Below are 57,671 nucleotides of genomic sequence, written 5' to 3'. Positions count from 1 at the left end.
GTTCCGCGACTCCAACGCCGACGGCACCGGTGACTTCAAGGGCCTGATCGAGAAGCTCGACTACCTCGAGTGGCTCGGCGTCGACTGCCTGTGGGTGCCGCCGTTCTTCACCTCGCCCCTGCGCGACGGCGGCTACGACGTCGCCGACTACAACAACATCCTCCCCGAGTGCGGCACGGTCGAGGACTTCCACGAGTTCATCGACGCCTGCCACCAGCGCGGCATCCGGGTGATCATCGACTTCGTCATGAACCACACGAGTGACGCCCACCCGTGGTTCCAGGCCAGCCGCAGCGATCCCGAGGGCCCCTACGGCGACTTCTACGTCTGGTCCGACACCGACGAGCTCTACCAGGACGCCCGGGTGATCTTCGTCGACACCGAGCCGTCCAACTGGACGTGGGACCCGGTGCGCCAGCAGTACTTCTGGCACCGCTTCTTCCACCACCAGCCGGACCTCAACTTCGACAACCCCGAGGTCCACGACGCGATGCTGGACGCGATGGCGTTCTGGCTCGACATGGGCCTCGACGGCTTCCGCCTCGACGCCGTGCCCTACCTCTACGAGCGGCCCGGCACCAACGGCGAGAACCTGCCGGAGACCCACGAGTTCCTCAAGAAGTGCCGCCGCTTCGTCGACGAGCACTACCCCGGCCGCGTGCTGCTGTGCGAGGCGAACCAGTGGCCCGCCGACGTGGTGGAGTACTTCGGGCCCGAGGAGACCGAGGACGGCCGCTGGGTCGGCACCGAGTGCCACATGGCCTTCCACTTCCCGGTGATGCCGCGCATCTTCATGGCGGTGCGCCGCGAGTCGCGCTTCCCGATCTCGGAGATCCTCGAGCAGACGCCGGCCATCCCGGACGGCTGCCAGTGGGGCATCTTCCTGCGCAACCACGACGAGCTGACCCTGGAGATGGTCACCGACGAGGACCGCGACTACATGTGGTCGGAGTACGCCCACGACCCGCGGATGAAGGCCAACATCGGCATCCGCCGCCGCCTCGCGCCGCTGCTCGACAACGACGTCAACCGGATGGAGCTCTTCACCGCGCTCCTGCTGTCCCTGCCCGGCTCGCCGGTCCTCTACTACGGCGACGAGATCGGGATGGGCGACAACATCTGGCTCGGTGACCGCGACGGCGTGCGTACGCCGATGCAGTGGACGCCCGACCGCAACGCGGGCTTCTCCTCCGCCACGCCCGGCAAGCTCCACCTGCCGGCGATCCAGGACCCGGTCTACGGCTACCAGTCGGTCAACGTCGAGGCGCAGCTGGAGAACACGTCCTCGCTGCTGCACTGGACCCGCCGGCTCGTGCACGCGCGGCGCCGCCACCCGGCCTTCGGGCTCGGCGACTTCGTCGACCTCGGCGGCTCCAACCCGAGCGTGCTGTCCTACATCCGCGAGCACGACGGGCCCAACGGTCGCGACGTGATCCTCTGCGTCAACAACCTGTCCCGCTTCCCCCAGCCGGTCGAGCTCGACCTGCGCCACTGGGAGGGCATGGTCCCGATCGAGCTGCTCGGCGGGGTCCCGTTCCCCGCCATCGGCGAGCTGTCCTACCTGCTGACGCTGGGTGGCTACGGCTTCCTGTGGCTCAGGCTGACCGAGCCGACGACCTCGGGAGTGGAGGGATCATGAACGACGCACTGCAGGACTGGATCGCCGAGGCCCGCTGGTTCGGCGGCAAGGGACGCGCCTGGTCGCTGACCGGCACGCGCCGCGCGGGTGAGCTGCCCGACGCCCCCGAGGGGCTGCGGGTCGCCATCGAGCTGGCCGAGGTGACGTACTCCTCGCCCCCGTCGGACGACGCGGCGGGCGACGACGCCGGGTCCGCCGGGGACACCGAGCTCTACCAGCTGCCGCTGGCCTACTACTCCGAGCCGCAGGAGCGGCTCGATCACGCGCAGGTCGGCGAGTGGGACGACGAGGACTTCGGCCACGTCCACGTCTACGACGCGCTGCACGACAAGCAGGCCATGGCGCTGTGGCTGCGCGCCTTCGCCGCTCCCCCGACGAGCACGGCCCGCGGCGTGCTCGACTTCCACAGCCTGCCCGGGCACGACCTCGACCTCGAGGCCCACTCGACGCTCTTCTCCGGCGAGCAGTCCAACTCCTCGGTGGCGTTCGGCGAGGACGCGCTGATGAAGGTGTTCCGCAAGGTCACGCCCGGCGTCAACCCCGACATCGCGATCCACCAGGTCCTCACCGAGGCCGGATCCACCCACGTCGCCTCCCTCTACGGCTGGTTGGACCTCGTCGACGAGGAGACCAACACCACCATCCAGCTCGCGATGCTGCAGCAGTTCCTGCGCACGGCGAGCGACGGCTGGGACCTCGCCCTCGCCAGCGTCCGCAACCTGTTCGCCGAGGCCGACCTGCACGCCGACGAGGTCGGCGGCGACTTCGCCGGTGAGGCGGCCCGCCTGGGCACGGCGCTCGCGGAGGTGCACGCCGACCTCGCGCAGCACTTCCCGGTCGAGCACCCCGACGCCGCGGCGGTGGGTGACCTGGCCGCGGCGATGGAGGGTCGCCTCGACGCCGCGCTCGACGTCGTACCCGACCTCGCGCCCTTCGCGACCGGGCTGCGCGAGACCTTCGGCCGCCTCCGCGAGCTCGACGGCATCGAGGTCCAGCAGGTCCACGGCGACCTGCACCTCGGCCAGACGCTGCGCACCGCGCGCGGCTGGAAGATCGTCGACTTCGAGGGCGAGCCCGCCAAGCCGCTCGCCGAGCGGCTCAGGCCCGACTCGGTGTGGCGCGACGTGGCCGGGATGATCCGGTCCTTCGACTACGCCCCGCGCGTGGTGGCCCTCACCGGCGGCGGGCTCGAGCCCGGCGCCGAGGCCGACCAGCGCGACTACCGGGCAGCGGAGTGGTCGGCACGCAACCGTGCCGCCTTCCTCGACGCCTACACCGCGGAGCGCGGTGAGGAGCTGGGCGCTGCGGCGTCGACGCTCCTCGACGCCTACCTCGCCGACAAGGTCGTCTACGAGGCCGTCTACGAAGCACGCAACCGACCGGGATGGATCTCCATCCCGCTGGCAGCGCTGGGAGAAGCCAAGTGACCGAGACCCCGAAGAAGAGCCCGAAGACGAGCCCGACGGCGACCGCCAGCAAGGACGTCGTCCCGCACGCCCCCGGCGAGCTCGACCTGCACCTCATCGGCGAGGGGCGGCACGAGGAGCTGTGGACCGTCCTCGGCGCCCAGGTCACCGACGCGGGCACGTCGTTCCGCGTCTGGGCCCCCAACGCGCTCGAGGTCCAGGTCGCCGGCGAGTGGGCCGGCTGGGACGGCTCGGCCCACCCCATGACGAAGCTCGACGGCTCGGGCGTGTGGCACGTCCACGTCGACGGCGTCGGGGTGGGCGCGCACTACAAGTACCGCCTGCGCGGCGCCGACGGCCAGTGGGGCGACCGCGCCGACCCGCTCGCCCAGTTCGCCGAGAAGCCGCCGAGCTCGGCGTCGATCGTGTGGCGCTCCGAGCACGAGTGGGGCGACGACGCGTGGCTCGAGGCCCGGCGCGACAAGAAGCCGGTCGAGGAGGCCATGTCGGTCTACGAGGTGCACCTCGCCTCGTGGCGCAAGCACTACTCCGGCGAGCTCTACTCGTGGGACGAGATCGCCGACGCGCTGGTGCCGTACGTCTCCGACCTCGGCTTCACGCACGTGGAGCTCATGCCGGTGATGCAGCACCCGTTCGGCGGCTCGTGGGGCTACCACGTCACGTCCTACTTCGCCGCGGACTCGCGCTTCGGCGACCCCGACGGGCTCAAGCGCCTCATCGACCGGCTGCACCAGGCCGGCGTCGGCGTCATCCTCGACTGGGTGCCCGGTCACTTCGCCACCGACGAGTGGGCGCTGGCCCGCTTCGACGGAACGCCGCTCTACGAGGACCCCAACCCCCAGCGCGGCTGGCACAAGGAGTGGGGCTCCCACATCTTCAACTTCGGGCGCAACGAGGTCCGCAACTTCCTCTATGCCAACGCGGTGTTCTGGCTCGAGGAGTACCACGCCGACGGCCTCCGCGTGGACGGCGTCGCCTCGATGCTCTACCTCGACTACGCCCGCGAGCACGGCGAGTGGTCGCCCAACAAGCACGGCGGGCGGGAGAACCTCGAGGCCGTGCAGTTCCTCCAGGAGATGAACGCCACGGTCTACAAGCGGGTCCCCGGCATCGTCACCATCGCCGAGGAGTCCACGGCGTGGCCGGGCGTCACCGGGCCGACCAGCCAGGGCGGCCTCGGGTTCGGCTTCAAGTGGAACATGGGCTGGATGCACGACTCGCTCGACTACGTCGCCAAGGACCCGCTTTACCGCAGCCACCACCACGGCGCGATGACGTTCTCCCTCGTCTACGCCTACGCGGAGAACTACGTCCTGCCCATCAGCCACGACGAGGTCGTGCACGGCAAGGGCTCGCTGCTGCGCAAGATGCCCGGGGACCGCTGGAAGCAGCTGGCCAACCTGCGGGCCTACCTCGCCTACATGTGGGCCCACCCCGGCAAGCAGCTGCTGTTCATGGGCTGCGAGTTCGGCCAGGAGTCCGAGTGGGCCGAGAGCCGCGAGCTGGACTGGTGGCTGCTCGAGCACCCCGAGCACGCCGGCGTCCACGCCATGGTGCGCGACATGAACGCCGCCTACGCCGCGTCCGGGGCCCTCTGGGGCCGCGACAGCGACCCCGCCGGCTTCGCGTGGATCGACGCCAACGACGCGGGCCGCAACGTCTTCTCGTTCGTGCGGAAGGCACCCGGCCACCCCGACCTGGTCTGCGTGGCCAACTTCGCCGGCACCCCGCACGAGGGCTACCGCCTCGGGCTCCCGTCGGAAGGCACGTGGTCGGAGGTCCTCAACACGGACGCGGAGGTCTACCACGGCTCCGGCGTGGGCAACCTCGGCTCGATCACCGCCACCGCGGGCGACCACCTCGGCCAGCCGGCGTACGCCGACATCGTGGTGCCGCCGCTCGCCACGGTGTGGTTCCGCCGGGACGCCTGATCGTCGGACGGACAGGCGGGGACACGGCCCCCGACCCACCTCTCGTTAGGGTGGCCGGGTGGGTGACCTGATCGACGTGACGACCGTGGCCGAGGGCGTGGCCCGGATCCAGTGGCAGGGCGAACCGACGGTCGACGCGCTGCGTCGCGAGGTCGCGACGGCGCTCGTCGAGCACAGCCGCGTCGAGGCGCTGGTGCCGCTCGACGACCGCGGCGCGCAGCGCGCGGCGACGTGGGCGGGCCTGCTCAAGGAAGGCGTGAGCCGCGGGCTCACCGTGGACGGCGAGGTCGCCGACCGGGTCGTGTACGCCCGGGTGCGCGACGACCAGCCGGTGGACCAGCCGGAGGGGTTCCGGTCGCTGCTCAACTCCTTCCTGCCCCGCAAGCGCGCCATCTCGCAGATGCTCGTGCGCGATCCCCAGGGCCGGGTCCTGCTGTGCCAGCTGACCTACAAGCGGGACTGGGACCTGCCCGGCGGGGTCGTGGAGGTCGGCGAGTCGCCCCGGCTGGCCGTGCAGCGCGAGGTCGAGGAGGAGCTCGGCCTCGTCATCGAGCCCGGCGATCTCGTGCTCACCGACTGGCTGCCACCGTGGGGCGGCTGGGACGACGCGGTCTGCCTGGTCTTCGACGGGGGCACGCACGAGCCCACCGTCCTCGCGGACGTGGTCATGCAGGAGCGCGAGATCCGCGACGTGCGGTTCTGCACCCTCGACGAGGTCGACGAGCTCGCCGCCGACTTCACGGCCCGCCGCGTCCGCGCGGCCGTCTCCGGCGCTCAGCCGTATACGGAGTCCGGTCGCTGAGGCAGGATGCCTTGCATGACCTGGGTCTACGAGTTCGCAGAGGGAAGCAAGGACCAGAAGGACCTCCTGGGCGGCAAGGGAGCCAACCTCGCCGAGATGACGCGCCTCGGCCTTCCGGTGCCGCCGGGCTTCACGATCTCGACCGAGACCTGCCGGGCCTACCTCGCCCTGAAGGAGACGGGCGAGGGTGATGAGCCCGAGGGCCTCGCGGAGGAGGTCAGCGAGCACCTGGCCGCGCTCGAGGAGGCGATGGGCAAGAAGCTCGGCGACGCGGAAGACCCGCTGCTGGTCTCGGTGCGCTCCGGCGCGAAGTTCTCGATGCCCGGGATGATGGAGACGGTGCTCAACGTCGGGCTCAACGACGTCTCCGTCGGCGGCCTGGCGGCCCGCAGCGAGTCCGAGCGGTTCGCGCTGGACTCCTACCGCCGGCTGCTGCAGATGTTCGGCGGCACCGTGCTCCACGTGGACGGCGAGCGGTTCTCAGACGCGCTCGACGAGGTGAAGAAGGCCAAGGGCACCGAGTCCGACCTCGACCTCGACGCCGACGACCTGCGTGGCGTGGTCGAGGCCTTCAAGGCGATCATCGCCGAGGACACCGGCCGCGACTTCCCCCAGGACCCGCGCGAGCAGATGGACCTCGCCATCCGCGCCGTCTTCGACTCCTGGAACACCGACCGCGCCCGGCTCTACCGCCGCCAGGAGCGGATCCCGGAGGACCTCGGCACGGCGGTCAACGTGCAGGCGATGGTCTTCGGCAACTTCGGCATGGACTCCGGCTCCGGCGTCGCCTTCACCCGCGACCCGGCCAGCGGCGCGCAGGGCGAGTACGGCGACTACCTGCAGAACGCGCAGGGCGAGGACGTCGTGGCCGGGATCCGCAACACCGTCTCCCTGGCCGACATGGCCGAGATCGACCGGCAGTCGCACGACGACCTGCTGGAGATCATGACGCGGCTCGAGCGCCACTACCGCGACATGTGCGACATCGAGTTCACCGTCGAGCGCGGCAAGCTGTGGATGCTCCAGACCCGCGTCGGCAAGCGCACGCCCGAGGCCGCGTTCCGGATCGCGATCCACATGGTCGACGAGGGCCTGATCCAGATGGACGAGGCGGTGCTGCGGGTCACCGGCGACCAGCTCGCCCAGCTGATGTTCCCCCGCTTCGACGCCGAGGCCGAGCGCACGCTGCTCGCGAAGGGCATGAACGCCTCCCCCGGCGCCGCCGTCGGCAAGGCCGTCTTCGACTCCGACACCGCGGTCGCGTGGGCCGAGCGCGGCGAGGACGTCATCCTCGTCCGCAAGGAGACCAACCCCGACGACCTGCGCGGCATGGTCGCAGCGCAGGGCATCCTCACCAGCCGCGGCGGCAAGACCTCGCACGCGGCCGTCGTGGCGCGCGGCATGGGGCGTACGTGCGTGTGCGGCGCAGAGTCCCTCGACGTCGACACCAAGGCCAAGCAGTTCACCGTCCGCGACGGCGAGACCGTCAGCGAGGGTGACGTCATCTCGATCGACGGCACCACCGGCGAGGTGTTCGCCGGCGCCGTCCCCGTCGCCGACTCGGTCGTCGTGCGCCACTTCGAGGGCGAGAAGCTCGACGACGACCTCGCGCACGCCGTGGCGCGGATCATGGCCCACGCCGACGGCGCCCGCCGGCTGCGGGTCCGCACCAACGCCGACACCCCCGACGACGCCGCCCGCGCCCGGCGCTTCGGAGCCCAGGGCATCGGGCTGTGCCGCACCGAGCACATGTTCCTCGGCGAGCGCCGCGAGCTGGTCGAGAAGCTCATCGTCGCCGAGGACGAGGCCGGCGTGGAGGCCGCGCTCACCGAGCTGCTCCCCCTGCAGCGCCAGGACTTCACCGAGATCCTCGAGGCCATGGACGGCCTGCCGGTCACCATCCGGCTGCTCGACCCGCCGCTGCACGAGTTCCTGCCCGACCTCACCGAGCTGAGCGTCGAGGTGGCGCTGGCCGAGGAGCGGGGCACGGTCGACGAGCACGACGCAGCGCTCCTCAAGCACGTCCGGCGCCTCCACGAGCAGAACCCGATGCTGGGCCTGCGCGGCGTGCGCCTCGGCATCCAGATCCCCGGCCTGTTCCGGATGCAGGCCCGCGCGATCGCCGAGGCGGCGGCGGACCGCATGGCCGCCCACGGCACGCCGCGCCCGGAGATCATGGTGCCGCTGGTGGCGAGCGTGCGGGAGCTGGAGATCGTCCGCCACGAGATCGAGGAGGTCATCGCCGAGGTCGAGGAGGCCAAGGGCGTCGCGCTCGACATCTCGATCGGCACGATGATCGAGCTGCCCCGGGCCGCGTTCCTCGCCGACCGGATCGCCAAGGCCGCCGACTTCTTCTCCTTCGGCACCAACGACCTCACCCAGATGGCGTGGGGCTTCTCCCGCGACGACGTCGAGTCGTCGTTCTTCTCGCGCTACTTCGAGCACGGGATCTTCGACGTCTCGCCGTTCGAGTCGCTCGACCAGCGCGGCGTCGGCGGCATGGTCGAGATGGGAACGGCGAAGGGCCGCGAGACCCGGCCCGACCTCAAGGTCGGCGTGTGCGGCGAGCACGGCGGTGACCCGCTGTCGGTGCACTTCTTCGACCGCATCGGGCTCAACTACGTCTCGTGCTCGCCGTTCCGGGTGCCGGTCGCCCGTCTCGAGGCCGGCCGCTCCATCCTCGAGAAGCGGCCCTCAGAAGAGCGCTGAGGCCAGGTTGCGTCGACCCGCGAGCACGCGCGGGTCGTCGTTGCCGACCGCGGCGAACAGGCCGAGCAGGTGGTCGCGCGCCTTCGACCGCTCGGGGTCCGCGGTGCGGGCGACGAGGTTGACCAGCCGGGTGAAGGCGTCCTCGACGTGCCCGCCGAGCATGTCGAGGTCGGCCACCAGCGTCTGCGCGTCGACGTCGTCGGGGTTGTCGGCCGCGGCCGAGCGCGCCTGGGCGAGGTCGACGCCCTGGGTGCGCTGCATGACCTTGGCGATCGCGAGGCCGCCGGCCGCCTCGACGTCGGCCGGGTTGGCGTCCACGAGCTTCTGGTACTCCGCGACCGCGCGGTCGATGTCGCCCTCGGCGAGCGCGTCCTGGGCGGGCGCGTAGCGCGGGTCCACCGCCTCCTCATCACCCTCGGCTGCGGGAGCCGCGACCGAGCGCGGCTGGTGCCGGCCGGTGACGCCCTGCGCGGTGAGCTGCTGGCCGACCTGGGTCAGGGCCGTGCGCAGCTCGGCGATCGGGAGCGCGTCCTGCAGCAGCGGCATGGGCCGGCCGTCGACGACGGCCACCACGAGCGGGATGGACGGGATCTGCATCGCCTGCGCGATCTGCGGCACCGCGTCGATGTCGACCAGCCCGAGCAGGTAGCGGCCCTCGTGCTCCTCGACGACCGTGGCGAGGTCGTCGGCGAGCTGCCCGCTCTCCGGCATCCGGGTGCGGGAGTAGAACGCCAGGAGCACCGGCGCCGCCATCGACTGCTCGAGCAGGCCCTGGAAGCTCTGCTCGTCGACGAGCACGGTGTACGACGACCCGCCACCGGTCGGCGCACCGGGCTGGGTCGGGGCGGCGCCTCGCGGCGCGGGCTGCGGGGCCTGCGGGGCGGGCTTGCCCAGCCCGGAGAGGTCGATGGCACCTGGGCGGCTGAACGGCTGCTGCGTCATGGGCCAAAGTCTAGGGAGAAGCGCCAGCCCGGCGGGCACGGGTCGGTAGCCTCGACGACATGGCCTCTCGGGGAGCAGCGCTGCTGACGCGCCATCGGCGCAACCTCACGCTGCTGGCCCGCTTCGGCGCGGTCGGAGCGACCGGCGTGGTCGTCAACATGCTCACGCTCATCGTGCTGCGCAAGCTCGGCCCCCACTTCGACGACGCGGTGGTCGCGCTCGGGTCCTCGGACTACAACCTCCGCTGGTACCACGTGTACTCGACGCTCGCCTTCCTCGTCGCCAACCTCGCGAACTTCCAGCTCAACCGCACGTGGACCTTCCGGAGCACCCGGGCGGCGAGCTGGCGCTCGGAGTACTGGCCGTTCCTGGTCGTCGGCCTCGGCGGGCAGGTCGTCGGCCTGGCGCTGCTGACCTCGCTGATGCACCCCGGCTCGCCCGTGAGCCTGCCCAGCAGCGTCTTCGACGACTCCTCGGGGCTGCGCAGCCGGCTCTACTGGTCGCAGCTGATCGTCATCGCCCTGGTCACGCCGCTGTCCTTCGTGCTCAACAAGCTGTGGACCTTCGCCGCGGTCCGCGATGTCGGCGCGGTGGGCGTCGCCCCCGTCCCGGACGCTCCGGTGGAGTCCGCCGTGAGGGTGGAGTGACGGCTGGGGACGGTGTGGCCCGCCGCTGAGGCGGGGCCGACGGACTGTGGCCGAACTGGGCACCGGCTCGCCTATCTCGGCGCGCCTACTGCGTGGTAGAACTTGCGCCGGGAGCTCGACGGAGGGGACGCCACGGCATGACGACATCGGGGTCGTACGACTTCACGGGCTATCAGGTCCTCGTGGTCGGCGGCACGCGCGGCGAGGGCCACACCATCGCGTCGTCGTTCGCCGCCTCGGGCGCGTCCGTGACGGTCACCGGCACGATGATGCTCCGGTCCCTCTACGACAGCGACCTGTCGGCCTTCGACTACGAGTCGGTCAACCTCGCCCGGCAGGACTCGATCGACAACCTCGTCGGGCTCGTCGACCACATCGACGTGCTCGTGCTCGCCGCGTCGTGCCACCTGCCGTTCGGCCTCCCCGCCGGCGAGCAGGCCTTCATCGCCGAGGCGGTCCGCTCGGGCCTGTTGGGGCCGACCTTCCTCACCACCCGGCTGCGGCTCAAGCTCAGCAAGAGCCCGGCGCTCGGCGGCGGGTGCGTCGTCAACACCGGCGCCGTACGCGCCTGGCTGGAGCTGTCCTCGACTCCCGAGGCCGCGCACGCCCAGCTCGTCGACACGACCGCCCGCGCGGGCGAGCAGTGGGCCGGGCTCGGCGTCCGGGTCAACTCCGTCACGCAGGCACCCCGCACCGTCCTGCCCCGCCAGTACGCCCCGTCGGCCCCCGTCGGCGGCAGCCGGGTCGCCGGGGGCACGCTCGTCCGCACCCAGCAGCAGCGGGTCGGCGACGCGGTCGCCGACGCCGCGCTCTTCCTCGCCAGCAGTGCCGCCTCCCGGATCACCGGGCACACGCTGCGCGTCGGCTGACCGATCGGTCGAGCCCGTCCGGCACGGGTCTCCGGTCAATCCGGATGGTTTATGCCGAAATCACCCGCGCGCCGAGAGGGCCGCGGTTACGGTTCGTGCACAAACATCCACAAGACATCCACAAGCGCTGATCGGCCGACTCGGGCTCCGTCGCTCCTCGTCACTCGGAAGGGACGTGCTCACCATGACCGCCGAACTCATCTCCTCTCCCTCCCGCCGGCTCGGCGCCGGATGGGCGGGGCGTGCCTCGCACCTGCGCCGCCAGCAGGTCCGCTCCCGCGAGTCCGAGCAGGCCGCCCGGGTCCAGGAGCTGTGGGACCAGCTCGTCGAGGTGCTGCGTGACATCGACACCCCGACGTCGGCCGTGCTGTGCACCGCCGGCGGCGCCCCGGTGGCGATCCACGGGCTGGGCCGGGCCGACCTCGTCCGGGCCGCCCAGGTGACCGGCAGCCTCTTCGCCGAGCACGCCTCCCCGTCCGCATCCGCACCCGGTGCCGTGCCCGACGCCGTCGAGCTCAGCGCGGACGGGCGCACCACGGTGATCGCCTGCGTGTCCGGCGACGCGGCGGGCGACCACCTGCTCTCGGTGACCGCGGAAGGCGTCAGCGCACCCCTGCTCCACGCGTGGACGCGCCGCGCCGCGGCGGACCTCGGCGAGGTGCTGTCGGCTCAGTCCTGAGCCAGCAGCTCGTCGGCTGCCGCGTAGGGGTCGACGTCGCCGGCGGCCACCCTGCCGGCCAGGCCGTCGAGGTCCCCCCGACCACCCGCCCCGCCCCAGCGCTCGCGGAGCGCGGCGAGCGCGATGGCCTCGACCTCGCGGCGGGCCCGGGCCGTACGCCGACGGGCGAGCTCGCCCGACTCCGCGAGCCAGGCGGCGTGCCGGTCGACCTCGGCCAGCACCTCGTCGATGCCCGTGCCGGTGCTGGCGACGGTCCGGAGCACGGGCGGTCGCCACGCGCCCTCGGGCCGGTCGGCCATCGAGAGCATCGTCCGCAGCTCGCGGCGGGTCCGGTCCGCGCCGTCGCGGTCGGCCTTGTTGACGACGTACACGTCACCGATCTCCAGGATGCCGGCCTTGGCCGCCTGGATCCCGTCGCCCATCCCGGGCGCCACCAGCACGAGGGTGGTGTCGGCCAGGCCGGCGACCTCGACCTCGCTCTGCCCGACGCCGACGGTCTCGACGACGACCACGTCACAGCCCGCGGCGTCGAGCACCCGCACCGCCTGCGGCGTCGACCAGGCCAGCCCGCCCAGGTGCCCGCGAGCACCCATGGAGCGGATGAAGACGTCGCGGTCGAGGGCGTGGTCGCCCATCCGCACGCGGTCACCGAGCAGCGCTCCCCCGGAGAACGGCGACGACGGGTCGATGGCGAGCACCCCCACCCGCCGGCCGGCACGGCGCATCCCGGCCACGAGGACGTTGGTCGAGGTGGACTTGCCGACGCCGGGAGGCCCGGTGATGCCCAGCACGTGCGCGCGGCCGACGTGCTCGCGCAGCGCCGACATCACCTCCCGCAGCAGCGGGGAGGCGTCCTCGACCAGCGTGATCAGTCGCGCGACCGCGGCGGGGTCGCCCTGACGGGCACGCGCGACGAGGTCGGGGACCGCCGGGGCACCCCGTCCGCCCACGCGTGCCCCGCCCACGCGATCAGGAGGGGACGCGGACGATCAGGGCGTCGCCCTGGCCGCCACCGCCGCACAGCGCGGCGGCACCGACGCCGCCTCCGCGGCGCTTGAGCTCCAGCGCGAGGGTCAGCACGACACGGGTGCCGGACATGCCGACCGGGTGGCCCAGCGCGATCGCACCGCCGTTGACGTTGACCTTGGCGTCCTCGATGCCCAGCTCGCGGGCCGAGGAGATGCCCACGGCGGCGAAGGCCTCGTTGAACTCGACGAGGTCGAGGTCGGCCGGCGAGATGCCCTCCTTCTCGCACGCCCTGGCCGTCGCGGCCGCAGGCTGGAGCTGGAGGGTCGAGTCGGGACCGGCGACCTGGCCGTGCGCGCCGATCTCGGCGAGCCAGGTCAGGCCGAGCTCCTCGGCCTTGGCCTTGCTCATCACGACGACGGCGGCGGCGCCGTCGGAGATCTGCGACGCGGAGCCCGCGGTCACGGTGCCGTCCTTGCTGAAGGCCGGGCGCAGCTTGGCGAGCGACTCCACGGTGGTGTCGCCGCGCACACCCTCGTCCTCGCTGACCACGACCGGCTCGCCCCGGCGCTGAGGCACCTCGACGGGGACCACCTCGTCGGCGAAGACGCCGTTCTTCCAGGCGACGGCGGCCTTCTGGTGGGAGTAGGCGGCGAAGGTGTCCTGCTCCTCGCGGGTGAGGTTGGCGCCGGCCGCGTTGCACTCCTCGGTGAGCAGGCCCATGGCCTGGGAGGTGAACTGGTCGAAGAGCGCGTCGTAGGCCATCGAGTCGACGAGCTGGACGTCGCCGAACTTCACGCCCTCGCGCGACTTGGGCAGGAAGTGGGGCGCGTTGGTCATCGACTCCATGCCGCCCGCGACGACGATGTCGCACTCGCCCGCGCGCACGAGCTGGTCGGCCAGCGCGATGGCGTTGAGCCCGGACAGGCACACCTTGTTGATGGTGATCGACGGCACCGTCATCGGGATGCCGCCCTTGACCGCGGCCGTGCGGGCCGGGTTCTGCCCGGCGCCGGCCTGGATGACCTGGCCCATGATGACGTAGTCGACCTGGTCACCGGTGACGCCCGCCCTCTCGAGGGCGCCCTTGATCGCGACACCGCCGAGGTCGGCGGCCGTCTGGTCCTTGAGGCCGCCGAGCAGGCGGCCGATCGGCGTACGTGCCCCCGCGACGAGGACGGAGACGTCGGATCCGGTCATGGGCTTCCTCCAGGGTGCGGTCGAGCAGTGGGGTCGAGCGTGGGGTCGAGCGTGGGGTCGAGCGAGCGGGCGGGGCGTGCTTGCCCCGGGGCCTCCTCGGACGATACCCATGCCACCGGCCCCTTCGGCAGGGTGCGCCGGGCGGCCGCCGTGAGGCACACGTCACACCCCCTCGCGCGCCACCGCCCCGGAGTGCACGATGTGCTGCCATGAGCACCCCCGCGCTGCCCGACGACGTCCAGCACCTCTTCACGGCGATCGACCACGTCGGCATCGCGGTGCCCGACCTCGACGTCGCCCTGGCGTTCTACCGCGACACCTACGGCATGCAGGTCCTGCACGAGGAGGTCAACGAGGAGCAGGGCGTGCGCGAGGCGATGGTGGGCGTCGGCGGCACCGACTCCAACCCCAGCGGCTCCTGCCTGCAGCTCCTCGCGCCGCTGACCCCGGAGTCGACCATCGCCAAGTTCCTGGACCGCAGCGGCCCGGGCCTGCAGCAGCTCGCCTTCCGGGTCGACGACGTGGAGCACGCGGCCGCCGTGCTGCGCGAGCGCGGGCTGCGCCTGCTCTACGACGCGCCGCGGCGTGGCACGGCGGGCAGCCGGGTCAACTTCGTCCACCCCAAGGACGCCGGCGGGGTGCTCGTCGAGCTGGTCGAGCCGGCCGCCTCACCTCACTGACCGGCGACCGACGCGACGTATCTCACACCCCGGACCGCGCAAGGTTACTCGCCGGTACGCTGCCCCGATCGTGCCACCGATGCCTCACCAGGAGACAGCCGTGCAGAACATCCTCGACGCCATCCAGTCCGGCAGTGCCACCACGGAGGACTTCGCCTCCCTGGAGCTCCCCGAGTCCTACCGCGCCGCCTTCGTGAAGAAGGACGAGGTCGACATGTTCGAGGGCCTGACGGCGAAGGAGAAGGACCCGCGCAGGTCGCTCCACGTCGACGAGGTCCCGCTCCCCGAGCTCGGCCCGGGTGAGGCCTTCGTCGCCGTGATGGCCTCCGCCATCAACTACAACACGGTGTGGACCTCGATCTTCGAGCCCGTCTCCACGTTCGGCTTCCTCGAGCGCTACGGCCGCAGCTCGGAGCTCACCAAGCGCCACGACCTGCCCTACCACGTCGTCGGCTCCGACCTGTCCGGCGTCGTGCTCAAGACCGGCCCCGGCGTCACCCGCTGGAAGCCCGGCGACCGGGTCGTCGCGCACTGCCTCTCGGTCGAGCTCGAGGGTCCCGACGGTCACAACGACACGATGCTGGACACCGAGCAGCGGATCTGGGGCTTCGAGACCAACTTCGGCGGCCTCGCCGACGTGGCGATGGTCAAGGCCAACCAGCTGATGCCCAAGCCTGAGCACCTCACGTGGGAGGAGGCCGCCTCCCCCGGCCTCGTCAACTGCACGGCGTACCGCCAGCTGGTGAGCAAGAACGGCGGCGACATGAAGCAGGGCGACAACGTCCTCATCTGGGGTGCCTCCGGCGGGCTCGGCGGCTTCGCGACCCAGTACGCCCTCAACGGCGGCGCGACGCCGGTGTGCGTGGTCTCCAACGAGGAGAAGGCCGCCATCGCCCGCAGCATGGGCGCGGAGCTCATCATCAACCGCTCCGAGGAGGACTACCGGTTCTGGAACGACGAGGGCACCCAGCAGGACCCGAAGGAGTGGAAGCGGTTCGGCGCGCGCATCCGTGAGCTGACCGGCGGCGAGGACATCGACATCGTCTTCGAGCACCCGGGCCGCGAGACGTTCGGTGCGTCGGTCTTCGTCACCCGCAAGGGCGGCACCATCACGACCTGCGCCTCGACGTCGGGCTACATGCACGAGTACGACAACCGCTACCTGTGGATGAACCTCAAGCGCATCATCTCCAGCCACTTCGCCAACTACCGCGAGTCGTGGGAGGCCAACCGCCTCATCGCCAAGGGCAGGATCCACCCGACCCTCTCGCGCACCTACCCGCTCGCCGAGGTCGGCCAGGCCTCCCTCGACGTCCACCAGAACGCCCACCAGGGCAAGGTCGGCGTCCTCTGCCTGGCACCCGAGGAGGGCCTCGGCGTGCTCGACCACGAGATGCGCGCCCGGCACGAGACGGCGATCAACCGCTTCCGCGGGGTCTGAGCACCGCCCGCGCGCACGTCTCGGCACACCCCCGCACACCCCGGCCCGCCCTCGCCACGTCACGATCGCACCCCGATCGGCGAGGGCCCGCGAGCCGGGGTGTGTTTGTGTCCGGGCATCAGGGACACTGGCACCGACGCAGTCCGCACGACCTGAGAGAGGTGCCCCGAATGAGCTCCGACAAGGGCCTGTCCATCTTCGACGAGCCGGAGTCCGCCGACGGCGCAGCCGAGGAGACCCAGGTGCTGCCCGTCGCGCCCCAGGACGGACCGGACGCTCCCGCGGCCGCGGCGCCGGAGCCGCCGGCCGCCCCCGAGCAGGCCCCGTCGCCGGAGCCCGAGGCCACCCGCAAGGCGCCGATCATCCCGCCGCCGCTCCCCCAGTCCGCCCCGAGGTCTGCCCCCCGGTCCGCCCCCCGGTCCGCCCCCCGGTCCGCCCCGCCCGCGGCCCGCCCGGCCCGGGTCGACGCCCCCGCATCGGCCCCGGTCCCGCCGCCCGCCGCGGCCCCGCTGCCGGTCGTCCGGCGCGGCGGCTACGACAAGGCTGCCGTCGACCAGCGCGTCGGCCAGCTGCAGACCGAGAAGTCCGGCCTGGCCGCCAGCCTGGCCAGCAGCGAGCAGCGCGTCATCGACCTCGAGTCGGAGATGCAGCAGCTGCGCAGCGAGCTCGAGGAGCACCTCAACCCGACCTACGCCGGCCTCGGCGGACGGGCCACCTCGATGCTCAAGATGGCCGAGGACGAGGCCGCCGACGTGCGCTCGGCCGCCCAGCGCGACGCCGACGAGATCCGCACGCGGGCCGAGCGCGACGCCCACAGCATCCGCGCCGACGCGTCCCGCGAGGCCGACGACATGCGCATGGTGCAGCTCAAGGAGCTCGACGAGATGCGCTCGCGCCTCGTCACCGACGCCGAGACCGAGCGCAACCTCGCCAAGGCCGAGGCCGAGGACCTGCTGGCCGCGGCCCAGCGCGAGGCCGACCAGCTGCGCCTCGCCGCCCGGCAGGAGACCAACGAGATGCGGGTCACCGCGACCCGCGAGGCCGAGCAGGCCCGCGCCGCCGCGGACCGCGAGGTGCAGGAGGCCCGCCGCACCCTGGCGGTGGAGAAGGAGCGGCTGGCCCGCGAGGCCGCCGAGCACCACAGCAATGCCACCGCCGAGACCCAGCGGCTCGTCGCCGAGGCGGAGAACCGCGCCAACGCGGCCGAGCAGCGTGCCCGCGAGGCGACGGCCCAGGCCAACGCCCACCGCCAGCAGGCGCAGTCCGAGGCGGAGGGCCTGCTGAGCCGGGCGCGCCGCGAGGCCGAGCAGGTGGTCGCGTCCGCGCGGTCGCAGGCCGACTCCATCGGTGCCACCCGGGTCGCCGAGGCCGAGCGCGAGCTCGCCAACATCCGGGCGGAGGTCGACCGGGTCAGCAAGCGCCGCGATGCCATCACCGCACAGCTCGGAGCCCTGCACGACGTCGTCGCGGGATTCAGCGAGGACGAGTCCTGACCTGGCGCGACCGGCTCCGGGAGGCCGTGGCCCCCCGGGACGCCGGGGCCGCGGCGCCGGAGGCGGACGGGGTGCCCCACCACGTCAGCGAGCAGGCCCCGGTGCAGGCCCCGGTGCAGGTCACCGAGCAGGTCACCGAGCAGGTCACCGAGCAGGTCACCGAGCAGGTCACCGAGCAGGTCACCGAGCAGGTCACCGAGCAGGTCACCGAGCAGGTCACGGAGGCGGTCGAGCAGGTCAGCGACCACGCCGACCGCGCCGAGGCGGCGGCCGACGCTGCGGAGGACGCCGCCGACGAGTCGGTCCGGTCGGCCGCGGTCATCGCCGAGCGCATCGACGACGCCACGGACCTCGTGGTCGACGAGGCGACGCCCGCGCCGTACGCCCCGGCGGAGCCGACGACGCCGCCCCTCCTGCTGCGGCACTCGCCGTTCAAGATCGGCTTCTTCGGCGCCCTCGGTGCCCTCGTCGCCGTCTTCCTCAGCCAGCAGCTGCTGAGCATCTCCTCGGTGCTGGTGCTGCTCGTCATGTCGATGTTCCTCGCGATCGGGCTCAACCCGGTCGTGGAGTTCTTCATGCGCCGGGGGATCCGCCGCGGGCTCTCGGTGCTGCTCGTGCTCGTCGTGGTGATCTCCGTCCTCACGCTGTTCGTCTTCGCGATCGCGCCGGTGATCAGCGAGCAGATCGCGGCGATCACGCGCAGCGCGCCCGGCTGGCTCGACCAGCTCCAGGACAACCGCCAGGTGCAGCGCCTCGACGACCGGTACGACGTCATCGCCCGCGCCCGCGAGTACATCGAGGAGGGCGGGTTCGGCGAGCGCGTCTTCGGCGGCGCGCTCGGCTTCGGCCTGCGGGTGCTGTCCGCGCTCACCAACAGCCTCATCGTGATCGTGCTGATGATCTACTTCCTCGCCTCGCTGCCGAGCATCAAGCACGCCGGCTACTCCCTGGCGCCGGCCTCGAAGCGGCCCCGCGTCAGCGAGCTGGGCGACCGCATCATCCGCTCGACCGGCGCCTACGTCGCCGGTGCGTTCATCGTCGCGCTGTGCGCGGGGCTCAGCACGCTCGTGTTCTCGTTCCTCATCGGGCTGAGCGACTACGCCTTCGCGCTGGCCTTCGTCGTGGGGTTGTTCTCGCTCATCCCGGTCGTCGGCGCCTTCGTCTCCGGCGCGATCATGACGCTGCTCGCGCTCACCGTCTCACCGACGGTCGCGCTGGTGGCGCTCATCTACTACCTCGCCTACCAGCAGCTCGAGTCCTACTTCATCTACCCGCGCATCATGAAGAAGTCGGTCGACATCCCGGGGTCGGTGACCGTGGTCGCCGCGCTGGTGGGCGGCTCGCTGATGGGCATCATCGGCGCGCTGCTGGCCGTGCCCGTCGCGGCCGCCCTGCTGCTGCTGCACCGCGAGGTGTTCCTCAAGCGGCAGGACGCCCACTGACCTCGCGCTCGGGCACCGGCTCCACCATGAGCGGCGAGCGCCCCTCCCCGAGCTTGACGACCACGACGCCGGCCAGCACCAGGAGGCCTCCGGCCATCTGGATCGCCCGGGGCAGCTCCCCCAGGACCAGCCAGGCGAAGACGACCGCGGCGAGGACCTCGCCGAGCGCGACGAACGACGCGAGCCGGCTGCCCAGGCGGCGCCCGGCCGCGATGCCGGTGACGTAGGCGAGCGCAGCCGTCACGAGTCCGAGCGCGACGACGGGCAGCCACCACACCACCTCGCGTCCGTCGTAGACGGCGTCGGCGGTCGAGGCGTCGAAGGGCAGCACGCCCACCAGCCCGGCGACGACCAGGACCGTCGCGCCGACGAGCAGCCCGCCGGCGGCCAGGGTGATGCCCGGCAGGCCGTTGTCCTCGTCGGCCGAGATCACGAAGTAGGTCGCCGCACCCACCATGGCGCCGAGGGCCCACAGCACCCCGGCCGTGCTGAGCTCGGCGCCCGAGACGACGTCGAGCACGAGCACCAGGCCCGTCGCGGCGATCGCGGCCCCGAGCAGCGTCAGTCCGGAGGGACGGTGGCCGTGGCGCAGCCACAGCCAGACCACGACGGCCACCGGCGCGGTGTACTCCAGGAGCAGCGCGACGCTGACCTGCATGTAGGTGACGGCGTAGAAGTAGCACAGCTGGGCCCCGGCGACGGCCGCGACGCCGTAGACCACGATGAGGCCGGCGTTGTCGCGCACCAGGTGCCAGCGACCGCGCAGCGCCAGGGCGCCCGGCACGACGAGCACCGCGGCGGCGATGGCGACCCGCAGGGCGACGGTGGCGCCCGCGCTCCAGCCGGTGTCGAGCAGGCCCCGGGCCAGGACTCCGGACATGCCGAACGACGTCGCCGAGACCACGGCGAAGAGCAGGCCGGCGGCGGTCCGGGAGGATCGGGTGTCATGTGTCAAAGCCGTCACGGTCATGACCGTAGGCGGGTCGGTGTAATGTGTCAACATGCTTTTCACGGATGACACGGACGCGGCCCTCCAGGCGGCCGTCGCCCTCGTCAACTCGACCGACGAGCCCGGCGACCCGCTCGGGTCGGTCGAGGACCTCTCGGCGTTCCTCGCCTCGTGGTCCTACACCGGGCGGCACGACGCGACGCCCGCCGAGCTGGCGGCCGTGCGCCGGCTGCGCCCCGCGCTCAAGGAGCTGCTGCTGGCCGAGCGGGACGAGGCCGCGGGCATCGTCAACGGCATGCTCGCGAAGGCCCGGGCACTCCCTCAGCTCCAGCGCCACGACAGCTGGGACTGGCACCTGCACGCCGTGGGCCCCGACCGACCGCTCGACGAGCGTGTCGTCGTCGAGACGGCGATGGCCATGGTCGACGTGATCCGTGCCGACGAGATGTCGCGCCTCGACCGCTGCGCCGCGGACGACTGCGACGACGTCGTGCTCGACCTCTCGCGCAACCGCTCCCGGCGCTACTGCTCGACCACGTGCGGCAACCGCGAGGCCGTCGCGGCCTACCGGGCCCGGCAGAAGGCCTGAGGTCCGGGCGACCGGGCCGGTCTTCAGTCCGACCTCGGTCCGACCTCAGGCCAGGAACCGGCGCAGCACCTCGAGGAAGACCTCCGGCTGCTCGGAGTGCACCCAGTGGCCGGCGCCCTTCACCAGGACGCGGCGGTTGCGCGGGAACCGTCGGTCCATCTCGCCGGCGTGCTCGTCGGAGATGTAGTCCGAGCCTGCCCCACCGACCCACAGCACCGGTCCGTCGTACGCCGCCGGGCCGAGCGCCTCGCCCGGCCAGCCGGTCAGCGACGCCATGTGCTCGCCGAGGAGGTCGAGGTTGACCTGCCAGCGCCAGCCGTCCTCGGTGCGCCTGAGGTTCTGCAGCAGGAAGCTGCGCACCACCGGGTTGGGCACCGCCTCGCGCAGCGCCTCCTCGGCCTGCTCGCGCCGCTCGATCGAGGCGACGTCCATCCCCCGCATGGTCTCGATGTAGCCGACGAACTCCCGCCCACTGGCGTACGCCACCGGCGCGACGTCGACGACCACCAGCCGCTCGACCAGCTCCGGGTGGCGCAGCGCGAGGCACATCGCGATCTTCCCGCCCATCGAGTGGCCGACGAGCGTGACCGGCTCGTCGCCGATCGCGTCGGCGACGATGTCGGCGAGGTCCAGGTAGTCGAACGTCTCCGTCCACGGCGAGCGCCCGTGGTTGGGCATGTCGAGGAGCAGGACGCGGTGGTCGGCGCTGAGCGCCTTGGCGATCTGCGTCCAGTTGCGCCCCTGGCCGAAGAGGCCGTGGCAGAAGACGACGCGCGACCCCGTCTGGCCGAGCTCGGTGCGGTGCAGGCTCACCGGCCCATCCTCGCGCACGGGCCGCCCGGTCACGGCGGCGGGAGCCGCCGCGCCGGTCCGAGCGTGCCCCGGGCGGGGGTCGGACTAGAAGTCGAACCCGTCGAACAGGTCGCCGATGCCGTCGCCGATGCCGCCGAACATGTCGCCGATGCCCTCGCCGATGGCTCCGATGCCCTCACCGAGGCCGTCGAAGCCGCCGCCGAAGAGCATGCCCATGAACATCCAGTCCATCGGGCCGAACCCGCCGAAGTAGCCCTGGGCGTAGGGCTGATAGGCCCGGCCGCCCTGCCAGTAGGGCACGCGGCGCGAGCCGACCATGACCTTGCGGATGTCGGGCTCGGCACCGGCGCGGACCCGCTCCACGTCGAGCGCGCACGCCGGGACGTCGCGCGACGCGCCGCCCGGCGGCGTCCAGGGGACGTCGGCGACGGACAGCCCGTGGCGCGGGTCGAAGAAGCACGGCGGGCGGCGCGTCGGGAGCGGCTGTCCGGCCACCCGCGCGCGGACGCACGCCATCGCGTAGCGGCCGTCCTCGAGGATCTCGGTGACGTGCCTGACGTCCTCGGGCCGCGTCAGCCCGGCGGCGGCGACCTTCGCGGACTCGTAGGAGTCGAGGGCGCGCTGGTAGTCGGCGTTGGCGCCCGGGTCCAGCGGCTCGCCGGCCAGGTCGATGTCGAGGTCCTGGAGCTCGACGCCGAGGGCGGTGACGTCCTCCTCGGCGAGCCTCTTCACGGGCGCCACCTCGGCCTCGGCGCGCGCCAGCTCGCGCTTCTTGCCCGTCTTCCCCGCCGTGACGGCGACCGCCGTCAACCCGCCGAGGACGACCAGCACGAGGACGAGTTCCATGCATCCAGCGTACGCAGCCGCGGCAACCGCTCAGCGGCGCCGGACCTGGAGGAGCAGGCCGCCCGTCGACCCCCGACGACGTGCGGCCTGCTCCGACAGGCGGCCGGTGGGCTGCGGGGCCATCCCCTCGTGCGGTCCCGACGCCCTCGGCGTACGAGAAGACTCCCGCGATCGCGTGCGCGGCGGCATCCGTAGTCCTACGTAACTGTCCTGCGGGAGCGATACATTCAGCGCGTGCTGTCCCCCTGTCTCGGTCGTGACGACGTCCGTCGAGCGCTGGGCGAGGCGCTGCTCGAGTCGCGGTGGGTGACCGTGGTGGGCCCGCCGGGCAGCGGCAAGACCCTCGTGGTGCGCCACGTGGCCGCCGACTCGACCACGTCCTGGGTCGACGCCCGCGCCCTGCGCAGCATCGACGAGGTGCTCGTCGCCGCGCTCGCGAGCCTCGACGCCGAGACGGCGCCGGGCGACTCCCTCGCCGGTGCGCTCGGGCGGGCCGTGGACGGCCGCGAGTGCCTGCTCGTCCTCGACGGCCTCGACCTCGACGCGACGGGCGCCGGGCCGGTGCTGCAGTCGGTGCTGGAGAGCACCAGCGACGCCCGCGTGGTGATCACCGCCCGCACCACGGCCGACGAGCCCTACGAGTCCGTCATCCGCGTCGGCCCGCTGCCGGTGCCCCACCAGCGCGGTCCGCTCGAGGGACCGGCCGTCGAGCTCTTCCTGCGCCGCATCCGCTCGGCCGGCGGGCAGCAGGTCGACCTCGCGGCACAGGCGCACGAGGTACGCCGCCTCCTGACCGCCACCGGCGGGCTGCCCCTCCTCATCGAGCAGGTGGCCGTGCAGTCGGCCCTGGTCGGGTTGAGCAACGCCATGTCGACCGTCAGCCTCGACCAGGCCGTCGACTCCGCGCACGCCCTGCTCGACGACGCGAGCGCCACGGCGCTGCGGCGCGTCGGGGTGCTCGACTTCCCCGTCGGCCTCGAGGTGCTCGCCCGCGTGCTCGACCTCCCGGTCCCCGAGGCGGCCGAGCTGGCCGGCGGCCTGGTCCGGCGCAGCCTCCTCGAGGTCGACCAGGGCGGTCGCTTCGACATGCTCTCCCCCATCCGCGGGCGGGCCCGCGCGCTGGCCGGCACCGACGACGTGGCGGCCGTCGAGGCCGGACTCCTGGCGTGGGCGCAGGACCACGCCCCCGAGCACGACAACTACGGCGCGGCCGACGCCGCGTGGCTGGGCGACCTCCCCGCGATGCGGCACGCGGTGCTCACCGCGTGCGCCCGGCCCGAGACGCGCGCCGACGGCTACTCGGTGGCCAACCGGATCTTCTCCTCCCTCTACACCTCCATGCGCACCCGCGAGGCGCTCGAGATCCTCGAGGGCGCACTGGCCAGCGGCGACGGACCCTCGGCGATCGGCGCGCAGGTCGCCCGTCGGGCCGGCATCGCCGCGTCCGAGGTGCGCGGCACCTACGAGGGGCTGTGGCTCCTGGACCGGGCCGACCAGCACTCCTCCGCGGCCCCGCGGCCGGAGGAGCAGCTCGCCAAGACCGCGTCGATCCGCGCCGAGATGCACCTCGACGCCGGCGAGATGGTCAGCGCCGAGGCCGAGGCCCGGCGTGCGATCAGCCTCGACCCCGAGGGATCCATCAGCCGGCAGGCCACCCGCACCCTGGCCGACGTCTACGCCTCGCAGGGTCGCTTCGCCGAGGCGACCCAGGCCGCGAGTGACGCCATGCCGGCGCGCACCAGCCGCGACGAGCGCTGGATCGACCTGTCCGCACGCACCATCCTGGCCCGCATCGCGCTCGAGCAGGGGCGCATCGCGGAGGCGGTCGCCGGCGCGCGCGCCGTCGTGCTGGAGTCCCGCGAGCTCGCGGAGGACCGGGTCGGGCTGCTGGCCGAGACGCTCCTGCGCGGCATCGACCCCTCGTGGCAGCCCTCCGAGGTGGTCCGCGAGACCCTCCCGTGGGCGGTCCGGCTCCCGGTGCTCGCCCAGGACGGCCGCGACCTCCTCGTCCGCGGTGACGCGCGGCAGGCCGCCGGGCTGGCCGCCGACGTGGTCGCGCTCGCCGACTCCGCGCGCCTGGGCCGCGACGGCGTCGACGCCCGGCTGCTGCTGGGGCGCGCGCTGGTCGCGCTGGGCGACCTCGACCAGGCGACCACGACCTACCTCACCGCCCTCGAGAGCTGCCGCTCCATGGGGCTGCCGCTGCGGGCCGCCGACGTGCTCGACGGGCTGGCCGGCGTGGCCCGCGCCCGCGACCTGCCCGAGGCCCGCGCCCTCGCGGCCGCCGCCTTCGCGCTCCGGACCCCGCGGATGGCGGTGCGCTGGGGCTACTCCGCCGACTACGACGTGGTGCCCGCGAGCCGAGCGCCCTCGGAGTGGCTCGCCGGCGACGACCTCGCCGCCGACGTCACGCCGCTGGTCACCGCGGTGTTCAACCGCCCGACCTCGGCTCCCCCGTCGGCGCTCGACGCGCTGACCCCCGCCGAGCGGCAGGTGGCCGACCGCGTCGCTCACGGGCTGACCAGCCGCCAGATCGCCGAGGAGCTCTTCGTCTCGCCGCGCACCGTCGACGCCCACCTCACCCACATCTACCGCAAGCTCGACATCAACACCCGCGCCCGGCTGGCCGCGCTGGTGGTGCACGGCGGCTGAGGCCCGTCGCTGACGGCTGACAGTGTCGGTGGGGAGGAGCAGGATGCCTCCCATGAGCCGAACCATCCAGGTGACCTTCGACGCCCACGACCCCGAGGCGCTGTCCCGCTTCTGGGCCGACGCGATGGGCTACTCCATCCCGCCGCCGCCCGGGCGCGAGCTCGAGGAGGGGCAGGACCCCTTCGAGGCGTGGCACGACTTCCTCCGTGGCAACGGAGTGCCGGAGTCGGAGTGGAACGCCGCCTCCGCCGCCGAGGACCCCGAGGGCGACGGCCCGCGGCTGTTCTTCCAGCGCGTGCCCGAGGGCAAGACGGCCAAGAACCGGGTCCACCTCGACGTCCGCGCCGCCCCCGGCCTGCAGGGCGAGGAGCGGATGGCGGCCCTCGAGGGCGAGTGCGAGCGGCTCGTGGCGCTCGGCGCCGCCCGGGTCGAGCGGCACGAGCCGGCCCCACCCATGTCGGCCGGCCACATCGTCATGACCGATCCCGAGGGCAACGAGTTCTGCCTCGACTGACGCGGCCCGCTCCGTACGGCACCCGGCCGCGCCGGTCGGCCCGCTCCGGTCGGGTCAGCGGGCGCCGCTGTAGTCGCGGAAGCCCCGCCCGGTCTTGCGCCCGAGGTAGCCGGCGGTCACCAGGTGCTCCAGCAGCGGGGCCGGCGAGAAGCCGGGCTCGCGGAACTCGAGGTAGAGCTCGCGCTGGATCGCCAGCGACACGTCGTTGCCGACGACGTCGAGCAGCTCGAACGGGCCCATCGGGAGGGCGCATCCCTGCTTCATCGCGGTGTCGATGTCGTCGGCGGTGGCGTAGTGCGCCTCGAGCATCTTGACCGCGTCGTTGAGGTAGGGGAACAGCAGCGCGTTGACGATGAACCCGGCCCGGTCGCCGCACCGCACCGCCACCTTGCCGACCTTCTCGCACAGCGCGAGCACCGTCTCGGTGACGGCCTCGTCGGTCGCGACGGTCGAGACGACCTCGACCAGCTTCATGATCGTTGCGGGATTGAAGAAGTGCATGCCGATGACCTGCTGGGGACGCTTGGTCACCCGGGCCATCGAGATGATCGGCAGCGACGAGGTGGTGGTCGCCAGGATGGCGCCGGGCTTGCAGATCTCGTCGAGGTTCTCGAACAGGGTCGTCTTCACGGCGAGGTCCTCGGCGATCGCCTCGACGACCAGGTCGACGTCGCGCAGGTCGTCGAGCGACGTCGTGCCGCGGACCCGGCCGAGCACCTCCGCCTTCTCCTCCTCGGTGGCGCGCCCGCGCTGGATCTGCTTGTCGAAGCTCCTGGTGATCGCGGCGACGACGCCGTCCACCTTGTCCTGACCGCGGCCGGTGAACACGACGTCGTGGCCGGCCTTCGCGAAGACCTCCACGATGCCCGAGGCCATGGTGCCGGTGCCGACGACACCGACGAGCCGGATGTCGTGGTGCAGCCGCGGCTTGTCGTCCTCGCTCGGGGTGTGCGCGTCCGCCACCACGACGGGGCTGTCGGGAGCCTCGTAGGTGTAGAACCCACGGCCCGACTTGCGGCCCAGCAGGCCGGCGGTGACGTACTGCTTGAGGAGCGGCGCCGGCGCGTGCAGCCGGTCGCGTCCCTGCTTGTACATCGTGTCGAGGATCTCGTAGGCGGTGTCGAGGCCGATGAGGTCCAGCAGCGCCAGCGGGCCCATGGGGTAGCCGCAGCCGAAGCGCATGGCGGCGTCGATGTCCTCGCGCGAGGCGTACTTGCCCTCGTACATCGCGACGGCGTGGTTGAGGTAGCCGAAGAGCAGGGTGTTGGCGATGAACCCCGCCTTGTCGCCGCAGACCACCGGGTTCTTCCCGAGGTCGCGCAGCAGGTCCACCACGTCGGCGAGGACCTGCGGCTCGGTGACGACCGTCCGGATGACCTCGACGAGGTTCTGCACGGGCGCGGGGTTGAAGAAGTGCACGCCGACGACCCGACCGGGCCGGGAGTTGGCCGTCGAGATCTCGGTGACGCTGAGCGAGGAGGTGTTGGTGGCCAGCACGGCCTCCGGGTCGACGATCGAGTCCAGCGTCCGGAAGATCGCCTTCTTGACCTCGAGCGACTCCACGACCGCCTCGACGACCAGGTCGGCGACGGCGAGGTCCTTCATCTCGGTGGTGAGCGTGATGCGCCCGAGGATCTCGTCCTGCTGCTCCTCGGTCATCTTGCCGCGCTTCACCGCGCGCCCGGTGGAGTGCTCGAGGTGCTGCCGGCCGCGCTCGACGGCCGCGTCGGTGACCTCGACGCCGATGACGCGGTGGCCGTTGCGGGCGAACACCTCGGCGATGCCCGCACCCATGGTGCCCAGGCCGATCACTCCGACGGTGGTGAACTCGCGAGCAGGCACGTCAGTCATGGCACGCATGCTCCCACGCGCTTGCCGGCTGGCGGGTGTGGGAACCGTCACGCCGCGGGCGCCGGGTGCCGGACGGGAGCGCTGCGTGGCGCGACGCGCGATCCCTGTAGATTCGCCCGTCGTGAGGATCGTCGTCGCGCGCTGCCAGGTGGACTACGCAGGTCGGCTGACCGCCCACCTCCCGCTCGCCACCCGGGTGCTGATGCTGAAGTCGGACGGCTCGGTGCTCATCCACTCCGACGGCGGGTCCTACAAGCCGCTCAACTGGATGTCGCCGCCCTGCACGGTCCGCGAGGGCGTCGCCGAGGACGGCCGCGCTGAGTGGCTGGTCTCGGCGACGAAGTCCGACGACACCCTGCGCATCCTCATCGACGAGGTGCTGCACGACACCTCGCACGACCTCGGCGTCGACCCCGGCCTGCAGAAGGACGGCGTGGAGAAGCACCTCCAGGAGCTGCTCGCCGAGCACCCCGCGACGCTGGCCGACGGCCTCACGCTCGTCCGCCGCGAGTACATGACCGCGATCGGTCCGGTCGACCTCATGTGCCGTGACGCCGAGGGCCTCTCGGTCGCGGTGGAGATCAAGCGGCGCGGGGAGATCGACGGCGTGGAGCAGCTCACCCGCTACCTCGACCTGCTCAACCGCGACCCGGCGCTGACCCGCAAGGGCTCGGTCCGCGGCATCTTCGCCGCCCAGGAGATCAAGCCCCAGGCGCGCGTGCTGGCCACCGACCGCGGCATCGCGTGCGCCCTGGTGGACTACGACGCGCTGCGCGGCATGGACGACGCGGAGCACCGGCTCTTCTGACGCGAGGCATCAGCGCGGAAGATCCGGGTCACTCGGTGACGCGGATGTTCCGCGCTCCTCGCTACCCTCCCACGGTGACCGCGTCCGTGCCCGAGCACATCTTTCACATCGCGAGCGAGGCCGACTGGCGGCGGACGCTGGCGACCGGGACCTACACCACCTCGACGGTCGGGCGGAGCCTCGAGGAGGAGGGGTTCATCCACGCCAGCCGGCGCGACCAGGTGCAGGGCGTCTTCGACCGCTACTACCGCGGCCTCGGCGAGCGACTCGTCCTGCTGACCATCGACCCCGCACGGCTCACCGACGCCGACGTGCTGGTGGAGGCGGTCGGGGACGACACGTACCCGCACGTCCACGGGCCGATCAACCGCTCCGCCGTGGTCGAGGTCGTGCCGCTCGACCGCAGGGGCGGCACGGAGACGCTGATGTCGCTGTGGATCAAGGGCATGGCCGTACGGATGGGGATCGCGCTGGCCGTGATGCTCGCGGTCCTCGTCGTCGCGCTCGCGCTGACGTGACGGGGGCTCAGGCGGCCTTGTCGCCCTTCCCGGACTTCTTCACGTCGACCTTGACCAGCCGGCGCTTCTTGACGGTGTAGCCGGGGGGCAGGGTGCCCTCCTTGAGCATCCGGAGCGGACACCGGTTGCACTTCTTGGAGGACACGCAGCACTTCTTCTTGGGCAGCTTGGCGACCTTGGCCTTGCCGGCCTTCTTCGCGCTCTTGGACCCCACGCCGGAGACCCTACCCGAGACTTAGGGAAGGCTTACCTCGCGGTGCTCAGGCGAGCGGCCGGTCGGCCCATGACCGCACGAGCCAGCCGTCGGCATCGGCGTCCAGCGCCACCACGTCGCAGCTGTCGAGCGGGAGGCCGCGCGCATGCCCAGGCGTCAGGTTGCGCGCCAGCGCGGGCAGCGCGAGGCGCATGACCCCGCCGTGGCTGACCACCAGCACCGCCTCGCCGCGGTGCTCGTCCGCGATCTCCAGGAGCACGGCCTCGTAGCGAGCGGCCACCTCGTGGCCGCTCTCCGCGCCCGGGATCCGCGCGGTGAGGTCGCCGTCCAGCCACGACGCGAAGGTGTCCGCGAACGGGTCCGGGTCGCCGGTCGTGCCGGCGCCGTGCCGGGCGACGTGCACGCGGGCGGCGCACTGCAAGTCAGCCACCGGCGAGCTCCACGACGTCCCCGGCGCAGCCCCACGACAGCGTCACGCCGGCTCCGCCGTGCCCGTAGCAGTGGATCACGTCGCCCACCCGCTCGAGCCTGACCTCGGGGCGCGACGGTCGCAGGCCGACCTTGTGCCGACGCACCCGAGCCCCTTCGAGGACGGGCACCAGGGCCGTCGCGCGGTGCAGCACCGCCTCCGCGACGGCGGGGTCGGGCGTACGGCTCCACTCGCCCTCCACGTCGGTGCCGCCGACCACGATCTCGTCGGTGCGCGGGACGACGTAGGTCAGGCCGCCGCTGTCGAGCGTCCAGCGGTCGAGGCCGACCTGCTCGAGCACGACCACCTGGCCGCGCACCGGAGTCACGGTCGGGTCGGCACCGAAGTGGCGGGCGCCCAGCCCGGTCGCGTTGACGACGAGGCTGCCGTCGTCGGGGAGCGCGGACAGGTTCATCCGGGTCAGCGTGCCGCCGAGCTCCTCCACCCGCGCGACCAGCCAGCGCAGGTAGCGCGGCATGTCGACGACGGGGCTCACGAACGTCCAGCCGTCGGCGTACCCCGGCGGCAGCGACGTCTCGCGGTCCAGCGACGGCACCGCCGCGCGCCACCACGGGTCGGGCTGCGGCGTCTTCAGCACCTCGGTGCCCGTCAGCATCCGGACGCCCGTGGCCTCGTCGGCCGCGAGCGTCGCGAAGACGTCGTACGTCGTCGCGGACCAGGCCGTCACGCGGTCCTGGGGCAGCGCGCGGTAGGGGTACCAGAGGGCGGCCGCCACCGCCGACGTCGTCTCGAGCGGCAGGTCGCGGGCGACCACGTCCACGCGGTGTCCCGCCTCCAGCAGTCGGACCGCGCACGACAGGCCGACCACACCGGCCCCGACCACGATCACGCGCCGCGCAGAGGGAGCCGCAGGGGTAGCCATGCCGGTGAGTCTGCCAGCCGTCGGGGCCGGGAAGGGTCAGTCCAGACCGTTGGCCCGGCGGATCACGTCGACGAAGCCGCCCATGATCTCGGTGAGCCCGAAGTCCTTGGGCGTGTAGACCGCGGCGACCCCGCGCTCCACCAGTGCCGTGGCGTCCGAGGCCGGGATGATGCCGCCCACCACCACCGGGAGGTCGCCGAGGCCCGCGGCGGCGAGGCCGTCGAGCACGTCGGGCACCAGCTCCATGTGCGACCCCGACAGGATCGAGAGGCCGACCACGTGCACGTCCTCGGCCACGGCGGCGGCCACGATCTGCTCCGGCGTGAGGCGGATGCCCTGGTAGATCACCTCGAAGCCGGCGTCCCGGGCGCGTACGGCGACCTGCTCGGCGCCGTTGGAGTGCCCGTCGAGGCCCGGCTTGCCGACGAGCACGCGCAGCCGGCCGCCCAGCTCCTCGCCGGTGGCCCGGACCCGCTCCCGGACGGCGGCGAGCTCCGTCCCGGCCGCGCCCGAGCCACCGCCCATGCCGACGGCGCCGGAGACGCCGGTCGGGGCGCGGAACTCGCCGAACACCTCGCGCAGGGCGCCGGCCCACTCCCCCGTGGTCGCTCCGGCGCGGGCGGCGACCAGCGTCGGCCCCATGAGGTTGGCGTCGGTCCTCGCGGCCTCGGCGAGGGCGGTGAGCGCGGCGGCGACCTCGGCGTCGTCGCGCTGCGCCCGCCACGCCTCGAGGCTCGCGAGCGCGGCGCGCTCGGCCTCGGGGTCGGCGGCCTGGATCGCGGCGTCGAGGTCCGCGGTCAGGGGCGAGGGCTCGGTCGTCTGGAACCGGTTGACGCCCACGACGACCTCCTCGCCCGACTCGATGCGCGCCCGGCGGGCGGCGTGCGCGGAGACGAGGTTCTGCTTCATGTAGCCGGACTCCACCGCGGCGATCGCGCCGCCCATCTCCTGCACCCGCTCGATCTCGGCCCGTGCACCCTCGACGAGCTCGGCGACCTTGGCCTCGATGACGTGGCTGCCGGCGAAGATGTCGTCGTGCTCGAGCAGGTCGGACTCGAACGCCAGCACCTGCTGGAAGCGCAGCGACCACTGCTGGTCCCACGGCCGCGGCAGGCCCAGCGCCTCGTTCCAGGCGGGCAGCTGGACCGCACGGGCACGCGCGTCCTTGGACAGCGTGACGCCGAGCATCTCCAGCACGATGCGCTGCACGTTGTTCTCCGGCTGGGCCTCGGTCAGGCCGAGCGAGTTCACCTGCACGCCGTAGCGGAAGCGCCGCATCTTGGGGTCGGTGACGCCGTAGCGCTCGCGGGTCACCTCGTCCCACAGCTCGACGAAGGCCCGCATCTTGCAGGTCTCCTCGACGAAGCGCACGCCGGCGTTGACGAAGAACGAGATGCGTCCGACGACCTTCTCGAAGTCGTCGGGAGAGACCTGTCCCGAGCCCCGCACCTGGTCGAGCACCGCGATCGCCGTGCACATGGCGTAGGCCAGCTCCTGCACGGGCGTCGCGCCGGCCTCCTGCAGGTGGTAGCTGCAGATGTTGATCGGGTTCCACTTCGGGATCTCGTGCACCGTGTAGGCGATCAGGTCGCCGATCAGGCGCAGCGACTGCTCCGGGCCGAAGACGTACGTGCCGCGGGAGAGGTACTCCTTGATGATGTCGTTCTGCGTGGTGCCGGCCAGCAGGTGGGCGACCTCGTCGGGCGAGAGGTCGGGGTTCTGCTCCTCGGCCACGACCTGGTACATCGCCAGCAGCCACATGGCCGTGGCGTTGATCGTCATCGAGGTGTTCATCTCGGTGAGCGGGATGTCGGCGAAGAGCTTGCGCATCTCGCCGAGGTGGGGCACCGGTACGCCGACCTTGCCGACCTCGCCGCGGCTGAGCGGGCTGTCGGGGTCGTAGCCGGTCTGCGTCGGCAGGTCGAACGCCACGCTGAGGCCGGTCTGGCCCTTGGCCAGGTTGGTGCGGTAGAGCGCGTTGGACGCCTCGGCCGTCGAGTGGCCCGCATAGGTGCGCATCACCCAGGGCCGGTCCTTGACCCGCCGCTGCGTCTGGTCCTCGGGCCGGTCCTCGGTCTCGGTCATGGCGACACAGTAGGACCGTTGTTACCGCCCAGTCACCGGTCACGGGTGTGAGACGGGCCTCACGTCCGGACGCTCGCCGGCCCTCCGGCGGCCGTCCCCTCGTGGGGGTGAAGTGGGTCAGACCTACGAGGTTTTCTCCCCAATTGTGGTGACTCCGCCGTCTGGCTTCCGTGTTGCCATTGCGACTCGGTGAAGAGCGTGGGGCTCTTCCGTGGGGAACTCGTGGGGACATCGTCCATGTCGGTGAACAGTCGTACCTTCTCGTCCCGGACCTGGCGCGCAGCGCTGACGGCGCTGCTCCTGGCAGCCCTGGTCCTGACCGGCCTCGGTCCGGTCGCAGCAGCGGCGCCGGGCAACAAGCCGCCGCGCATCAAGGCCATCCCGACGACCACCGCGGTCGTCGGCCACCTGCTGGTCGTGCGGCCGCGCGCCACCGACCCGGACGGGCCCGAGAGCCGGCTGCGGTTCCGCCTCGCCGAGAAGCCCGCCTGGTCGTCCTTCAACCGGAGGACCGGCGTCCTCACCGGCCGGGCGCCGCAGTCCGCCGTCGGCGACCGGTACAAGCTGGTGCTGACGGTGACCGATGGCCGCGCCAGCGACAAGGAGAAGTTCACCCTCCGCGTGGCGGCCAACCAGGCCCCCGTCGTCGCCACCCTCGCCGACGTGGTCGCCGACGCCGGGCAGGCCGTCCGCGTCGCTCCGGTGGCCAGCGACCCCGACAAGGGTCCGCGGGCCCTCTCGTGGGTGACCGGCTTCGCGCCGGCCAACGGCCGCACCCCGGCCGGGCCGCCCGCCTGGCTGACGACCTCCGCCACCACCGGTGTCCTCACCGGCACCGTTCCCGCGTCCGCGGTCGGCATGGCGTGGCAGGTGACCAGCCAGGCTTCCGACGGCCTCGCCACGACGTCCGTGTCCTACCGGCTCACCGTCCGCACCCAGGCACCCACCCTGGCCCCTGTCGGCGCCCGCACCGCCACCGTCGGGACGCCCTTCTCCCTGCAGCTGGCCGGCGCCGACGCCGACGCCGCGCCCCAGCCCGTCTCGTACGTCGCCGACCCGGCCACGATGCCCGGCTGGCTGTCCCTCGACCGCGCCACCGGCGTCGTCTCCGGCACGCCGCCGACCGGCTCGGCCGGCACGTACTCCCCGCGCTTCCGCGCCGAGGACGGCCTCGACACCTCCGCCTGGGAGGTCCTCGCGCTCGAGGTCGCTCCCGAGGGGCCGGTCAACACCCCGCCCGTCGTCGGTCCCCTCGGCGACGTCACGACGCTCGAGGGCACGCAGATGCAGGCCGTCGCCGTCGTGGCCACCGACAAGGAGGACGGCAAGCCGTCCGTCACCGTGTCGGGCCTGCCCGCCGGCGTCTCCTACGACAAGGCCACCAGCGCCATCACCGGCACCCCGACCGTGGGCGGCACCTTCGCGGTGACAGTCACCGCCGCGGACTCCGCCGGAGCGACCGCGAGCGTCGTCTTCACCATCACCGTCACCGAGGTCAACGACGGACCCCAGCTGACCGGGATCGACGACACCACCGCCACGGAGGGCCAGGCGATGGCTGCCATCGCCGTCGCGGCCACCGACGAGGAGGACGGCACGCCGGCCATCACCGTGTCGGGCCTCCCCAGCGGTGTCTCCTACGACGCCGCGACCGGCAAGATCAGCGGCACCCCGACCGTCGGCGGCACCTTCTCGGTGACCGTCACGGCCACCGACGCCGCGGGCGCGAAGGCGAGCGAGACCTTCGTCCTGACCGTCGCCGAGGTCAACGACGCCCCGGTCGCCGGCGACCCGAGCCCCGCGACGGTCCAGGTGACCCAGGGCCAGGCCGTCGACACCGCCGTGCTCGTTCCCGCCACCGACGAGGAGGGCGACCAGCTGACCCGCACCGTCACCGGGCTCCCGGCCGGGATGACCGGCACCGGCACCGCCACGGGCATCGCCCTCGGCGGCACGCCGACCGCGGACGGCACGTCCACCGCGACCGTCACCGTCTCCGACGGCAACGGCGGCTCCGACACCGCAACCTTCGAGGTCGTGGTCGCACCGGCGCCCGGCACCCCGTGCGCGAAGCGCTCGACGCTGCCGTGCGGCGACATCGCCGTCGACCTGCCCTTCTCGCTGGCCTTCACCGGCAGCGAGGGCGGCCTGGACGACACCGGCTTCACCATGGTCGACCCGCCGTCCCTCCGCTCCGGTGTGGACCAGGCACCCGCCCCCACCACGCCGACGTACGCCGACGCGCCCGGCTTCGAGCCCGCGCTCGTGGCTCCCGGTGGCGGCCAGCTCGAAATCACCGCGACCAAGGGCATCATGTACCGCGCCCCGGGCCAGAACCCGGCGGCGACCTCTCCCAACGCCCAGCTCAACGCCCTCGGCGTGGGCGTGCGCGGCTCGAGCACCGGCTACGACCTCACCACCACCGTGCTCGCCCCGAGCTTCGGCGGCGCGAGCAACAGCTCGCAGCAGGGCGGACTGTGGTTCGGCCTCGACGAGGACAACTACGTCAAGGCCGTCGTGTCCCGCCTCTCGGCGACCCAGAACAAGGTCCAGCTGCTCCGTGAGGTCAACGGCGTGGCGACGCCTGGCACTGAGTACGAGCTCAACAGCGCCGGCTTCAACGTCGGCCAGGACGTGAAGCTCGAGCTGGAGGTCGTCGACACCGCAGGCGCCGGCGGCACGGCCCAGCTCTTCTACACCGTCGGTGCCGGCCAGCGCACCCTGCTCGTCGACACGGCCAACACCGTCGACAACGACGGCGTCCCCGTGCCGCAGTCCTTCCTGACCGGGACCACGGTCGGCACCGAGGCGCCGCAGGGCTTCGCGGGCCTCTTCGCCACCAAGCGCAACGCGCTGGCCACCGAGACGGTCACCGCGACTTTCGGCGACTTCGCCGTCGAGGCGCACGAGGTCCCCAACACCGCACCCGTCGTCGCAGCGGTCGCCGACGTCGCGGCCGTCGAGGGCACCGCCATCGCCCCGGTCACCATCACCACGACCGACGCCGAGGGCGACGACGTGACGATCACCTCCGACCTCGCCGTGGGTGGGCTCACCCTCACCGACAACGGCGACGGCACGGCCACCCTGGCGGGCACTCCCGCCGCCGGGACCGCGGCCGCGAGCCCCTACACCGTCGTGGTCACCGCGAGCGACGGCCGGGCCACCGGCACGCGGACGTTCCGCATCACCGTCGCGAAGGCCGGCGCGCCGTGCCTGCCGATCAGCACGGAGCCCTGCTCCACGGTGCGGGTCGACACGCCCTACGTCCTCGGCTTCAGCGGCCCGCAGGGCGGCCTGGACGGCACCGGCTTCACCATGGTCGACGACCCCTCGGCCCGCGCCAACGTGGACCAGGCCCCGGCGCCCGCGACGCCGACCACCCCGAACGTGCCCGGCTTCGAGCCCGGTCTGCTCGCGGTGAGCCCGTCCGGCAACCTCGACATCACCGCCACCAAAGGCATCGCTTACCGGCGGCCCGCCGACAGCGCCGGCACCAACTCGCAGCTCAACATGCTGGGCGTCGGCCTCGCCGGTGGCACCGACGGCTACGAGCTCCAGACGACGGTCGTCGACCCGACCTTCCCCGGCACGACCAACGGCAGCCAGCAGGGCGGCCTCTGGTTCGGCCTCGACGAGGACAACTACGTCAAGCTCGCCGTGGTCCGGGTCTCGGCCACGACCAACAAGGTCCAGCTGGTCAAGGAGGTCGGCGGGATCGCCCAGCCCGCGACGACGTACGAGCTCAACTCCGCCAGCTTCCCGAGCGGCCAGCGGGTCCGCCTGGTCCTCCAGGTCGACGCCTCCGGTGCCCAGCCGGTGGTCCGCGGTTCGTACGCCGTGGGCGACGGCCAGCTCGGCGTCCTGACCGACCCGGCCAACACGGCGGGCCCCACCCAGCTCCCCGTGCCGGCGGCCTTCCTCGCCGGCGCCGACCTCGGGGCCGGCGGGCCGGTCACCTTCGGTGGCGTCTACGCCACCAAGCGCGGCGCCCCGGCCTCCGACAACGTCGTGGTGTCCTTCGCCGACTTCTCCGCCGAGCTCATCGGTGGCGTCGTCGAGCCCTACACCCCGCTCGACGTCAAGGTGGACTTCACCTCCGAGGCCGGCACCCCGGCCCCGGGCTACCTCAAGGACTACGGGCAGGCCTACGGCCAGCGCAGCGGCGCCTCGCAGGGCGGCGGCGAGCACGTCTACGGCTGGGTCAAGGAGAACAGCGAGGAGGAGCTGTCCCTCGTCGGCAACGGCCGCGTGCGCGGCCGGACCGGCGTGGACCCGCGGCTCGACTCGATCATCCACATGCAGTTCGCGGACGTGCCCAACGCGGCCTGCCCGCCCAACATCTGCCAGGACGGCGACTGGCAGCTCGCGGTCGCCAACGGCACCTACGACGTGACCGTCGCGGTCGGCGACCAGCCGGGTGCCACCAGCTACGACAGCCTCCACGCGGTCAACGTGGAGAACTCCGCGCTCATCGAGGGGTTCACCGGCAGCGCGTCGGCCGAGTTCGACACCGCCACCACGCGGGTCGGCGTCGTCGACGGCGAGCTGACGATCAACGCCACGGGCGGCACCAACACCAAGCTGGCCTACGTCGAGGTCAGGTCGGCGAGCGCCACCGCCGCGGACCCGCTGCCGTTCGTCGTGCAGACGCGTCCGGCCAACCGGTCGCTCGGTGCTCCGCTCGGCGAGGGCGTGGCGGCCGACGTCCACCTCGTCGGCACCAGCGCCCAGCCGGGACCGGTCGACCCGGCCACGGTCACCGACGCCACGGTGCGGCTCTTCGAGGTCGTCCCGGGCAGCGCGCCCGACGTCGAGGTCGCGGGCAACCGCAACACGACCGGCGGTGGCGACTCGATCAACTTCCAGCAGAGCGGCAACCTCAAGGCCACCACCACCTACCGGTTCGTGGTCGACGGCGTGAAGGACACCACGGGCCGCACCTTCGTCCCCTTCCGCTCGCTGTTCACGACCGGCACCGGTGACGTGCAGCCGCCCAACGGCACCTTCGACCCGGTCAACGGCGTCGACTTCCAGAAGGTCGACCTGGGCAAGAACGGCAAGTACTACGCCTCCCTCGTGGTCCACGACGGCCACCTGTGGGCCACCACCATCGGGCAGGGCATGTTCCGCTACCCGATCAATGCCGACGGCACCCTGGGTGCCGAGCAGCCCATCAACGCCTTCCAGGGCCGCGCCGCGGTCGGCTTCGTGTTCGACCGCACCAACCCCGACGTGGCATGGGTGACCCACGCGACGGCCAACATCGGCAACGAGTCGCAGGCCTTCGGCTCCAAGCTGAGCCGGGTCGACTTCTCGACCAGCGTGGCGAACCCGGTCGTCTCCGACGTGTTCGTCAACCTCCCGCGCTCGCAGAAGGACCACCTGTCCAACTCCATCTCCTACGGCCCCGGCGGGAGGCTCTACTTCCTCCAGGGCTCCAACCAGGCCGCCGGCGACCCCGACGGCGCCTGGGGCGACCGGGGCGAGACGCTGCTCACCGCGGCCATGCTGACCTTCGACCCCGCTGACGCGTGGCAGCGCGTGCAGGCCTCCGGGCCGGTCGACGTGCAGACCGTCGACAAGGGCGGCTCGTACGACCCGTTCGCCGCCTCGGCGCCGCTGAAGATCTACGCCACCGGCATCCGCAACGCCTACGACCTCGTGCACGCCTCCAACGGCAGCCTCTACGTGCCGACCAACGGCACGGCCAGCGGCGGCAACAGCCCCGGCGTGACGGCCAGCGGCGGCACGCTGACCCGGACCGGCCAGGTCCCCGGGGGCAACGTGACCTCCCAGTGCGCCACCCGCCGCATCGACGGCACGCCCTACACGGCCCCGTCGGTGCCCGCGGTGACCAACCACAACACCCAGCGCGACTTCCTCTTCGACGTCGAGGCGGGCGGCTACTACGGCCACCCGAACCCGTCGCGCTGCGAGTGGGTCCTCAACAACGGCGGCAACCCGGAGGGCGCCGGCTCGGGCGGGTCGAAGTACGCCACCTCGGTGGCGCCGGACCGCAACTACCGCGGCTGGGCCTACGACTTCGAGTTCAACAAGTCGCCCAACGGCGTCATCGAGTACCGCTCCAACACCTTCGGCGGCAAGCTCAAGGGCCGCCTGATGGTGGTCCGGTTCTCCAACTTCGACGACGTCTTCACCCTGGAGACCGCGGCCAACGGCCAGGTCGAGGGCGGCCAGGCCGGCTCGACGATCGGCGGCTTCTCCGGCTTCGACGACCCGCTGGACATCGTCGAGGACCTCGACACCGGCAACCTCTACGTCAACTCCTACGACCAGAGCAGCGGCCAGCCGCGGCTCTACCTGCTCCGGGTCCCGGACGGGCAGGGCGGCGCGGACGTCTCCCTGAGCACCCGGCGCCTGGTGGGCAACCAGGTCACCAGCGCCGGCTCGCGGACGCTGGGCACCGTGACGGTGACCAACGACGGCAGCGAGGCCACCACGGTGACCGGCGCGGCCATCACCGGCACCGGTGCCGCGGCCTACTCCCGCACCACCAGCACGTCGCTGCCGGCCACGCTCGCCCCCGGGGCGTCGATGACCGTCACGGTCGGCTTCGACCCCAGCAGCGAGGGCGTGGCAGCGGCCTCGCTCGGGCTGACCCTGAGCGCCGGAAGCGCGCCCTCGGTCTCGCTCCGCGGGCTCGGCACCGACGGGCTCGGCGGCTCCGCGGAGCCGTCGCTCCAGTACGTCCTCGACGCGTGGGAGCTGGGCATCGACACCGGTGACGACAACGACGCCACCAACGAGATCCACTCCAGCTCGAGCGAGCGCGTCTCGCCGACCCTCGGCGACAGCATCGACGTGGAGACGTTCACCCGCTTCGCCGACGGCCCGGTCACGGTCGAGCCGATCTCGGTGTTCGGGCCCACCGACAGCGCGCCGGTCACCGAGGTGTCGTGGTACGACGACGCCGCACCGGCGACGCGCAACACGTTGTTCTCGGTGTCGAACTCGCCGGCCTCCAACGGCCAGACCCTGACCCCGACGACCACCGGGGCGCTGCAGCTCGACCCGGGCCAGTCGACCTTCGGGTTCGTCTCGCGGTGGCCGTTCTTCGCCAACCGGCTGGTCCACACCCAGGACTCGCTCAACACGTTCGCCGGCGCGATTGGCAACCACGTCCGGGTCTACCCGCTCGTGGAGGGCGGGCAGCCGGTGCCGCACGCGTACGTCGTCGCGACCGAGGAGCACACGTCCGGGTTCGACTTCAACGACGTGGTCTTCATCGTCCGCAACGTCGAGCCGGCCGGCGGCACCCAGCCGCCGGGACAGGCCATCCGGGTCAACTTCCAGAGCGAGACGGCCGCCGTGCCGGCGGGACACCTCCGCGACTTCGGCCAGGCCTACGGTCCGCGGACCCTGGCCGACCAGGGCGGGCTGACCTACGGCTGGCGCAACGCCTCGACGCTGGCGCCCGAGGCCCGCACGACCTCCGGCCGTGAGCGCAACCTCAACAGCGACCAGCGCCTCGACACGTTCATGCACATGCAGTACCAGCAGCAGAGCGCGCCGAACTGCACGGCCAACAACTGCAACACCGGCACGTGGGGGCTCGCGCTCGGCGACGGCACCTACCAGGTCACGGCGGCCCTCGGCGACCCGGCGGCCAACGCCGACCCCGAGGCCCACCAGGTCCGCGTCGAGGGCGTGCCGCTGCTCGCGGCGCCCCACGTCCCGAGCGGACCGGCGGGCAGCGCCGGCCACCACGCGACCGGCACGCAGGTCGTCACGGTGTCCGACGGTGAGCTCACCGTCGACGCCGTCGGCGGCACCAACGCCAAGATCGACTACCTCGAGGTCACGCCGGTCACCGGCGGGGGCGGCGAGACGGTGGCGCAGGTGAGCTTCCAGCCCGCCGCGTCCCCCACGCCGGCCGGCTGGTCGGCCGACAGCGGCGAGCTGTTCACCACGGCCCGCGGCTATGGCTGGGTGCGGACCGAGGGTGGGGCGACCAAGACCGCCGACACGCGGGCCCGCACGCAGGACCCCGACCCGTTGACGAGCACGCTGATGATCGTCGACGACACCCAGGTCGCCGGCGTGGTCGACGGCGAGTGGGAGCTCGCCGTCGCCGACGGCACCTACACCGTCTCGGTGTCGGTGGGCGACGCCGGCTTCGCGGACTCCTCCCACGGCCTCGCGGCCGAGGGCGTGCCGCTCGTGTCGGGCTTCGTCCCGACCGGCCCCGGTGACTACCGGGTGGCCACGGCGTCGGTCGACGTGACCGACGGGCGCCTCACGCTCGCCTCCACGGGCAGCAACACCAAGGTGCAGTGGGTCAGCGTCGCCTCGGGCTCCGAGGTCGACGTCATCCCGCCGACCGTCGACCTGTCGGTCACCGGCGTCACGGGCCCCGGTGGCTACGTCACCAAGGCCACGGTCGTCGCCGAGGTCGTGGACCGTGGCGGCTCGGGCACCGAGTTCGTCGACTGGACGCTCGACGGCGCGGACGTCCCGCGTCCGTCCGGCGACCGGCTCGAGGTCACCGGCCTGGGCGCGCACACCGTGACCGTCACGGCCACCGACGCGGCCGGCAACGACACGACCGCGACGCGGACGTTCACCATCGTCGACGGCAGCGTGGCCGCGATCGCCATCGCCAACCAGGACGCCCAGCGCGTGGGAGGCACCGTGGTGCCGGGCATGGCCGAGGACTTCCTCGTCATGCACCACCTCAACGACCGCACGACGAGCACCCCCACCCACGCGGCCGCGCTCACCCACGACACGGCCACGCTGAGGATCAGCAACACCGACCCCGACGACCCGCTGGTGGTGACCGGCCTGGGCCTGTCGGCCCCGGTGGACCCGACGCCGGGCGTGCGCGCCAGCACGACCAACTTCACCACCCCGGGCACCACCCTGCCGCTCACCGTGGCACCGGGCGGGACCTACGACCTGCGCGTGCAGTTCGGGGGTGCCGGCAGCCGCGGCGCCTACGGCGCGACGATGACGATCACGTCCAACGCCGCCAACCGCCCGCAGCTGCCCGTGCAGCTGCGCGGCTACTGGCAGCCGCAGCCCGAGGGCGGGGTCGAGCCCACCATGACCGAGGTCGCCCGCGTGTTCGGCTGGTCGACCGCCATCGGCGAGCCGCTCGAGGACGCCTACAGCGGTCCGCTCCAGGGTGACGAGGTGCGGTCCCTGCTGTGGAAGCGGCTGGACCCGTCCCGACCGGTCACCGCACGCCAGCTGACGGCCCTGCACGGGTGCTGCAGCGAGACGGGCGACAACATCGCCAGCCCGATCTCCGGCTCCCACGACGGTGCCTGGGGGCAGTCCTTCTACCCCCGGGTGGCGCAGAACGGCACCGCGCCCGCCTCGGCGCCCTTCCAGCAGGGGCAGGCCAACCCGACCGGCAGCTTCGCGCTGACGATCGCGGGCTACACCACCAACAAGGCCCCGACGTCGACCGATCCCGCCAACCTCGGCATCCGCGTGTGGCCGGTCGAGGTCGGCGGGCGCACCGTCCCGGGTGCCTACCTGGTCGGGCAGGACTTCGTGCAGAACGGGTGCGGTGGCGGCAGCGCCAACTGCGACTACCAGGACAACGTGTTCCTCATGACCAACATCGCCCCCGTGGCGTCGGCGGACACCACCGCCCCCGCCACGGCGCCCACAGGCGTCTCGGCGTCGGTCTCGGGCAACGACGTGCAGGTCTCCTGGAACGCCGTCGCGGCCGCCGACCTCGGGGGCTACGTGGTCGAGCGGCAGGCCGCCGGGGCGACCACCTGGACCAGGGTCAACCAGACCCCCGTCGCCGGGCTGTCGCTGGTCGACACGACCGCACCGGGTGGCACCCAGGTGACCTACCGGGTGCTCGCGGTGGACACGTCGCAGAACGCGTCGGCCCCCTCGGCCACGGCGAGCGTCACCACGCCGCCGCGGCCGCAGGCGGCGATCCGGATCAACGCCGGCGGACCGGCGGTCACCACCGGTGGCGTCGCGTGGGGCGCCCAGCAGTACGGCACCGGCGGCAAGACGTTCACCAACGCCGTGGCGATCGCCGGGACCACCGACGACGTGCTCTACCAGTCGGAGTACTCCACCGAGACCGGGTCGATCGACTACGACATCCCGGTGCAGAACGGCTCCCACACGGTCCGCCTGCACTTCGCCGAGATCTACTTCGGCGCCCCGGGCGGCGGCCCGGGCGGGACCGGCCGGCGTACGTTCGACGTCGCGGTGGAGGGACAGCTGCGGCTGGACAACTACGACATCGTGGCCGACGTCGGGTCCGCGACCGCGGCGGTGAAGACCTACACGGTCCAGGTCACCGACGGCAAGGTCGACGTCGACCTCGACTCCGTGGTCAACCAGGCCAAGATCTCCGCGATCGAGGTGGTGCCGGCCGGCTGAGCGGGACGGCCGGGAGGGCGGAGCCGCGATCGCCGATCAGGCGGTCGCGGCGACGCGCTCCACCTCGATGGCGTGCGCCAGCCGGGTCAGGTGCGCCATCCGGCGCACCGCCGGCCCGGGGTTGCGGACGGTGAGGTGGTGGCCGGAGAGCCAGGCGTGCCGGGTGGCGACGGCCAGCAGGCGGAGGGCGGTGGCGTCGATGGCGGACACCGCCGTCATGTCGATCACCACGTCGTCGTCGAGCACGTCGATGCGCTCGTAGATCGCGTTGCGGACCTCCCACGTGCTCCGCACGTCGAAGTCGCCCTGCAGCACGAGCGTGTGGCCATCCGAGATGATGTCCATCGGGCGCCCCTCCCCGACGTCCCCCGACGCCGCTCACGTGACTGCTGTCACTCCTAGGACGCTGTTGTACCCCGTTCGGCTGCCCGCACGCACCACCTTTGCGGCGAGTCCCGGCCAGTAGGGTCGGCACATGGTCAACCTGACGCGCATCTACACCCGTACCGGTGATGCCGGACGCACCCGGCTCGGCGACATGAGCGAGACCTCGAAGACCGACCCGCGGCTCGAGGCGTACGCCTGCGTCGACGAGGGCAACGCCCACATCGGGGTCGCCCTGGCGCACGGCGGGCTCGAGGACGACGTGGTCACGGTGCTCACCCGCGTGCAGAACGACCTCTTCGACGTGGGTGCCGACTTCTGCACCCCGGCGGTCCCGAACCCCGAGCACCCGCCGTTGCGCATCGAGCAGGACTACGTCGACCGGCTCGAGGGGTGGTGCGACCACTACAACGAGGAGCTGCCGGCGCTGCGCTCGTTCATCCTCAACGGCGGCAGTGTCGCCGCGGCCCACCTGCACGTCGCGCGCACCGTCGTACGCCGTGCGGAGCGGGCCGGCTGGGCGGCCTGGGCCGAGCACGAGGACACGATGAACGTCCTCGCGATCACCTACCTCAACCGGCTCTCGGACCTGCTCTTCATCCTGGCCCGCCACGCCAACCGCGACACCGGCGACGTGCTGTGGGTGCCGGGCGGGGAGCGCTGAGCGGTCCCCCGACCCGGCTCAGACGCGCTCGGACCGCTCGGGGCGCTGCTCGCGCGCCGAGGGCACGACCAGGGCCGCCGGCATGAGCAGGACGGCGACCACGAGCAGCGCCTTGAGGGTGCCGACCTCGTCCCCGACGAACCCGAGGAACGGCGGGCCGGCGAGGAAGGCGGCGTAGCCGATGGTGGAGACGACGCTGACCCGCGCGGCGGCGCGGACCGGGTCGTCGGCGGCGGCGCTCATGCCGACCGGGAAGCCGAGCGAGGCACCGACGCCCCACAGGACGATGCCGGTCACGACGAGGACGGGCTGGTCGGCGAAGACGATGAGCAGCACTCCCCCGCCGGCGAGCGCCATGGTGCCCCACAGCACCGCGACCCGCCCGAAGCGGTCGATCAGGCCGGTGCCCGCGAACCGACCAGCGGTCATGGCGAGGACGAAGACGGCGAACCCGGCCACGCCCACGGCGTGCGAGACGTCGTGGCCGTCCACGAGCGCGACGGCGAGCCAGTCGTTGGCGGTCCCCTCGGTCATCGCCAGGGCCAGCACCATCACGCCGATCAGCAGCGTGCGCGGCTCCAGCCAGGCGCGGGCCGCCGACGTCCGCTCCTCCTCGTGCGCGGTCTCCACCGGCAGGAACGCCGGCGACGAGCGCCACACGAGCGCGATGGCGACGAGCACCACGCCGAGCAGGTGCACCACCGCCGGGACGTCCAGCTCGATGAGCAGCGCACCGAGGAGCGCGCCGACCACGGTGCCCCCGCTGAAGCCGGCGTGGAAGCGCGGCATGATCGTGCGGCCCAGCCCGCGCTCCACCTCGGCGCCCTCGACGTTCATCGCGACGTCCCACACGCCGATGCCGAGGCCGTAGACGAACAGCCCGACCACCGTCACCAGGAGCACGTGCCCCAGGCCGAGGGCCGCCATGGCCATGCCGAGCGTGGCGGCGACCGCCCCGACCCGGACGATCCGCTCCGTGCCCCACGCGTTGATGGCCGCGCCGGTGGTCGGCAGGGCCAGGACCGACCCGACCGCGATCGCGAGGAGCAGGAGGCCGAGCTGGCCGTTGGTGAGGTCGAAGCTCGACCGCACCTCGGGGATCCGCGAGACCCAGCTGGAGAAGACCAGGCCGTTGAGGAAGAACGTCATCCCCACGGCGTTGCGGGCGGCGGTCAGGGTGGGCACGGCACTCCTCGAGCGGGTGGGTCAGGGTCTGGACGAGCGTGATCCGAGACGACGGCGAATCGTTTCGATCGAATCGTTTCGATGCTATCCTGCCGAGCGTGTCCGGTCCACCTCGCCCCCCGACCCTGGCCGACGTCGCCGCAGTGGCGGGCGTCTCGCTGTCGACGGCGTCCCTGGCGTTCTCGGGCAACAAGCCGGTCTCCGAGGCGACCCGCCAGCGGGTCCTGGCCGCCGCGTCGTCGCTCGGCTACGCCGGCCCCAATCCCTTGGCCAGCAACCTGCGCCGAGGCCGCAGCGGCGTGGTCGGCATCGCCGTCGGCCAGCTCAGCTCGGCGTTCCGCGACCCCGCGGCGCTGCCCATGCTCGACGCCGTGTCGGAGGTGCTCGGGGCGGCCGGCATGGGGCTGCTGCTGATGGCCGACGACGACGCGCACCCCCGCCTCCCCCTCGACGCCGTCATCTACGACAACTGCGGGCGCGAGACCTGGCACGCCTACGACGACCTGGTGGCCCGCGACGTGCCGCTGGTCGTCGTCGAGGGCCCGTGCTGGCCCGGGACGACCTTCGTCGACATCGACCACCGGCGCGGGTCGGCCGCCCTCGCCGCCCACCTCCACGACCACGGCCACCGGCGGGTCGCCACGATGACGCTGGAGGCGTCCCGACCGCAGCGGGAGCGGGAGGCGGGACTGCGGCAGGTCTTCCCCGACGCCCACGTCATCGGCGCCTGCGCGAGCGACCTCGCGGAGGCCCAGTCGCTCGCGTCGGACTACCTCGCCACCGGTCCCGACGTGACCGCGATCGTCTGCCAGAGCGACGTCCAGGCCGCCGGTGTGGTCCTCGAGGCGCGGCGCCGCGGGCTGTCCGTGCCGGGCGACCTCAGCGTCGCGGGCTTCGACGGCGTCGACACCCCGTGGCTCGACCTCAGCCTCACCACCGTGGTGCAGCCGCTCGCCGACAAGGGTCGCGCCACGGCGCACGCCGCCCTGGCCCGGATCGCCGGTGAGCCCGTGGCCGACGTCGTGCTCCCCGTGGAGCTGCGCGTCGGCGGGTCGACCGGTCCGGCCTAGCGCCGGTTCCAGTCCGTCCCGGGCGGCCCTGACTCGAGCCAGGACTGGAAGCCGGTGAGCGACGCCTCGCTCATCGCGATCTCCAGCGGGTCACCGCCGTAGTGGCACGAGGCGACGACGTGCCCGTCGTAGAGCGACATCTCCTCCGCGCCCTCGGGAGCCCGTCGGCCGGAGTACTCCAGCAGGTCGCGGGCCCACACCCGCTTGGGGCGCGGGGACAGCGAGAAGATGCGGAACCACTCCAGCGACTGCCCGGAGTAGCGCCCGATGCCGAGCAGCCAGCCGCGACCGGGGTGCTCGGGTCGCATCCGGTAGCTGAGCTCGAAGGTGCCGCCGTGACGGGCGAGCAGGCGGCGCCGGACGATCAGCGAGATGCCGTAGAGCAGGGCGAGGAACAAGAAGAGCCCGACGATGTCGAGCACCCATTCCCAGACCGGCATCCACCCTCCCAACGACCGCCGACGGGCGGTCCGACCAGCGACCGAGAAACAGACGAGCGCACGGACCCGGAGGTCCGTGCGCTCACCCTAGCGGTCGTGCGGGAGGACCTGTCAGGAGGCCCGTTCGACGGCGCGGATGCGCGCCTCGGCACGACGGACGGCCTCGTCGGCCGCGTCGTCGTTGCCCCCGGCGGACTGGGCCCGCTCGAGGTCCTGGCGCGCCTTCTCGAGGTCGATCTCGTGCGACATCTCGGCCCGCTCGGACAGGATGGACACGCGGTTGTCGGCCACCGACAAGAAGCCGGCGTCGACCGCCGCGACCCAGGTCTCGCCCTCCACGGTCTGCACGTCGACGACGCCCTCGATGATCGAGGACAGCAGCGGCGCGTGGTTGGGCAGGATCCCGACGTCGCCCTCGGTGGTGCGGGCGATGACCATGGTCGCCTGGCCCGACCAGACGAGCCGGTCGGCAGCGACCAGCTCGACCTGCAGCACCTTGTCGGTGGACGGGCCCGCCATCAGAGGCTCTTCTGGATCTCGGCCCACTTCTGCTCGACGTCTTCGAGACCGCCGCACATGAAGAAGGCCTGCTCGGCCACGTGGTCGTACTCACCGTCGGCGATCTTGTTGAACGCCTCGATGGTGTCGGCCACCGGGACGGTCGAGCCCTCGATGCCGGTGAACTGCTTGGCGACGTAGGTGTTCTGCGACAAGAACCGCTGGATGCGACGGGCGCGGGAGACGATGATCTTGTCCTCCTCGCTGAGCTCGTCGACACCGAGGATGGCGATGATGTCCTGGAGCTCCTTGTTGCGCTGCAGGATCTGCTTGATCCGCACGGCGCAGCGGTAGTGCTCCTCGCCGATGTACTGCGGGTCGAGGATGCGCGACGTCGAGGTCAGCGGGTCCACGGCCGGGTAGATGCCGAGCGAGGCGATCTCGCGCGACAGCTCGGTCGTCGCGTCGAGGTGCGCGAACGTCGTGGCCGGGGCCGGGTCGGTGTAGTCGTCGGCGGGCACGTAGATCGCCTGCATCGAGGTGATCGAGTGACCACGCGTCGAGGTGATGCGCTCCTGGAGCTGGCCCATCTCGTCGGCGAGGTTGGGCTGGTAGCCCACCGCGGACGGCATGCGGCCCAGCAGCGTGGACACCTCGGACCCGGCCTGGGTGAAGCGGAAGATGTTGTCGATGAACAGCAGCACGTCCTGCTGCTGCACGTCGCGGAAGTACTCCGCCATCGTCAGCGCCGACAGCGCGACCCGCAGGCGCGTGCCCGGCGGCTCGTCCATCTGGCCGAACACGAGGGCGGTCTGGCCGATGACGCCGGCCTCCTCCATCTCGACGATGAGGTCGTTGCCCTCGCGGGTGCGCTCGCCGACACCGGCGAACACCGACACACCACCGTGGTCCTTGGCGACGCGGGCGATCATCTCCTGGATGAGCACGGTCTTGCCGACGCCGGCGCCACCGAACAGGCCGATCTTGCCGCCTTGGACGTAGGGGGTCAGCAGGTCGATGACCTTGATGCCGGTCTCGAACATCTGCGTCTTGGCCTCGAGCTGGTCGAACGCCGGTGCCTTGCGGTGGATGCCCCACCGCTCCTTGACGTCGAGCGTCTCGCCCTCGGCGAGGTTGAGGCAGTCGCCGGTGGTGTTGAACACCTTGCCGAGCGTGGCGTCACCGACCGGCACGGTGATGGACTCACCGGTGTCGGTCACCTGGGCGCCGCGGACCAGGCCGTCGGTCGGCTTCATGGAGATGGCGCGGACCATGCCGTCACCGATGTGCTGGGCGACCTCGAGGGTGATGGTCGTCGTCTCGCCGCTGAGGGTCAGGTCGACCTTGAGGGCGTTGTAGATGGCCGGCATGGCGTCGGTCGGGAACTCGATGTCCACGACGGGGCCGATGACGCGCGTGATGCGACCGACCGAGCCGGCAGTGCCGGAGGTCCGGGTCTCTTCGACGGTTGCAGTCATTTCTCTCTTCTCCGCTTCAGTCTTGACCGGCGTTGGCGTCGGCGAGGGCGTTGACGCCACCGACGATCTCGCTGATTTCCTGGGTGATGCCGGCCTGGCGGGCCTGGTTGGCGATTCGGGTGTACTTCTTGATGAGCTCGTCGGCGTTGTCCGTCGCGGACTTCATCGCCTTCTGCCGGGCGGCCAGCTCGGAGGCGGCCGCCTGCAGGAGAGCGAAGAAGATGCGGCTCTGGACGTAGCGCGGCAGCAGGGAGTCCAGGACGTCGGACGGCGACGGCTCGAACTCGTAGAGCGGCAGCAGGTCACCCTTCTCGGGCGGCTCGGTGCCCTCGACGACCTCCAGCGGCAGCAGGCGTACGGCGGTCGGCTCCTGGCTGAGCATCGAGCGGAACCGCGTGAAGACCACGTGGACCTCGTCGACCGGGTTGGCCTCGGCGTCGCCCTCGTCCTCGTCGGCGAGGAAGGCGGCGATCAGCGTGGCGCCGATCTCCGCGGCGACGTCGTAGGTCGGCTGGTCGGAGAAGCCCGTCCATGCCTGCGCCACGGGACGCTGGCGGAACTTGAAGTAGGCCTCGCCCTTGCGACCGCTGGTGTAGAGGTCGACGTCCTTGCCCTCGCCCTTGAGCTTCTCGACGAGGCGCTCGGCCTCCTTGATGACGCTCGAGGAGTAGGCACCGGCGAGGCCGCGGTCGGAGGTGACCACGAGGACGGCGGCCCGCTTGGGGTCCTCCGGCTCGGTGGTCAGCGCGTGGTCGACGTTGGAGAACGTCGCCACGGCCGACACCGCACGCGTCAGCTCGCGGGCGTACGGCGCGGCCGCCTGGGCCCGCTGCTGTGCCTTGATGATGCGCGACGCAGCAATGAGCTCCATGGCACGCGTGATCTTCTTCATCGACTCCGTCGACTTGATCCGCGCGCGGTACTCGCGTACCGAGAGAGCCATTGCGTCAGCTCCGCTTCTGCTTGACGATCTGCTCCTGCTCGACGTCCTCGTCCTCGAGGGCGACGTGCTCTTCCTTGCCGGCCTTGATGCTCTGGCCGTCGGAAGTCTCGAACTGGTCGAGGAAGGAGTCGTAGGCCCGCACGAGCTCGGCGTCGGCGTCGTCGTCGAACTTATGCGTCTCCCGGATGCCGGCGAGGATGCCCTCGTGCGAGCGCCGCAGGTAGTCGAGGAACTCGGCCTCGAAGCGGAGCACGTCGTCGGTGGGGACCTTGTCGAGGCGGCCGGTGGTGCCGAGCCACAGCGAGGCGGTCATCTCCTCGACCGGGTACGGCGAGTACTGCGGCTGCTTGAGCAGCGCCATCAGGCGCTGGCCGCGGTCGAGCTGCTGGCGCGAGGCCGCGTCGAGGTCGGAGGCGAACATGGCGAACGCCTCCATCGCGCGGAACTGCGCCAGGTCGACCTTGAGCGAGCCGGTGACGGCCTTCATCGCCTTGGTCATCGCCGAGCCACCCACGCGCGAGACCGAGACACCGACGTCGATGGCGGGGCGCTGGTTGGCGGCGAACAGGTCGGACTGCAGGAAGATCTGGCCGTCGGTGATCGAGATGACGTTGGTCGGGATGAACGCCGAGACGTCGTTGGCCTTGGTCTCGATGATGGGCAGACCCGTCATCGAGCCCTTGCCGAGCTCGTCGGACAGCTTCGCGCAGCGCTCGAGCAGCCGGCTGTGCAGGTAGAACACGTCACCGGGGTAGGCCTCGCGGCCCGGCGGGCGACGCAGCAGCAGCGACACGGCGCGGTAGGCCTCGGCCTGCTTGGTGAGGTCGTCGAAGACGATGAGGACGTGCTTGCCCTCGTACATCCAGTGCTGGCCGATGGCCGAGCCGGTGTAGGGGGCGAGGTACTTGAAGCCGGCGGAGTCGGACGCCGGGGAGGCCACGATGGTGGTGTACTCCAGGGCGCCGGCCTTCTCGAGGGCGCCACGCACGGAGGCGATGGTCGAGCCCTTCTGGCCGATGGCGACGTAGATGCAGCGGACCTGCTTGTCCGGGTCGCCGGTCTCCCAGTTCTGCTTCTGGTTGATGATCGTGTCGATGGCGATCGTCGTCTTGCCGGTCGCGCGGTCGCCGATGATGAGCTGGCGCTGGCCGCGGCCGATCGGGGTCATCGCGTCGATGGCCTTGATGCCGGTCGCGAGCGGCTCGTGGACCGACTTGCGCTCCATGACGGTCGCGGCCTGCAGCTCGAGCGGACGACGACCGGAGGTCTCGACCTCGCCGAGCCCGTCGATCGGGGTGCCGAGCGGGTCGACGACGCGACCGAGGTAGCCGTCGCCGACGGGCACCGAGAGGATCTCGCCGGTGCGGCGGACCGGCTGGCCCTCCTCGATCTTGTCGAAGTCGCCGAGCACGACGACACCGATCTCGCGGGTGTCGAGGTTGAGCGCGATGCCCAGCGTGCCGTCCTCGAACTCGAGCAGCTCGTTGGCCATGACCGAGGGCAGGCCGCTCACGCGGGCGATGCCGTCGCCGGCCTCCGCGACGGTGCCGACCTCTTCCGTGGTCGCCGCGTCGGGCTTGTAGTCGGACACGAAGCGCTGGAGCGCGTCCCGGATCTCGTCCGGACGGATGGAAAGCTCCGTCATCTCATCTCACCTGTTCCTGGGTCTGCTGGAGTTCGCTGGAGTTGCTCGAAAGTGTGGTGCTGGATGGTGCGCGTGGCTCAGCCGGCGAGCCGGCGTCGGGCGTCGTCGAGGCGGCTGGACACCGTCCCGTCGATGACGTCGTCCCCGATCTCGACGCGCATGCCGCCGATGACGTCGGGGTCCACGACGACGTTGAGGTGGATCTGGCGGCCGTAGGCGCGCGTGAGCGCGTCGGTGAGCCGCGTGCGGTCGTTGTCGGCGAGCGGCCGGGCGACCCGGACGGTCGCCACGGACTCGCCGCGCACGTCCGCCGCCACCTTCTGGTAGTCGGCCAGGGCGACCGAGACCGTGCGGTAGCTGCCGGACAGCGACTGCTGCACGAGCGCGATCGTCGCCGGGAGCACCTTGTCGTCGAGCAGGGTGTCCAGCAGGCGCGCCTTGTCGTCGCGGCTGCGGGCCGGGTCGGAGATCGCGTCGCGCAGCGGCGGGTTGTCCTGCAGGACCTGCCCGAAGGCGAACAGCTCGTCCTCGAGGCGACCGGCGTCGCCTCCCGCGGACCGCGCGACCGAGACCACGCCGAGACGCTCGAGGGCGTCGGCGAGGTCACGGCCGGAGGTCCACCGCTGGCCGACCGCGGTGGTGACCACGATCAGCGCCGCCTCGGAGACCTTGCCGGCCAGCACCTCGCGGAGCAGCCCCGCCTTGGCCTCGGCCGGGATCGACGCGTCGGTGGCGACGCGCCGCAGGGACGGCTCGCTGCGGAGGAGGTCCGCCGCGCCGAACAGGTCCCGACCGACGGCACCGGCGTCGCCGGAGCCCGTCAGGGACCCGGCCGTGGCGGCGTAGGCGTCGGCAGACGCTCCTCGCATCATCAGTTGACGCTCCCCGTCGTGGTGCTGCCCTGCGCCTCGATCTCGGACAGGAAGCGGTCGACCACGCGGCTCTGACGAGCCTCGTCGTCGAGGCTCTCGCCCACGATCCGACCGGCGAGGCCGGTCGCGAGGGTGCCGACCTCGGCCCGCAGGGAGGTGACCGCCTGCTGGCGCTCGGCCTCGATCTGCGTCTTGCCATGCTCGACGATGCGGGTGGACTCGGCCTGGGCCTGCTCCCGCATCTCCGCGATGATCTGTGCCCCCTGCTCGCGCGCCTCCTCGCGGATGCGCGCGGCCTCGTGCCGGGCGTCGGCGAGCTGCTTCTCGAGCTCGGCGAGCTTGGCGTCGGCCTCGGCCTGCTTGGACTCCGCTGCGTGGAGCCCGCCCTCGATCGCCTGAGTGCGCTCCGCGAAGGTCCTCTCGAAGCTGGGCACGACGAACTTGCGCAACAGCACGAAGAGGATCGCGAAGACGATCAGGGCGAGGATGACCTCCGACCAGACCGGCAGCACCGGGCTGTGGGTCTCACCCTCCGTCGCCGCCAGGACGATGTGGTCCATGAGTCGAACTCCTACGGTCTAGAGCTGGGGTGCAGCGGTCGTCAGAGAGGCAGGACGAACGCGAGCGCGACAGTGATGATGAAGAGCGCCTCGGCAAGGACGAAGCCAAGGATGGCGATCGACTGCAGACGGCTCTGGGCCTCGGGCTGGCGGGCGACACCGGAGATGAAGGCGGCGAAGATCAGGCCGATGCCTACGCCGGGTCCGATGGCGGACAGGCCGAGACCGACCAGGTTGATGGAGCCTTCCACGGCTTTTTCCTTTCGTCGTTCGGCACCGGTGGTGGTGCCGACTTTTCTGGCGAAACTTGTGGGTTGGGGAGCCTCAGTGCTCGTCGGCGAGGGCCTCGCCGATGTACATCGAGGAGAGCAGGGTGAAGACGTAGGCCTGCAGGAACATGACCAGCATCTCCAGGAAGCTGACGCCGATGCCGAGTCCGAAGGACAGCAGGCCGACCGCGCCGTAGACGATGTTGCCGCTCGCGAGCAGCGCCGCGCCGCCCGTGGCGAACAGGATGAGCAGCAGGTGACCGGCGAACATGTTGCCGAAGAGTCGCAGCGTGAGCGTGACCGGACGGATGATGATGTTGGAGAAGAACTCCAGCGGCACCAGCAGCAGCAGGATCGGGCCCTTCACGCCGCCGGGCATCGTGGCGTGCTTGAGGTAGCCGAGCGGGCCGTGCTTCCAGACGCCGGCACCGACGTAGATGACCCAGCTGAGCAGGGCCAGCGGCACGATGAAGCCGATGCGCGAGAAGCTCGGGAACTGCAGGAACGGGAACACGCCGTAGTAGTTGTTCACCAGGATGAAGGTGAACAGCGTGAAGAGGTAGGGCACGAACTTCATGTAGTGCTCGCTGCCGATGTTGTCGCGAGCCATGTTGTTGCGCACGAAGCCGTAGACCATCTCGCCCGCGAACTGCAGCCGGCCCGGCACGAGGGAGGCGTTGCGCGTGGCGAGGTAGAAGAAGCCGAAGACCAGGAGCGCCGACAGCGCCAGCAGCAGCATCGGCTTGGTGACGTCGCCGAAGATGGGCGGCAGCTCGAAGCTCCCCGGGCCGGGGGCGTGGAAGCCCGAACCGCCCTCTGCTGCTACGGGCTGGGCCGCGACAGGCTGGGTGATGCTCACTCCGACTCCTCGTTGCTCGTCTTGCTCGTCGTGTTGCTCGTGCGGTCCTGGTGCGCCATCTCCGCGGCTGTCTGCCGGCGGAGCTGCACGACCATCATGTACGTGCCAAGGACGCCGCCGAGCAGGACCCCCGCCGCCACCAGGAAGCGGGTGCCCAGCCACTGGTCCAGGAGCCAACCGACCAAGCCGTAGAACAGCACCCCGGCCACGAGGTAGCTGGGAGCACTGCTGCGCGGAGGTTGGGAGGAAGTGGCACCGGACTCGGCCATGGCGCTGCGGACTTTAGCAGTCGTCGTGGTCATGACTCACCCCCGGTCGGGAGGTCGAAGTAGGGCACCCGCTCGCGGGCGGTCAGCACGAGGTGGGCGGCCGTCCAGACGAGCGTGGCGACGACCATGGACGCCGCCAGCCAGCCCCGGGCCTCGGTGGTGCCGAAGAGGTCCCCGCGCGTGATGGCGAGGAACACCAGCATGACGATCGCGAGCTGGGTGAGGTAGGTGACGAGGGCGACCAGCAGGGACGCGGTCGGCATCGCGCTCGCCACGACGTGCAGCGAGAGGGTCCCGAAGGACACCACGAGCGCCACGAGGGCGGCACCGAGGGCCGCGGCGGCAGCCGGCTCCGCGCCGTGGACGACAGCGGCCGCGCACGTCATGACGACGCCCGCCAGGACCGTCAGCCCGGCCGCCCGGACGACGACCCGTACGCCCGGCACGAGGCTGCTGCGGCGGTATGTCGCGCTGCTCTCGGTCGTCATGGCGGCGGCCTGTCTGTGCTCGGCGGTCGGTGCGTGATCGCTCGTGAAAACTATCACAAAGTCCTCCCCGGCTCGAAACCGAGGCCCGGCCGAGAGGTCATGACGAGGTCATGGACAGCCCGGCCGGAGGGTCGGCAGACGCTCAGCGCAGGGTGTCCCCCGGGCCGCCGGCGGGCGCGGTGGCCGCTCGGTCGGGGCCGTCCGGTCCCTCGGCGGGCCCCTCGGTCGACCCGTCGGGCTCACCGTCGGCGCGGCCCTCGACCAAGGCGTTCTCGGGCAGGCCGGTGTCGCCCAGGCCGGTCTTGGGCGGTCGGTGCAGCTTGGGGAGCACGAACGTCATGGTGATCGTGAGCGCCAGCATCGAGCCGAGGCTCCACCAGACCCACGGGCTGGTGGACAGGCTCACGATCACCGCACCCGCGGCGAGGGTGAAGGCCCACAGCCACATGATGAGCACCGCGCGCCGCTGGGAGTGGCCGATCTCGAGCAGGCGGTGGTGGAGGTGCTGCTTGTCCGCGCTCATCGGCGAGCGGCCGGCGCGCGTGCGGCGTACGACGGCCAGCACGAGGTCGACGATCGGGACCATGAGCAGCGAGATGGGGAGCAGCACCGGCAGGACGGTGACGAAGAGGCTGTTGCCCTCGGTGGTCGGCATGCCGAAGAACTGCCCGGTCAGCGTCAGGGCGCTCGCGGACAGGACCAGGCCGATGAGCATCGACCCGGAGTCGCCCATGAAGAGGCGTGCCGGGTGGAAGTTGTGCGGCAGGAAGCCCGCGCACGCCCCGGCCAGCGCCGCGCTCAGCAGGGCGCCGGTGGTCGCGAGCGTGAGGTTGTTCTGGTCCGCGAGTGTGTAGCAGTAGACGAAGAACGCCGCGGCGCCGATCCCGACGACGCCGGCGGCCAGCCCGTCGAGGCCGTCGACGAAGTTCACGGCGTTCATCGTGCCGATCACCACGACGAGGGTCAGCACGGCGCCCTGGGCGTCGTCGAGCGCGAACTGGGTGCCGTCGGGCCCGGGGAAGTAGTAGAACCGCACCCCGAGCGCGACCAGGAGACCCGCGGCGAGGACCTGCCCGCCCAGCTTGGTCAGGGCGTCGAGGTCGAAGATGTCGTCGATGACCCCGACCGCGCACACCAGCGCCCCGGCCAGCAGCACGGCGCCGGCGTCCTTAAACACGAAGCCCTCGCTGCGCAGGCCGAGGAAGGGCAGCTCGTGGGCGACGACATAGGCAGCGCACAGCCCGCCGAGCATCGCCAGCCCGCCGAGGTAGGGGATCGGCTCCGCGTGCACGTCGCGGTCGCGGACCTGCGCCACCGCACCGGTGCGCAGGGCGAACTCGCGGGCCAGGACGGTGAGCAGGTAGGTCACCGACAGGGCGACCAGGAAGACGAGGAGGTACTCCCGCACCGTCAGCCCTCGTCCGCGAGCACCACGCCGTGCTCGGCGATCGCGGCGTTGAGCACGTCGAGCGACAGGGCGCCCAGGCGCAGGACCCGGCCCTCGGGCACGGTGACGTCGATGATCGTGGAGGCCTCGCTGCCCGGCGAGGCGCCCCCGTCGACGATGACCGAGACGGCGTCGCCGAGCATCTCCTCCGCGGCGTCGGCGTCGGTCGCGGCCGGTCGGCCGGTCAGGTTGGCCGAGCTCACCGCGAGCGGTCCGGTGCGCTCGAGCACGGCGAGGGCGATCTCGTCGTCGGGCATGCGGACCGCGACGGTGCCGCGGGCCTCCCCCAGGTCCCACATGAGGGACGACTGCTGGCGGCACACGAGCGTGAGCGGGCCGGGCCAGAACTCCTCGACGAGGGTCCGCGCCCACGGCGGCACGCCCTCGGCGAGCGCGTCGAGGGTGGTGGCGGCCGAGACGAGCACCGGCGGCGGCATCTCCCGGCCGCGTCCCTTGGCGGCCAGCAGGCTCTTCACGGCGTCGTGGGCGAACGCGTCGGCGGCGATGCCGTAGACGGTGTCGGTGGGGATGACCACCAGCTCGCCACGGCGCACGGCGCCGGCGGCAGCGGTGACCGCCGCCTCCCGCTCCTCCTCGGTCGAGGTCTCGAACCTGTCCACGTCGCTCATCGTGCCAGTCGCGCGGTCACGTAGCGCGGTCGACCCGCGAGGTCGCGGTGGTCGGCCACGTCGAGCCAGCGGCCGGTCGCGGCGAAGACGCCGGGGGCCGACTCCCCCTGGACGTCGGCGTGCTCGGCGCCGACCACTCCCCCGGGCCGCAGCAGCAGGGCGGCTCGCTGCTCGAGCACGCGCATCGCGTCGAGGCCGTCCTGGCCGGAGAACAGCGCCAGGTGCGGGTCGTGGTCGCGGGCCTCCGCGGCCACCGACTCCCAGGCCTCGAGCGGGATGTAGGGCGGGTTGCACACGACGACGTCGACCGTGCCGGCCAGGTCGTCGAAGGCGGTCGCCAGGTCGCCGTGGCGGAGGTCCACCCCGGTCCCGGCGAGGTTGCGCTCGGCCCAGGCCAGGGCGCCCTCGTCGAGCTCGACGGCGTGCACGTCGGCGTCCGGGACTTCGTCGACGACCGCGCGGGCGATGGCGCCCGAGCCCGTGCAGAGGTCGACCACCACGGCCGGCCGGTCGAGGGCCAGGGCGGCGTCGACCGCCCACCCGGCCAGCAGCTCGGTCTCGGGACGGGGCACGAACACGCCGGGCCCCACGGCCAGCTCCACGTGGCGGAACGCCGCGGTGCCGGTCAGGTGCTGCAGCGGCTCGCGGGCCGCCCGTCGCGCCACCAGGGCGTCGTAGCGCTCCTGCGCCTCCCCGGACAGGTCGTCGAGCAAGGGCAGGCGTCCCAGCGGCACGTCGAGGACGTGGGCGAGCAGGAGGTCGGCGTCACGCTCGGGCGAGGCCACGCCGGCCTCGACGAGCAGCTCCGCGGCGTGCCGCCGGGCGTCGCGGGGCCGCACTCAGGACTCCAGTGCCGCGAGCCGGGCGGCCATGTCGGCCTCGACGCAGGAGTCGAGCACCGGCTGGAGGTCGCCGTCCAGCACCTGGTCGAGGTTGTAGGACTTGTAGCCGGTGCGGTGGTCGGAGATGCGGTTCTCCGGGTAGTTGTAGGTGCGGATCCGCTCCGAGCGGTCCACGGTGCGCACCTGCGACCTGCGGGCCTCGCTGGCCTCGGCGTCGGCGGCGTCCTGGGCCGCCTGCAGCAGGCGCGCGCGCAGGATGCGCATGGCCTGCTCCTTGTTCTGCAGCTGGCTCTTCTCGTTCTGGCAGCTCACCACGATGCCTGTGGGCAGGTGGGTGATGCGGACGGCCGAGTCGGTGGTGTTGACGCTCTGCCCGCCGGGGCCGCTGGAGCGGAAGACGTCGATGCGCAGGTCGTTGTCGTCGACCGTCACGTCGACCTGCTCGGCCTCCGGCATGACGAGCACGCCGGCGGCGGAGGTGTGCACGCGACCCTGCGACTCGGTCACCGGCACCCGCTGCACGCGGTGCACGCCGCCCTCGAACTTCAACAGGGCGTACGGCGTCTGGCCGGGCTCGACGGCGCCGCGGGCCTTCACGGCCGCGGTGACCGACTTGTAGCCACCGAGGTCGGACTCGTTGGCGTCGAGCAGCTCCACGCTCCAGCCGCGCGCCTCGGCGTAGCGGGAG

General features: G+C 72.2%; 48 protein-coding genes (2 of these 48 cut by a window edge). 20 read left to right on the top strand and 28 right to left on the bottom strand.

The window, feature by feature from the left end:
- The 5 genes in view from treS to ppdK are tightly spaced (at most 58 nt apart) and all read left to right on the top strand, a layout consistent with a single transcriptional unit that may run on beyond the window.
- Window positions 1–1,639, top strand: partial view of a maltose alpha-D-glucosyltransferase gene (gene treS / locus HN031_RS14235; RefSeq protein ID WP_172271730.1) — the 3' portion only. It extends 92 nt beyond the left edge of the window; only the last 1,639 of its 1,731 coding nucleotides appear in the window; the start codon falls outside the window, past its left edge; it ends in the stop codon at window positions 1,637–1,639.
- Window positions 1,636–3,066, top strand: a complete 1,431-nt coding sequence (locus HN031_RS14230) for a hypothetical protein (protein ID WP_172270899.1) — start codon at window positions 1,636–1,638, stop codon at window positions 3,064–3,066. Before treS ends, HN031_RS14230 begins: the two co-directional genes overlap by 4 nt.
- Window positions 3,063–4,997, top strand: a complete 1,935-nt coding sequence (gene glgB, locus HN031_RS14225; protein ID WP_367650767.1) for a 1,4-alpha-glucan branching protein GlgB — start codon at window positions 3,063–3,065, stop codon at window positions 4,995–4,997. Before HN031_RS14230 ends, glgB begins: the two co-directional genes overlap by 4 nt.
- Window positions 4,998–5,055: 58 nt before the next feature.
- The gene (locus tag HN031_RS14220) at window positions 5,056–5,799 is read left to right on the top strand and encodes an NUDIX hydrolase (RefSeq protein WP_172270895.1); all 744 of its coding nucleotides are present in this window, start codon (window positions 5,056–5,058) and stop codon (window positions 5,797–5,799) included.
- Window positions 5,800–5,814: 15 nt separating this feature from the next.
- Window positions 5,815–8,508 carry a pyruvate, phosphate dikinase gene (ppdK, locus tag HN031_RS14215; protein ID WP_172270893.1) on the top strand — a complete coding sequence of 898 codons (2,694 nt, stop codon included), beginning with the start codon at window positions 5,815–5,817 and terminating at the stop codon, window positions 8,506–8,508.
- Here the strand turns inward: ppdK and HN031_RS14210 are convergent.
- Window positions 8,494–9,450: a tetratricopeptide repeat protein gene (locus tag HN031_RS14210; protein WP_172270891.1), complete on the bottom strand. Its 957-nt coding sequence runs from the start codon at window positions 9,448–9,450 to the stop codon at window positions 8,494–8,496. The two genes, ppdK and HN031_RS14210, sit on opposite strands and share 15 nt — an antisense overlap.
- A gap of 59 nt (window positions 9,451–9,509) precedes the next feature.
- Between HN031_RS14210 and HN031_RS14205 the strand changes: the two genes are divergently transcribed.
- The 3 genes from HN031_RS14205 (at window position 9,510) to HN031_RS14195 (ending at window position 11,645) form a co-directional block, all read left to right on the top strand.
- A complete protein-coding gene (locus HN031_RS14205; protein ID WP_172270889.1) occupies window positions 9,510–10,097 on the top strand; it encodes a GtrA family protein in 588 nt (195 codons plus the stop codon).
- 137 nt (window positions 10,098–10,234) lie between these two features.
- Entirely contained in the window at window positions 10,235–10,966 is a 732-nt protein-coding gene (locus tag HN031_RS14200) for an SDR family oxidoreductase (RefSeq protein ID WP_172270887.1), read from the top strand.
- A gap of 184 nt (window positions 10,967–11,150) precedes the next feature.
- Window positions 11,151–11,645: a hypothetical protein gene (locus HN031_RS14195; RefSeq protein ID WP_172270885.1), complete on the top strand. Its 495-nt coding sequence runs from the start codon at window positions 11,151–11,153 to the stop codon at window positions 11,643–11,645.
- Here HN031_RS14195 and meaB read toward each other — a convergent pair.
- Both meaB and HN031_RS14185 read right to left on the bottom strand, forming a co-directional pair.
- Complete coding sequence (gene meaB / locus HN031_RS14190) at window positions 11,636–12,595, bottom strand: methylmalonyl Co-A mutase-associated GTPase MeaB (protein WP_172270883.1); 960 nt, start codon at window positions 12,593–12,595, stop codon at window positions 11,636–11,638. The two genes, HN031_RS14195 and meaB, sit on opposite strands and share 10 nt — an antisense overlap.
- A 19-nt stretch (window positions 12,596–12,614) precedes the next feature.
- A complete protein-coding gene (locus HN031_RS14185; RefSeq protein WP_172270881.1) occupies window positions 12,615–13,811 on the bottom strand; it encodes an acetyl-CoA C-acetyltransferase in 1,197 nt (398 codons plus the stop codon).
- Between the two features lie 209 nt (window positions 13,812–14,020).
- Here HN031_RS14185 and mce point away from each other — a divergent pair, with 209 nt between their 5' ends.
- From mce to HN031_RS14165, 4 genes are all read left to right on the top strand, one after another.
- Window positions 14,021–14,491: a methylmalonyl-CoA epimerase gene (gene mce / locus HN031_RS14180; protein ID WP_172270879.1), complete on the top strand. Its 471-nt coding sequence runs from the start codon at window positions 14,021–14,023 to the stop codon at window positions 14,489–14,491.
- Window positions 14,492–14,591: 100 nt separating this feature from the next.
- A complete protein-coding gene (gene ccrA, locus HN031_RS14175) occupies window positions 14,592–15,932 on the top strand; it encodes a crotonyl-CoA carboxylase/reductase (RefSeq protein WP_172270877.1) in 1,341 nt (446 codons plus the stop codon).
- A gap of 170 nt (window positions 15,933–16,102) precedes the next feature.
- Window positions 16,103–17,425: a DivIVA domain-containing protein gene (locus HN031_RS14170; RefSeq protein ID WP_253943066.1), complete on the top strand. Its 1,323-nt coding sequence runs from the start codon at window positions 16,103–16,105 to the stop codon at window positions 17,423–17,425.
- Between the two features lie 71 nt (window positions 17,426–17,496).
- The gene (locus HN031_RS14165; protein ID WP_172270873.1) at window positions 17,497–18,867 is read left to right on the top strand and encodes an AI-2E family transporter; all 1,371 of its coding nucleotides are present in this window, start codon (window positions 17,497–17,499) and stop codon (window positions 18,865–18,867) included.
- Here HN031_RS14165 and HN031_RS14160 read toward each other — a convergent pair.
- On the bottom strand, window positions 18,845–19,831 hold the full coding sequence (locus tag HN031_RS14160; protein ID WP_367650766.1) for a DMT family transporter: 987 nt from the start codon (window positions 19,829–19,831) through the stop codon (window positions 18,845–18,847). The two genes, HN031_RS14165 and HN031_RS14160, sit on opposite strands and share 23 nt — an antisense overlap.
- Before the next feature lie 37 nt (window positions 19,832–19,868).
- Between HN031_RS14160 and HN031_RS14155 the strand changes: the two genes are divergently transcribed.
- Window positions 19,869–20,405: a CGNR zinc finger domain-containing protein gene (locus HN031_RS14155; protein ID WP_172270870.1), complete on the top strand. Its 537-nt coding sequence runs from the start codon at window positions 19,869–19,871 to the stop codon at window positions 20,403–20,405.
- A gap of 45 nt (window positions 20,406–20,450) precedes the next feature.
- Here HN031_RS14155 and HN031_RS14150 read toward each other — a convergent pair whose 3' ends face one another.
- The gene (locus tag HN031_RS14150) at window positions 20,451–21,218 is read right to left on the bottom strand and encodes an alpha/beta fold hydrolase (RefSeq protein ID WP_172270869.1); all 768 of its coding nucleotides are present in this window, start codon (window positions 21,216–21,218) and stop codon (window positions 20,451–20,453) included.
- Window positions 21,219–21,302: 84 nt separating this feature from the next.
- Complete coding sequence (locus HN031_RS14145; RefSeq protein ID WP_172270868.1) at window positions 21,303–22,064, bottom strand: hypothetical protein; 762 nt, start codon at window positions 22,062–22,064, stop codon at window positions 21,303–21,305.
- A 234-nt stretch (window positions 22,065–22,298) separates the two neighbouring features.
- Between HN031_RS14145 and HN031_RS14140 the strand changes: the two genes are divergently transcribed.
- Window positions 22,299–24,716 (top strand): LuxR family transcriptional regulator, encoded by a 2,418-nt coding sequence (locus HN031_RS14140; protein ID WP_172270867.1) that lies wholly within the window; start codon window positions 22,299–22,301, stop codon window positions 24,714–24,716.
- Between the two features lie 52 nt (window positions 24,717–24,768).
- Complete coding sequence (locus HN031_RS14135; RefSeq protein ID WP_172270866.1) at window positions 24,769–25,230, top strand: VOC family protein; 462 nt, start codon at window positions 24,769–24,771, stop codon at window positions 25,228–25,230.
- Window positions 25,231–25,284: 54 nt separating this feature from the next.
- Here the strand turns inward: HN031_RS14135 and HN031_RS14130 are convergent, their stop codons facing one another.
- Window positions 25,285–27,081, bottom strand: coding sequence for a 3-hydroxyacyl-CoA dehydrogenase family protein (locus tag HN031_RS14130; RefSeq protein WP_172270865.1), 1,797 nt, complete (start codon window positions 27,079–27,081; stop codon window positions 25,285–25,287).
- A gap of 121 nt (window positions 27,082–27,202) precedes the next feature.
- On the opposite strand from HN031_RS14130, the gene nucS reads away from it, so the two are divergent.
- Complete coding sequence (gene nucS / locus HN031_RS14125; RefSeq protein WP_172270864.1) at window positions 27,203–27,889, top strand: endonuclease NucS; 687 nt, start codon at window positions 27,203–27,205, stop codon at window positions 27,887–27,889.
- 74 nt (window positions 27,890–27,963) lie between these two features.
- Window positions 27,964–28,407: a DUF952 domain-containing protein gene (locus HN031_RS14120; protein ID WP_216652137.1), complete on the top strand. Its 444-nt coding sequence runs from the start codon at window positions 27,964–27,966 to the stop codon at window positions 28,405–28,407.
- A gap of 7 nt (window positions 28,408–28,414) precedes the next feature.
- On the opposite strand, the gene HN031_RS14115 is transcribed toward HN031_RS14120, so the two are convergent.
- From HN031_RS14115 to HN031_RS14100, 4 genes are read right to left on the bottom strand one after another with little or no spacing between them, the layout of a single operon-like run.
- Window positions 28,415–28,621 (bottom strand): hypothetical protein, encoded by a 207-nt coding sequence (locus tag HN031_RS14115; RefSeq protein ID WP_172265516.1) that lies wholly within the window; start codon window positions 28,619–28,621, stop codon window positions 28,415–28,417.
- Between the two features lie 46 nt (window positions 28,622–28,667).
- Window positions 28,668–29,051 (bottom strand): histidine phosphatase family protein, encoded by a 384-nt coding sequence (locus tag HN031_RS14110; RefSeq protein ID WP_172270861.1) that lies wholly within the window; start codon window positions 29,049–29,051, stop codon window positions 28,668–28,670.
- Window positions 29,044–29,973: an FAD-dependent oxidoreductase gene (locus HN031_RS14105; protein ID WP_172270859.1), complete on the bottom strand. Its 930-nt coding sequence runs from the start codon at window positions 29,971–29,973 to the stop codon at window positions 29,044–29,046. Before HN031_RS14105 ends, HN031_RS14110 begins: the two co-directional genes overlap by 8 nt.
- A gap of 36 nt (window positions 29,974–30,009) precedes the next feature.
- Window positions 30,010–32,058, bottom strand: a complete 2,049-nt coding sequence (locus HN031_RS14100; RefSeq protein ID WP_172270857.1) for a protein meaA — start codon at window positions 32,056–32,058, stop codon at window positions 30,010–30,012.
- A gap of 243 nt (window positions 32,059–32,301) precedes the next feature.
- Here HN031_RS14100 and HN031_RS14095 point away from each other — a divergent pair, with 243 nt between their 5' ends.
- On the top strand, window positions 32,302–42,441 hold the full coding sequence (locus tag HN031_RS14095) for a putative Ig domain-containing protein (RefSeq protein WP_172270855.1): 10,140 nt from the start codon (window positions 32,302–32,304) through the stop codon (window positions 42,439–42,441).
- Between the two features lie 36 nt (window positions 42,442–42,477).
- On the opposite strand, the gene HN031_RS14090 is transcribed toward HN031_RS14095, so the two are convergent.
- Window positions 42,478–42,786 carry an STAS domain-containing protein gene (locus tag HN031_RS14090; RefSeq protein ID WP_172270853.1) on the bottom strand — a complete coding sequence of 103 codons (309 nt, stop codon included), beginning with the start codon at window positions 42,784–42,786 and terminating at the stop codon, window positions 42,478–42,480.
- 130 nt (window positions 42,787–42,916) lie between these two features.
- On the opposite strand from HN031_RS14090, the gene HN031_RS14085 reads away from it, so the two are divergent.
- Window positions 42,917–43,489 carry a cob(I)yrinic acid a,c-diamide adenosyltransferase gene (locus HN031_RS14085; RefSeq protein WP_172270851.1) on the top strand — a complete coding sequence of 191 codons (573 nt, stop codon included), beginning with the start codon at window positions 42,917–42,919 and terminating at the stop codon, window positions 43,487–43,489.
- 18 nt (window positions 43,490–43,507) lie between these two features.
- Here the strand turns inward: HN031_RS14085 and HN031_RS14080 are convergent, their stop codons facing one another.
- Window positions 43,508–44,674: an MFS transporter gene (locus HN031_RS14080; protein WP_322424565.1), complete on the bottom strand. Its 1,167-nt coding sequence runs from the start codon at window positions 44,672–44,674 to the stop codon at window positions 43,508–43,510.
- A gap of 98 nt (window positions 44,675–44,772) precedes the next feature.
- Between HN031_RS14080 and HN031_RS14075 the strand changes: the two genes are divergently transcribed.
- On the top strand, window positions 44,773–45,744 hold the full coding sequence (locus tag HN031_RS14075) for a LacI family DNA-binding transcriptional regulator (protein WP_172270849.1): 972 nt from the start codon (window positions 44,773–44,775) through the stop codon (window positions 45,742–45,744).
- Here the strand turns inward: HN031_RS14075 and HN031_RS14070 are convergent.
- From HN031_RS14070 to prfA, 15 genes are all read right to left on the bottom strand, one after another.
- On the bottom strand, window positions 45,741–46,184 hold the full coding sequence (locus tag HN031_RS14070; RefSeq protein ID WP_172270847.1) for a DUF2550 domain-containing protein: 444 nt from the start codon (window positions 46,182–46,184) through the stop codon (window positions 45,741–45,743). The two genes, HN031_RS14075 and HN031_RS14070, sit on opposite strands and share 4 nt — an antisense overlap.
- Window positions 46,185–46,295: 111 nt before the next feature.
- The gene (locus HN031_RS14065; protein ID WP_172270845.1) at window positions 46,296–46,703 is read right to left on the bottom strand and encodes a F0F1 ATP synthase subunit epsilon; all 408 of its coding nucleotides are present in this window, start codon (window positions 46,701–46,703) and stop codon (window positions 46,296–46,298) included.
- Window positions 46,703–48,160, bottom strand: a complete 1,458-nt coding sequence (atpD, locus tag HN031_RS14060; protein ID WP_172270843.1) for a F0F1 ATP synthase subunit beta — start codon at window positions 48,158–48,160, stop codon at window positions 46,703–46,705. Before atpD ends, HN031_RS14065 begins: the two co-directional genes overlap by 1 nt.
- 16 nt (window positions 48,161–48,176) lie before the next feature.
- Window positions 48,177–49,103, bottom strand: a complete 927-nt coding sequence (locus HN031_RS14055) for a F0F1 ATP synthase subunit gamma (protein WP_172270841.1) — start codon at window positions 49,101–49,103, stop codon at window positions 48,177–48,179.
- Between the two features lie 4 nt (window positions 49,104–49,107).
- Window positions 49,108–50,748 carry a F0F1 ATP synthase subunit alpha gene (atpA, locus tag HN031_RS14050; RefSeq protein ID WP_172270839.1) on the bottom strand — a complete coding sequence of 547 codons (1,641 nt, stop codon included), beginning with the start codon at window positions 50,746–50,748 and terminating at the stop codon, window positions 49,108–49,110.
- 77 nt (window positions 50,749–50,825) lie between these two features.
- Window positions 50,826–51,620 (bottom strand): F0F1 ATP synthase subunit delta, encoded by a 795-nt coding sequence (locus HN031_RS14045; protein ID WP_172270837.1) that lies wholly within the window; start codon window positions 51,618–51,620, stop codon window positions 50,826–50,828.
- Window positions 51,620–52,180, bottom strand: a complete 561-nt coding sequence (locus tag HN031_RS14040) for a F0F1 ATP synthase subunit B (protein WP_172270835.1) — start codon at window positions 52,178–52,180, stop codon at window positions 51,620–51,622. The genes HN031_RS14045 and HN031_RS14040 overlap by 1 nt, the downstream gene beginning before the upstream one ends.
- A 41-nt stretch (window positions 52,181–52,221) precedes the next feature.
- Entirely contained in the window at window positions 52,222–52,431 is a 210-nt protein-coding gene (gene atpE, locus HN031_RS14035; RefSeq protein ID WP_030482691.1) for an ATP synthase F0 subunit C, read from the bottom strand.
- Between the two features lie 73 nt (window positions 52,432–52,504).
- The gene (gene atpB, locus HN031_RS14030) at window positions 52,505–53,308 is read right to left on the bottom strand and encodes a F0F1 ATP synthase subunit A (RefSeq protein WP_367650765.1); all 804 of its coding nucleotides are present in this window, start codon (window positions 53,306–53,308) and stop codon (window positions 52,505–52,507) included.
- Window positions 53,305–53,610: an AtpZ/AtpI family protein gene (locus HN031_RS14025; RefSeq protein WP_172270833.1), complete on the bottom strand. Its 306-nt coding sequence runs from the start codon at window positions 53,608–53,610 to the stop codon at window positions 53,305–53,307. Before HN031_RS14025 ends, atpB begins: the two co-directional genes overlap by 4 nt.
- On the bottom strand, window positions 53,607–54,065 hold the full coding sequence (locus HN031_RS14020) for a hypothetical protein (protein ID WP_172270831.1): 459 nt from the start codon (window positions 54,063–54,065) through the stop codon (window positions 53,607–53,609). Before HN031_RS14020 ends, HN031_RS14025 begins: the two co-directional genes overlap by 4 nt.
- A gap of 142 nt (window positions 54,066–54,207) precedes the next feature.
- On the bottom strand, window positions 54,208–55,473 hold the full coding sequence (locus HN031_RS14015; RefSeq protein ID WP_172270829.1) for an undecaprenyl/decaprenyl-phosphate alpha-N-acetylglucosaminyl 1-phosphate transferase: 1,266 nt from the start codon (window positions 55,471–55,473) through the stop codon (window positions 54,208–54,210).
- 2 nt (window positions 55,474–55,475) lie between these two features.
- Window positions 55,476–56,141 carry an L-threonylcarbamoyladenylate synthase gene (locus HN031_RS14010; protein ID WP_172270827.1) on the bottom strand — a complete coding sequence of 222 codons (666 nt, stop codon included), beginning with the start codon at window positions 56,139–56,141 and terminating at the stop codon, window positions 55,476–55,478.
- Window positions 56,138–56,980 (bottom strand): peptide chain release factor N(5)-glutamine methyltransferase, encoded by an 843-nt coding sequence (prmC, locus tag HN031_RS14005; RefSeq protein ID WP_172270825.1) that lies wholly within the window; start codon window positions 56,978–56,980, stop codon window positions 56,138–56,140. Before prmC ends, HN031_RS14010 begins: the two co-directional genes overlap by 4 nt.
- Window positions 56,981–57,671, bottom strand: the 3' portion of a protein-coding gene (gene prfA / locus HN031_RS14000) for a peptide chain release factor 1 (RefSeq protein ID WP_172270823.1). The gene runs 383 nt beyond the window's last position; 691 of the gene's 1,074 nt are visible here — the last part of the coding sequence; the start codon falls outside the window, past its right edge; it ends in the stop codon at window positions 56,981–56,983.

The sequence above is a fragment of the Nocardioides sp. zg-1308 genome (genome assembly GCF_013155375.1).
Taxonomy (GTDB): domain Bacteria; phylum Actinomycetota; class Actinomycetes; order Propionibacteriales; family Nocardioidaceae; genus Nocardioides; species Nocardioides renjunii.
This window is presented reverse-complemented; position numbering and strand designations above follow the sequence as displayed.

Bases quoted from the DNA above. Each gene is read 5' to 3' on its own strand.
- HN031_RS14230 (WP_172270899.1), top strand. From the start codon at position 1,636: ATGAACGACGCACTGCAGGACTGGATCGCCGAGGCCCGCTGGTTCGGC.
- ppdK (WP_172270893.1), top strand. From the start codon at position 5,815: ATGACCTGGGTCTACGAGTTCGCAGAGGGAAGCAAGGACCAGAAGGAC.
- HN031_RS14210 (WP_172270891.1), bottom strand. From the start codon at position 9,450: ATGACGCAGCAGCCGTTCAGCCGCCCAGGTGCCATCGACCTCTCCGGG.
- HN031_RS14205 (WP_172270889.1), top strand. From the start codon at position 9,510: ATGGCCTCTCGGGGAGCAGCGCTGCTGACGCGCCATCGGCGCAACCTC.
- HN031_RS14200 (WP_172270887.1), top strand. From the start codon at position 10,235: ATGACGACATCGGGGTCGTACGACTTCACGGGCTATCAGGTCCTCGTG.
- HN031_RS14195 (WP_172270885.1), top strand. From the start codon at position 11,151: ATGACCGCCGAACTCATCTCCTCTCCCTCCCGCCGGCTCGGCGCCGGA.
- HN031_RS14185 (WP_172270881.1), bottom strand. From the start codon at position 13,811: ATGACCGGATCCGACGTCTCCGTCCTCGTCGCGGGGGCACGTACGCCG.
- mce (WP_172270879.1), top strand. From the start codon at position 14,021: ATGAGCACCCCCGCGCTGCCCGACGACGTCCAGCACCTCTTCACGGCG.
- HN031_RS14170 (WP_253943066.1), top strand. From the start codon at position 16,103: ATGAGCTCCGACAAGGGCCTGTCCATCTTCGACGAGCCGGAGTCCGCC.
- HN031_RS14155 (WP_172270870.1), top strand. From the start codon at position 19,869: ATGCTTTTCACGGATGACACGGACGCGGCCCTCCAGGCGGCCGTCGCC.
- HN031_RS14145 (WP_172270868.1), bottom strand. From the start codon at position 22,064: ATGGAACTCGTCCTCGTGCTGGTCGTCCTCGGCGGGTTGACGGCGGTC.
- HN031_RS14135 (WP_172270866.1), top strand. From the start codon at position 24,769: ATGAGCCGAACCATCCAGGTGACCTTCGACGCCCACGACCCCGAGGCG.
- HN031_RS14130 (WP_172270865.1), bottom strand. From the start codon at position 27,081: ATGACTGACGTGCCTGCTCGCGAGTTCACCACCGTCGGAGTGATCGGC.
- HN031_RS14105 (WP_172270859.1), bottom strand. From the start codon at position 29,973: ATGGCTACCCCTGCGGCTCCCTCTGCGCGGCGCGTGATCGTGGTCGGG.
- HN031_RS14100 (WP_172270857.1), bottom strand. From the start codon at position 32,058: ATGACCGAGACCGAGGACCGGCCCGAGGACCAGACGCAGCGGCGGGTC.
- HN031_RS14090 (WP_172270853.1), bottom strand. From the start codon at position 42,786: ATGGACATCATCTCGGATGGCCACACGCTCGTGCTGCAGGGCGACTTC.
- HN031_RS14085 (WP_172270851.1), top strand. From the start codon at position 42,917: ATGGTCAACCTGACGCGCATCTACACCCGTACCGGTGATGCCGGACGC.
- HN031_RS14070 (WP_172270847.1), bottom strand. From the start codon at position 46,184: ATGCCGGTCTGGGAATGGGTGCTCGACATCGTCGGGCTCTTCTTGTTC.
- HN031_RS14065 (WP_172270845.1), bottom strand. From the start codon at position 46,703: ATGGCGGGCCCGTCCACCGACAAGGTGCTGCAGGTCGAGCTGGTCGCT.
- atpD (WP_172270843.1), bottom strand. From the start codon at position 48,160: ATGACTGCAACCGTCGAAGAGACCCGGACCTCCGGCACTGCCGGCTCG.
- HN031_RS14055 (WP_172270841.1), bottom strand. From the start codon at position 49,103: ATGGCTCTCTCGGTACGCGAGTACCGCGCGCGGATCAAGTCGACGGAG.
- atpA (WP_172270839.1), bottom strand. From the start codon at position 50,748: ATGACGGAGCTTTCCATCCGTCCGGACGAGATCCGGGACGCGCTCCAG.
- HN031_RS14045 (WP_172270837.1), bottom strand. From the start codon at position 51,620: ATGATGCGAGGAGCGTCTGCCGACGCCTACGCCGCCACGGCCGGGTCC.
- HN031_RS14040 (WP_172270835.1), bottom strand. From the start codon at position 52,180: ATGGACCACATCGTCCTGGCGGCGACGGAGGGTGAGACCCACAGCCCG.
- HN031_RS14025 (WP_172270833.1), bottom strand. From the start codon at position 53,610: ATGACCACGACGACTGCTAAAGTCCGCAGCGCCATGGCCGAGTCCGGT.
- HN031_RS14020 (WP_172270831.1), bottom strand. From the start codon at position 54,065: ATGACGACCGAGAGCAGCGCGACATACCGCCGCAGCAGCCTCGTGCCG.
- HN031_RS14010 (WP_172270827.1), bottom strand. From the start codon at position 56,141: ATGAGCGACGTGGACAGGTTCGAGACCTCGACCGAGGAGGAGCGGGAG.